At 72.7% G+C, this 42,268-nt stretch carries 45 protein-coding genes; 18 read left to right on the top strand and 27 right to left on the bottom strand.

The annotated features are described in order from the left end of the window. Window positions 1–73 precede the first annotated feature (73 nt). From LZ495_RS11000 to LZ495_RS11020, 5 genes are all read right to left on the bottom strand, one after another. Entirely contained in the window at window positions 74–823 is a 750-nt protein-coding gene (locus LZ495_RS11000; protein ID WP_235051892.1) for an alpha/beta fold hydrolase, read from the bottom strand. 111 nt (window positions 824–934) lie between these two features. Then, window positions 935–1,816, bottom strand: coding sequence for a helix-turn-helix transcriptional regulator (locus LZ495_RS11005; RefSeq protein WP_235051893.1), 882 nt, complete (start codon window positions 1,814–1,816; stop codon window positions 935–937). A 76-nt stretch (window positions 1,817–1,892) separates the two neighbouring features. Continuing rightward, window positions 1,893–3,128, bottom strand: a complete 1,236-nt coding sequence (locus tag LZ495_RS11010) for a cytochrome P450 (RefSeq protein ID WP_235051894.1) — start codon at window positions 3,126–3,128, stop codon at window positions 1,893–1,895. Window positions 3,129–3,279: 151 nt separating this feature from the next. After that, complete coding sequence (locus LZ495_RS11015; RefSeq protein ID WP_235051895.1) at window positions 3,280–4,008, bottom strand: AAA family ATPase; 729 nt, start codon at window positions 4,006–4,008, stop codon at window positions 3,280–3,282. Window positions 4,009–4,086: 78 nt separating this feature from the next. Further along, a complete protein-coding gene (locus LZ495_RS11020; protein ID WP_235051896.1) occupies window positions 4,087–4,533 on the bottom strand; it encodes a hypothetical protein in 447 nt (148 codons plus the stop codon). A gap of 120 nt (window positions 4,534–4,653) precedes the next feature. On the opposite strand from LZ495_RS11020, the gene LZ495_RS11025 reads away from it, so the two are divergent. After that, entirely contained in the window at window positions 4,654–5,499 is an 846-nt protein-coding gene (locus tag LZ495_RS11025) for a GNAT family N-acetyltransferase (protein WP_235051960.1), read from the top strand. Here the strand turns inward: LZ495_RS11025 and LZ495_RS11030 are convergent. Next, entirely contained in the window at window positions 5,408–6,391 is a 984-nt protein-coding gene (locus tag LZ495_RS11030; RefSeq protein ID WP_235051897.1) for a helix-turn-helix domain-containing protein, read from the bottom strand. The genes LZ495_RS11025 and LZ495_RS11030 overlap by 92 nt on opposite strands. 261 nt (window positions 6,392–6,652) lie before the next feature. Here LZ495_RS11030 and LZ495_RS11035 point away from each other — a divergent pair, with 261 nt between their 5' ends. Further along, entirely contained in the window at window positions 6,653–8,047 is a 1,395-nt protein-coding gene (locus LZ495_RS11035) for an MFS transporter (protein ID WP_235051961.1), read from the top strand. A gap of 103 nt (window positions 8,048–8,150) precedes the next feature. Here LZ495_RS11035 and LZ495_RS11040 read toward each other — a convergent pair whose 3' ends face one another. After that, window positions 8,151–8,774 carry a vWA domain-containing protein gene (locus LZ495_RS11040; protein WP_235051898.1) on the bottom strand — a complete coding sequence of 208 codons (624 nt, stop codon included), beginning with the start codon at window positions 8,772–8,774 and terminating at the stop codon, window positions 8,151–8,153. A 144-nt stretch (window positions 8,775–8,918) separates the two neighbouring features. Here LZ495_RS11040 and LZ495_RS11045 point away from each other — a divergent pair, with 144 nt between their 5' ends. Then, window positions 8,919–9,491: a TIGR03086 family metal-binding protein gene (locus LZ495_RS11045; protein ID WP_235051899.1), complete on the top strand. Its 573-nt coding sequence runs from the start codon at window positions 8,919–8,921 to the stop codon at window positions 9,489–9,491. Window positions 9,492–9,596: 105 nt separating this feature from the next. Here LZ495_RS11045 and LZ495_RS11050 read toward each other — a convergent pair whose 3' ends face one another. The 5 genes from LZ495_RS11050 to LZ495_RS11070 all read right to left on the bottom strand — a co-directional run bounded on the left by LZ495_RS11050 (window position 9,597) and on the right by LZ495_RS11070 (window position 13,134). Next, on the bottom strand, window positions 9,597–10,742 hold the full coding sequence (locus LZ495_RS11050) for a magnesium and cobalt transport protein CorA (RefSeq protein ID WP_235051900.1): 1,146 nt from the start codon (window positions 10,740–10,742) through the stop codon (window positions 9,597–9,599). A 120-nt stretch (window positions 10,743–10,862) separates the two neighbouring features. Next, entirely contained in the window at window positions 10,863–11,105 is a 243-nt protein-coding gene (locus LZ495_RS11055; protein ID WP_235051901.1) for a type B 50S ribosomal protein L31, read from the bottom strand. A gap of 42 nt (window positions 11,106–11,147) precedes the next feature. Next, entirely contained in the window at window positions 11,148–11,312 is a 165-nt protein-coding gene (gene rpmG, locus LZ495_RS11060; protein WP_235051902.1) for a 50S ribosomal protein L33, read from the bottom strand. Window positions 11,313–11,414: 102 nt separating this feature from the next. Further along, window positions 11,415–12,347, bottom strand: a complete 933-nt coding sequence (locus LZ495_RS11065; RefSeq protein WP_235051903.1) for an SDR family oxidoreductase — start codon at window positions 12,345–12,347, stop codon at window positions 11,415–11,417. Between the two features lie 7 nt (window positions 12,348–12,354). Continuing rightward, window positions 12,355–13,134 carry an enoyl-CoA hydratase/isomerase family protein gene (locus LZ495_RS11070; protein ID WP_235051904.1) on the bottom strand — a complete coding sequence of 260 codons (780 nt, stop codon included), beginning with the start codon at window positions 13,132–13,134 and terminating at the stop codon, window positions 12,355–12,357. A gap of 159 nt (window positions 13,135–13,293) precedes the next feature. On the opposite strand from LZ495_RS11070, the gene LZ495_RS11075 reads away from it, so the two are divergent. Beyond that, window positions 13,294–13,986: a TIGR00266 family protein gene (locus tag LZ495_RS11075; RefSeq protein ID WP_235051905.1), complete on the top strand. Its 693-nt coding sequence runs from the start codon at window positions 13,294–13,296 to the stop codon at window positions 13,984–13,986. Window positions 13,987–14,009: 23 nt separating this feature from the next. Here the strand turns inward: LZ495_RS11075 and add are convergent, their stop codons facing one another. The 5 genes from add to LZ495_RS11100 all read right to left on the bottom strand — a co-directional run bounded on the left by add (window position 14,010) and on the right by LZ495_RS11100 (window position 19,149). Next, window positions 14,010–15,065, bottom strand: coding sequence for an adenosine deaminase (add, locus tag LZ495_RS11080; protein ID WP_235051906.1), 1,056 nt, complete (start codon window positions 15,063–15,065; stop codon window positions 14,010–14,012). 699 nt (window positions 15,066–15,764) lie between these two features. After that, complete coding sequence (locus LZ495_RS11085; protein ID WP_235051907.1) at window positions 15,765–15,965, bottom strand: hypothetical protein; 201 nt, start codon at window positions 15,963–15,965, stop codon at window positions 15,765–15,767. A gap of 107 nt (window positions 15,966–16,072) precedes the next feature. Continuing rightward, a complete protein-coding gene (locus LZ495_RS11090; protein WP_235051908.1) occupies window positions 16,073–17,032 on the bottom strand; it encodes a GlxA family transcriptional regulator in 960 nt (319 codons plus the stop codon). A gap of 237 nt (window positions 17,033–17,269) precedes the next feature. Next, entirely contained in the window at window positions 17,270–18,073 is an 804-nt protein-coding gene (locus LZ495_RS11095; RefSeq protein WP_235051909.1) for an ABC transporter ATP-binding protein, read from the bottom strand. After that, window positions 18,070–19,149 carry an ABC transporter permease gene (locus tag LZ495_RS11100; RefSeq protein ID WP_235051910.1) on the bottom strand — a complete coding sequence of 360 codons (1,080 nt, stop codon included), beginning with the start codon at window positions 19,147–19,149 and terminating at the stop codon, window positions 18,070–18,072. Before LZ495_RS11100 ends, LZ495_RS11095 begins: the two co-directional genes overlap by 4 nt. Window positions 19,150–19,393: 244 nt before the next feature. Between LZ495_RS11100 and LZ495_RS11105 the strand changes: the two genes are divergently transcribed. Together LZ495_RS11105 and LZ495_RS11110 are read left to right on the top strand one after the other, a co-directional pair. After that, window positions 19,394–20,728: a sensor histidine kinase gene (locus tag LZ495_RS11105; protein ID WP_235051911.1), complete on the top strand. Its 1,335-nt coding sequence runs from the start codon at window positions 19,394–19,396 to the stop codon at window positions 20,726–20,728. Beyond that, entirely contained in the window at window positions 20,725–21,393 is a 669-nt protein-coding gene (locus LZ495_RS11110; RefSeq protein WP_235051912.1) for a response regulator, read from the top strand. Before LZ495_RS11105 ends, LZ495_RS11110 begins: the two co-directional genes overlap by 4 nt. Window positions 21,394–21,523: 130 nt before the next feature. On the opposite strand, the gene hpnH is transcribed toward LZ495_RS11110, so the two are convergent. Beyond that, the gene (gene hpnH / locus LZ495_RS11115; RefSeq protein ID WP_235051913.1) at window positions 21,524–22,528 is read right to left on the bottom strand and encodes an adenosyl-hopene transferase HpnH; all 1,005 of its coding nucleotides are present in this window, start codon (window positions 22,526–22,528) and stop codon (window positions 21,524–21,526) included. A 103-nt stretch (window positions 22,529–22,631) separates the two neighbouring features. On the opposite strand from hpnH, the gene LZ495_RS11120 reads away from it, so the two are divergent. The 5 genes from LZ495_RS11120 to purB all read left to right on the top strand — a co-directional run bounded on the left by LZ495_RS11120 (window position 22,632) and on the right by purB (window position 28,672). Next, window positions 22,632–23,246: a TetR/AcrR family transcriptional regulator gene (locus LZ495_RS11120; RefSeq protein ID WP_235051914.1), complete on the top strand. Its 615-nt coding sequence runs from the start codon at window positions 22,632–22,634 to the stop codon at window positions 23,244–23,246. Window positions 23,247–23,345: 99 nt separating this feature from the next. Then, window positions 23,346–24,362, top strand: a complete 1,017-nt coding sequence (locus tag LZ495_RS43950) for an EamA family transporter (RefSeq protein ID WP_268822581.1) — start codon at window positions 23,346–23,348, stop codon at window positions 24,360–24,362. A gap of 95 nt (window positions 24,363–24,457) precedes the next feature. After that, entirely contained in the window at window positions 24,458–25,372 is a 915-nt protein-coding gene (locus LZ495_RS11130; RefSeq protein WP_235051915.1) for an LLM class F420-dependent oxidoreductase, read from the top strand. Window positions 25,373–25,720: 348 nt separating this feature from the next. Beyond that, on the top strand, window positions 25,721–27,154 hold the full coding sequence (locus LZ495_RS11135; protein WP_235051916.1) for an Ig-like domain-containing protein: 1,434 nt from the start codon (window positions 25,721–25,723) through the stop codon (window positions 27,152–27,154). A gap of 72 nt (window positions 27,155–27,226) precedes the next feature. Beyond that, a complete protein-coding gene (gene purB / locus LZ495_RS11140) occupies window positions 27,227–28,672 on the top strand; it encodes an adenylosuccinate lyase (protein ID WP_235051917.1) in 1,446 nt (481 codons plus the stop codon). A 680-nt stretch (window positions 28,673–29,352) separates the two neighbouring features. On the opposite strand, the gene LZ495_RS11145 is transcribed toward purB, so the two are convergent. Beyond that, entirely contained in the window at window positions 29,353–29,715 is a 363-nt protein-coding gene (locus LZ495_RS11145; RefSeq protein WP_235051918.1) for an MmcQ/YjbR family DNA-binding protein, read from the bottom strand. A gap of 142 nt (window positions 29,716–29,857) precedes the next feature. On the opposite strand from LZ495_RS11145, the gene LZ495_RS11150 reads away from it, so the two are divergent. Beyond that, complete coding sequence (locus tag LZ495_RS11150) at window positions 29,858–31,456, top strand: alkaline phosphatase D family protein (protein WP_235051919.1); 1,599 nt, start codon at window positions 29,858–29,860, stop codon at window positions 31,454–31,456. 86 nt (window positions 31,457–31,542) lie between these two features. Here the strand turns inward: LZ495_RS11150 and LZ495_RS11155 are convergent, their stop codons facing one another. Both LZ495_RS11155 and LZ495_RS11160 read right to left on the bottom strand, forming a co-directional pair. Further along, window positions 31,543–32,901 carry an RNA polymerase sigma factor gene (locus tag LZ495_RS11155; protein WP_235051920.1) on the bottom strand — a complete coding sequence of 453 codons (1,359 nt, stop codon included), beginning with the start codon at window positions 32,899–32,901 and terminating at the stop codon, window positions 31,543–31,545. Next, entirely contained in the window at window positions 32,874–33,293 is a 420-nt protein-coding gene (locus tag LZ495_RS11160; RefSeq protein WP_235051921.1) for a YciI family protein, read from the bottom strand. The genes LZ495_RS11155 and LZ495_RS11160 overlap by 28 nt, the downstream gene beginning before the upstream one ends. Before the next feature lie 133 nt (window positions 33,294–33,426). Here LZ495_RS11160 and LZ495_RS11165 point away from each other — a divergent pair, with 133 nt between their 5' ends. The 3 genes from LZ495_RS11165 (at window position 33,427) to LZ495_RS11175 (ending at window position 35,876) form a co-directional block, all read left to right on the top strand. Continuing rightward, window positions 33,427–34,668, top strand: a complete 1,242-nt coding sequence (locus tag LZ495_RS11165; RefSeq protein WP_235051922.1) for a GDSL-type esterase/lipase family protein — start codon at window positions 33,427–33,429, stop codon at window positions 34,666–34,668. A gap of 6 nt (window positions 34,669–34,674) precedes the next feature. Beyond that, window positions 34,675–35,331 (top strand): maleylpyruvate isomerase N-terminal domain-containing protein, encoded by a 657-nt coding sequence (locus tag LZ495_RS11170; protein ID WP_235051923.1) that lies wholly within the window; start codon window positions 34,675–34,677, stop codon window positions 35,329–35,331. 170 nt (window positions 35,332–35,501) lie between these two features. Next, window positions 35,502–35,876 carry a peptidoglycan-binding domain-containing protein gene (locus tag LZ495_RS11175; RefSeq protein WP_235051924.1) on the top strand — a complete coding sequence of 125 codons (375 nt, stop codon included), beginning with the start codon at window positions 35,502–35,504 and terminating at the stop codon, window positions 35,874–35,876. A gap of 119 nt (window positions 35,877–35,995) precedes the next feature. Here LZ495_RS11175 and LZ495_RS11180 read toward each other — a convergent pair whose 3' ends face one another. The 4 genes from LZ495_RS11180 to LZ495_RS11195 all read right to left on the bottom strand — a co-directional run bounded on the left by LZ495_RS11180 (window position 35,996) and on the right by LZ495_RS11195 (window position 38,646). Further along, entirely contained in the window at window positions 35,996–37,222 is a 1,227-nt protein-coding gene (locus tag LZ495_RS11180) for a tetratricopeptide repeat protein (RefSeq protein WP_235051925.1), read from the bottom strand. Window positions 37,223–37,235: 13 nt separating this feature from the next. Next, window positions 37,236–37,637, bottom strand: a complete 402-nt coding sequence (locus LZ495_RS11185; protein ID WP_235051926.1) for a nuclear transport factor 2 family protein — start codon at window positions 37,635–37,637, stop codon at window positions 37,236–37,238. 83 nt (window positions 37,638–37,720) lie between these two features. After that, window positions 37,721–38,179 carry a 2,4'-dihydroxyacetophenone dioxygenase family protein gene (locus LZ495_RS11190; RefSeq protein WP_235051927.1) on the bottom strand — a complete coding sequence of 153 codons (459 nt, stop codon included), beginning with the start codon at window positions 38,177–38,179 and terminating at the stop codon, window positions 37,721–37,723. After that, complete coding sequence (locus LZ495_RS11195; RefSeq protein WP_235051928.1) at window positions 38,176–38,646, bottom strand: GNAT family N-acetyltransferase; 471 nt, start codon at window positions 38,644–38,646, stop codon at window positions 38,176–38,178. Before LZ495_RS11195 ends, LZ495_RS11190 begins: the two co-directional genes overlap by 4 nt. Window positions 38,647–38,741: 95 nt before the next feature. Here LZ495_RS11195 and LZ495_RS11200 point away from each other — a divergent pair, with 95 nt between their 5' ends. Next, a complete protein-coding gene (locus tag LZ495_RS11200) occupies window positions 38,742–39,581 on the top strand; it encodes an alpha/beta fold hydrolase (protein WP_235051929.1) in 840 nt (279 codons plus the stop codon). Between the two features lie 24 nt (window positions 39,582–39,605). Beyond that, window positions 39,606–39,938: an antibiotic biosynthesis monooxygenase family protein gene (locus tag LZ495_RS11205; RefSeq protein WP_235051930.1), complete on the top strand. Its 333-nt coding sequence runs from the start codon at window positions 39,606–39,608 to the stop codon at window positions 39,936–39,938. A 66-nt stretch (window positions 39,939–40,004) separates the two neighbouring features. Here LZ495_RS11205 and LZ495_RS11210 read toward each other — a convergent pair whose 3' ends face one another. Beyond that, window positions 40,005–40,625, bottom strand: a complete 621-nt coding sequence (locus LZ495_RS11210) for an AAA family ATPase (RefSeq protein ID WP_235051931.1) — start codon at window positions 40,623–40,625, stop codon at window positions 40,005–40,007. A gap of 75 nt (window positions 40,626–40,700) precedes the next feature. Here LZ495_RS11210 and LZ495_RS11215 point away from each other — a divergent pair, with 75 nt between their 5' ends. Continuing rightward, a complete protein-coding gene (locus LZ495_RS11215; RefSeq protein ID WP_235051962.1) occupies window positions 40,701–41,246 on the top strand; it encodes a P-loop nucleotide/nucleoside kinase family protein in 546 nt (181 codons plus the stop codon). Window positions 41,247–41,399: 153 nt separating this feature from the next. Here the strand turns inward: LZ495_RS11215 and LZ495_RS11220 are convergent, their stop codons facing one another. Continuing rightward, window positions 41,400–42,185 (bottom strand): AraC family transcriptional regulator, encoded by a 786-nt coding sequence (locus LZ495_RS11220; RefSeq protein ID WP_235051932.1) that lies wholly within the window; start codon window positions 42,183–42,185, stop codon window positions 41,400–41,402. Window positions 42,186–42,268 lie beyond the last annotated feature (83 nt).

Raw genomic sequence — 42,268 nt, forward strand, 5'->3', positions numbered from 1 at the left:
TACGCCGGTACGCCCGGGCCGGGGGGGGCCCGGCCCGGGGGCCGCAGGCCGGGCTCGCGTCGTGCGGCAGCCGTCAGCCGCGCGCGATCTCGTCCAGCAGCGCGGCGAGTTCGGCCGGCGCCGAGAACATCGGCCAGTGCCCGGTGGGCAGCGGGTGGACGGTGCGGGTGCGCGCCGCGGCGAACTCGGCGACGAACGGGTGCCCCGCCTCGATCATCCCGGCCAGTGCCTCGGCCGGGATCGTGCAGGCCACCAGGTGGCTGGGCACGTCGAACCGGGCCTCGCCGGTCAGCCGCAGCGCGCCGGTCGACACGCCCAGCGGCTCCGGGGTGCCGCGCTCGCGCAGCAGCGCCAGGTCCGCCTCGCTCAGCCCGGCCAGGTTCACCGGGTCGGCTTCGGCATCGAACGGCGGCACCGGGAGCGCGGCCACGCCGGACTCCTTGACCGCGAGCTGCACCGCCTCCTGCTCCTCCGGCTCGAAGGTGTCGAACTGCGCCATGCCGTCCGCGAGCGGGCCGCTGTCCACGAACACGATCCGGGCCAGCCGGTCCGGGACGCGGTCCGCGGCGCCGTACGCCGTGATGCCGCCGCCGCTGTGCCCGACCAGCACCACGTCGCGCAGGTCGCGCTCCTCGATCAGCGCGACGACCGCGGCGATGTGGGCCTCCTGGTCGATCCCGTCCGGGCCCTCGCCGGCCCGCTCGGCCAGACCCGGCAGCGTGACCGCGACCACGTCGTGCCCCGCGGCCCGCAGCGGCTCCGCAACCCGGTCCCACGCCCACGCGCCGAGCCAGAAACCGGGGATGAGAACGATGGTCGCCATGTGTGCCGCTCCTTGTGGCATGAGTGCGGTCCTGCCGCGGTCCGCTACGGACCCCCGCCGACCTGCACTTCTCCGGTGTGCCGACCCGTTCGGTCGGCGACAAGTACGAAGTTATGCCGAGAACCTGACACCTTCTGTCAGGTTCTCGCCGCGACGCGCCCGGTCGGCCAAAATCCGCAGCGCCGCTTCGCTCGGAGAGCCCGCCGCGGCCGTGTACGTGACCAGCGTCTGGTCCGGGTCGTCGGGCAGCCGCAGCGACTCGTAGGCCAGCGTGAACTCGCCCAGCTCGGGGTGCCGCAGGTGGTAGGCGCCGTGCGTCTTCTCCTTGACCTCCTGCTCGGCCCACAGCTGCCGGAACTCCGCACTCTGCTCGGAGAGGTCGTCGATCAGCGCACGGAAGCCGGGGTCGTTCGGGTGCCGCCCGAGGTCCATGCGCAGGTACGCGACCAGGTCCCGGGCCTTCACCTGCCAGTTCACGAACCGCTGCCGGGTCTCCTCGTGCAGGAACACCAGCCGCGCTTTGTTGCGCATCCGGGCGGGCAGCGCGTCCACATCGACCACCAGCGCCGCGAACAACTGGTTCCAGGCCAGCAGCTCGGTGCCGCGCCCGGCGATGAACGCGGGCGTCTCCGGCATCGACTCCAGGAGCCGGACCAGCCCGGGCCGCACGACCTGCGGCGCCGGCGCCCCGGCCTCGGCGGGGTGGCTGCTCTGCGCGGTCTGCACCAGGCGGCGCAGATGCGCGTGCTCGTCGGCGCCGAGCCGGAGCGCCCCCGCGATGGCATCGACGATCTCCGCCGACACGTTGCCGGTACGTCCCTGCTCGAAGCGCACGTAGTAGTCCGCGCTCACTCCGGCGAGCTGCGCCAGCTCCTCGCGGCGCAGGCCCGGCACCCGGCGGCGCTCGCCGTACGTGCGCAGGCCGGTGTCCTCGGGCCGCAGCCGTGCCCGCCTCGACCGGAGGAATTCGCCCAGTTCCGCCCTGTGGTCCATGCAGTGAGTCCTCGTGTTGTCCGCGCGTGGAAAAAACCCGGCGGGACCCCAGGAGGTGCAGGGGAGGCGCCGGGCGTCAGTCGACTCTGTGCGCGAACACCAGGGGAAGCCGCCTGATTCCCGTGTGCCGGTTGCTGCGCGTCCACTCGGCCGGCCCGGCCGCCTCGACCGAGCCGAACGTGTCGATCAGCGCACGCAGCACGGTCCGCGTCTCCAGCCGGGCCAGGTTGGCGCCCAGGCAGTAGTGCACGCCCTGCCCGAACGCGAGGTGCGGGTTCGGGTCGCGGCGTACGTCGAACCGCGCGGCGCCGGCGAAGCCCGCCTCGTCGCGGTTCGCCGAGCCCTCCCACACCAGCACCTTGTCGCCGGCCGCGATCTGCTGCCCGCCCAGTTCGGTGTCGCGCGTGGCGGTGCGCCGCTTCGAGGGGGACGGCGACGTCCAGCGCATGATCTCCTCGACCGCGGTGCCCATCAGCCGGTCCGGCTCGGCGCGCAGCGCGGCGAACTGCCCGGGGTTCTCGACGAGCGCCAGCACCCCGCCGGCTATCGCATTGCGTGTCGTCTCGGCGCCCGCGGCGAAGAGCAGGTTGAAGAACATCTGCAGCTCGACCTGGCTCAGCCGCGGCGGGTCGACGTCGGCCAGTTCGGCGTGCACGACGAGCGAGAGCATGTCGTCGGTCGGCTGCGCGCGCTTCTCGGCGATCAGCGCGGTGCCGTACGCGAACATCGCCTTCTGCGCCGCGGCCCGCTCCGCGTCCCGGCCTTCGCGGTGGTCGAAGAGGTGCTCGATGCAGCCGAACAGCTCGTGCCGGTCCTCCTCGGGGACGCCGAGCATCGAGCAGATCGTCTGCATGGGCAGCTCCGCGGCCACCGCGGTCAGGAAGTCGACCGGCTCGCCGTCCGGCACGGCGTCGAGCAGCAGCCGGGTGCGGCGCGCCAGATCCTCGCCGAGCAGCGCGACCATGCGCGGCGTGAGGCCTTTGTTGACGAGCCGCCGGATCCGGTTGTGCCGCGGGTCGTCCATCATGTTGAGCACCAGGCCGCTCGCCGGGGAGTCGGCCAGCATCGTGCCGCCGTGCTCCGACGAGTACGTCTCGGCGTCGCGCAGGACTTCCAGCGTCTCGGCGTATGTCGCCACCGACCAGAACCCCAGGCCGTCCGGCGTATGCGCGGTCGGCTCGTGCCACCACACCGGGGCCGCGCTGCGGTGCGCGGCGAAGACCTCGTGCGGGAAGCCGTCGGCGAACGCGTCGAGATCGGTCAGGTCGATCCCGGCCAGTTCGGCGGGCGCGGCGGGTGCGGGCTTGCGCATGGGGTCCCCTCCGACGGTCCGGCACCGCGGGTGCCCGGACGGAAAGTCGTCAGGAGACCGTACCGTTTCGGGCGTGCGGACGCAGTAGCCGGAACCGCCTCATCAGGACGCAGTCGCCGGAACCGGCGGGTCCCGGCGGGGAAGGGCCGGGTCAGGGGACGATGTGCCGCAGGTAGGCGTCCGGCCGGCCCATGAACCGCGCCCAGTGGTCGACCAGCGCGAGGTCGCGCCACTCGGTCCGCTCGATGCCCTGCTCGCCGAGCTCCAGGATCTCCGCCCCCGGCGTCGCGGCCAGGATGGGGGAGTGCGTGGCGCACACGATCTGCGAACCGCTGTCCGCGAGGTCCAGCATCAGGCCGACCAGCCGCAGGCAGGACGTGAACGACAGGGCCGCCTCGGGCTCGTCGAACAGGTACAGCCCGGGTTCGCGCAGCATCGCGTCGAAGACCGCGAGGAAGCCCTCGCCGTGCGACAACTCCTCCAGGTCCTCCGACCAGTAGCCCGGGCGGCCGCCGACCTGGCGGGACAGGTCGAACAGCGTCTCGGCACGCAGGAAGAAGCCCCGGCGCTGCCGCCGCGGCCCCGAGGTCATGCGCAGGCCGGCGGTGGTGAGATCGACGTCGAGGTACTCGCCCAGCAGGGTTGGTTCGCCCGGCGGCGCGTACTTGGTGCCGGCCTTGCCGCCGAACGAGCCGATCTTGGCGGCATCCGCGATCGCCTCGACGAGCGTGGACTTGCCCGAACCGTTCTCGCCGACCAGGAACGTGATCGGCCGGTCCAGGGCCACGCCCTCGCCGGTGCCCAGCTGCCGGATCGGAGCGAGCGTGAACGGCCAGCCGCCGGGGTGGCCGGCGGCGAGGCGGAGGCGCTTGACGAACATCCGGCCACGCTAATCGGGCCGTGCGACATACGCGGGCCTGGCGACATCTCCGGCCCCGGCGGCATCCGCGGGCCCGGGTCAGCCGAAGTCGGGCTCCTCGGCCATCCGGGCCAGCAGCACCCGCAGTGCGGACTTGCCGGCCAGGCGGAAGGCCGGTTCGTTCGAGTCCACCTCGTGGATGCGCATCTCGGTGACCACCAGCAGGACGTCCGGCCACAGCTCCGGATGGTCCTCTTCCAGGGCCTCGGCGAATCCGCGGCGGAAGGCGTCCAGGTACTCCGGGGCCCACAGGTCGGCATGCGGCAGCACCGCGATCCCGGTGTCCGCCCGTGCCTCGACACCGGGCTCCGCGGCGTGCCGCGGCTCGGCGGAGAACACTACGTACGCGAAGTACGAAGGGCAGCCGCGCTGCTTGATGTAGGTCGCCCGCAGCCCGTGCACCGCGCGCGCCGGGAAGCGCGCGCCCGCCGCGTCGGGGCCGAGCGCTGCCGAATCGGCCATGGCCGGCCTGCCGGGATCCGTCATCCGCGCAGCGTAGAGAGCGCGCACCGGCCCGCGCCAACCGGCGGACGCGGAAACGCCAGGCGCCGTACCGGGACCCGATGGGATCATGGAAGGGTGGACGAGACCGACCCGGTTGCCCGGATGGAGCGCAACCTCGCCGAGCACGGCGCCCATCTGCATCGGCGCACCCGGCACATGACCGTGAGCGAGGCCCCCGACCTGCTCGTCGCGGACAGCGGACTGGACGACGACACCTTCAACATCGTCGCCGCGGCCCGCTTCGCGCCGCGCGATGCCGACCTGCGGATCGCCGACACGCTGCGGCACCTGCGCCGCATCGGACGCACGTTCTCCTGGTGGATCGGACCTGCGTCGGAGCCTGATGACCTGTCCGCACGCCTGTACGCCGCCGGAGTCCCGCTCGCCGAGCGCGAGACCGCGATGTGGGCCGACCCCAGGACCGTCCCCGACACCGTCGAGCCGGCCGGCCTGGAGATCCGGACCGTGCGCGACGCCGCCGGACTGGCCGCCTTTGCCGACGTGGTCGCCGCCAACTGGGATCCGCCCGCCGAGACCGTCCGGAAGTTCTTCGCGGCCGCGGCGCCCGCTGCGCTGTCCCCGCACTGCCCGGCGCACTACCTGGTCGGCTACGTCGAGGACGAACCGGTCGCGTCCGCCGAGGTGTTCGTGCACGCGGGCATCGCCGGGATCTACAACGTCACGACGCTCGCGAGCCACCGCCGGCGCGGCTTCGGGGGCGCGCTGACCCGGGCCGCGGTGCGGACCGCCGCCGCGCTGGGCCACACCGAAGCCGTGCTCCAGGCGTCGGCGGAGGGCGAACCGGTCTACCGGGGGCTGGGGTTCCGCCCGCTCGGCCGCGTGGTCGAGCACACGGTCAGGCCTGATCCGGTGCCGATCGATCCGATGCAGCCGACGGACCCGGCCGACCCGGTGCAGCCGACCGGCCCGAGGGCGCCGGCTCCGTGACCGCCGCGGGCGCGGCGTCCGGCGCCTGACGCGGGCGGACCGGCTCGGCGGTCAGCGTCAGGCTGGCCAGCAGGTCCAGGGCGTCCGACGACGCGGTGCCCGGCTCGGCGATGAACATGGTCAGCACGAGGTCCTGGTCGGGCACCTGCATCACCTCGTACTCCAGGGACAGCGGGCCGACCAGCGGATGGTTCATCGGGCGTACCCCGTGCCGCTTCTCGCGTACCGGATGGGCCGCCCACATCGCGGCGAACTCCGGGCTCTTGAGCGACAGTTCGCCGACCAGCGCGGCGAGCGCCGGATGGTCGCGGTAGCGGCCCGCAGCGACCCGCAGATACGCGACGTTCTCACTCGCCTTCACCGGCCAGTCCGGGTACAGCGTCCGCGTGGTCCGGTCCAGGAACACCAGCCGCGCGCAATTGGGGCGGCGGGCCGGGTCGTTCGGCGCGTCGAAGTCGAGGTGCCCGGCGTTGAGCGCGTGGCCGAGCCGGTTCCAGGCCAGGATGTCGCCGAACCGGCCGACCAGGATGGCCGGCGCGTCGATCTTGTCGACCAGGCGGCGCGTGGCCGGCCGGAGCCGCTCCGAGCAGGGCGCGGGCCGGGGCGACGTGCGGTCCGGGCGGGCCAGATTGCGCATGTGGTTGTGCTCGTCGTCGGTGAGCCGCAGCACCCGGGCGAGCGCGTCCAGCACGCCGTCCGACGCGTTGCGGCTCTGCCCCTGCTCCAGGCGCGTGTAGTAGGCCGCGCTCACCCCGGCCAACTGGGCCAGTTCCTCGCGGCGCAGGCCCGGGACGCGGCGCCGGGCGCCGAACGTCGTGAGCCCCACGTCCTCAGGGCGCAGCCGCGCCCGCCGGGTCCGCAGGAATTCGCCCAGATCGTCGCGTCCGTCCATGCCGTCAAGGATCATGCCGGACGGGCGGACGGTCCAGGCGCGAGGGTGACCCTGCCAGTACTAGGACAGGGGCACCTACGTACGCCCAGTCCAGGCACAGCAGAGGGCTGGGTAGGGCTTCGCGGCGCCGACAGGCTTCTCGGTATGCACTCCGAGAGGTCGCAGATGTCCACCGTTCTGGAACCCGCCGCAGCGCCCCGAGGCGCCGCGGACCCCACCGCCACCGTCGACGCAACCGCCGCCAAGCCGTCCGCCCCCCGTATGACGCCGCGCCAGCGGCTGATCCTCGTCATCCTCCTCGGCTCGCAGTTCATGCTCGCGGTCGATTTCTCGATCCTCAACGTCGCGCTGCCCAAGCTCGGCGACGGACTGGGCTTCCGGCTTGCCGACCTGCAGTGGGTGGCCACCTCGTTCGCGCTGGCCGCGGCCGGGTTCACGCTGGTGTTCGGCCGGGTCGCGGACCTGGTCGGGCGGCGCCGGATGTTCATGATCGGCATGGCGCTGCTCATCGCCGGCTCGCTGGTCGGCGGCCTGGCCGCGACGCCCGGCTGGCTGCTCGTCGGCCGCGTCCTGCAGGGCCTCGCCACCGCGATGGCCACGCCCGCCGCCTTGGCGCTGCTCACCACGTCCTTCCCGGAAGGCCCGCTGCGCGCCCGCGCGCTGGGCCTCAACGGCGCCCTGCTGGCGTCCGGCTTCACGGCCGGCGCGGTCTTCGGCGGCGTGCTCACCGACGCGCTCAGCTGGCGCTGGGCGTTCCTGATCAACGTGCCCATCGGGCTGGTGGTGCTGCTCGCCACCCCGTCGGTCATCACGGAGAGCCGGGCCGCCGAACGCACCGGGCTGGACATCCCGGGCACGCTGACCGCGGCGGGCGGCCTGCTGGCCCTGGTCTTCGGCATCACCCGGGCCGGCGAGCACGGCTGGGGCGACACCTGGGCCCTGGCCGCCCTCGCCGCCGGCGTGGTCCTGCTGGTCGCCTTCTGGTTCGTCGAACTGCACGCCGAGGCCCCGCTCGCCTCGGTCCGGATGCTCAAGCGCCGGTCCATCAGCTGGGGCAACCTGGCCGGCTTCGTGACCTTCACGATGGAATCGGCGCTCGTCTACCTCATGACGCTGTACCTGCAGCAGGTGCTCGGCTACTCCGCGATGCAGACCGGTCTGGCGTTCGGCGTCATCGGCATCGCCTGCTTCATCGGCGGCGTGGTCGCCCCGCGGGTGATCGCCCGCATCGGCGCCCCGGGTGCGCTCGTCCTCGGCCTGCTCGTGCAGGGCGTCACCACTGCGGCGGTCTTCAACGTGGGCGACGACCGCGGGCAGCTGCCGCTGATCCTGGCGGCCCTGTCGCTGGGCGGCGTCGGCCACCTGTTCGCCATCGTCGGCTACATGGTCACCGCGACGTCCGGTGTCCCGGACGACGAGCAGGGGCTGGCCACCGGCATCGCATCGATGACCCAGCAGGTCGGCCTGGCGCTCGGCATCCCGGTGATCAGCTCGATCGCCACCGCGCGCATGGACTCGCTGTCCGACTCGCACAGCGCCACGGACGCGCTGCTCGAAGGCATCGGCACGGCGGTGCTCGTGAACGCCGCCGTCGTGCTGGCCGGTGCCGTGCTGGTCGGGTTCGCACTGCTCCGCCGCAACCGCGCCGACGCGTAGCGCGGCAGGTGCTCGACGGCGAACGGGCCGGGTCGTGCGGGTGATTCCCGTACGGACCCGGCCCGTTGCCGCGCCTGCTGCGGCGTCCGCTGCCGCAGGCCGCTCAGTCGCTGGTCGCGTCGCGTTCCTGCGGGGAGAACGAATAGTCGCCGCCCGACGCGCGGCCGCGGCGCAGCATGGAGCTCGCGGCGGAGAAGGTGCCGCGCGTCTTCCGGCTCGAATAGCTGAGCGCCTGGCCAGCGGCGATGCCGATGCCACCGGCCGCCGCGAAGGCGTCCTGGTCCGCGCCGAGGAAGAGGAAGACCCAGCCGTATTTGTCCTGCTGATGGGTGATCATCTCGCGGACCCGCTCGCGCGAGTAGTCGGACGACGCGTTCTCCAGGCCGTCGGTCAGGATCACCACGACCACCTCGCCGGGCCGCCGGGCGTCGGGCAGCGCGGCCAGGTCCTCGCCGAGCCGGGCGATGGTGCGGCCGACCGCGTCCAGCAGGGCGGTCATGCCGCGCGGCTTGAGGCGGAAGTCGGGGACGTCGGCCAGCGGCTTGTTCTCGTAGACCGCTTCATAGTGGTCGTCGAACTGGTAGAGCGACACCAGCGTGCGGGCCTCGACTTCCTGCTGTTCCGCCAGGAAGGCGCGCAGGCCGCCTTCGGTGTCCTCCTTGACGCTCTGCATCGACCCCGAACGGTCGAGGACGATCGCTATATGGCGGAGATCCGGATCGGTCATGACGGGAATCCTCCGATGTGCAGCGGCAGGTCGGATGCTCCGAGTGTGCCTGCCCGGACCGACGTCCGGTACGGGATAAGCACCCGCCGGGCCGCGTCGCGTTTCTTCAAGAAAGCCGCCGCGAAGCCGCCTAACGTGGCGGGTATGACGAAGCGCATCAGCGACCTGCTCGACCTCGCCGCCCGCCGGGCGCTCCCGGTGGTCGACGGCGTGCCGGACGACAAGTTCGGCGCCCCGACGCCCTGCAGCGAGTACACCGTGGCCGACCTGGCCAACCACCTCTACCAGGTGGTGGTGAACTTCCAGAAGCTGGCCAAGAAGGAGGACGTCGACTGGTCGGCGGTACCCGACTTCCTGCACGGCGACTGGCGGCAGGCCTTCGCCGGCGAGACGGAGGCGCTGATCGCGGCCTGGGCCGCACCTGATGCGGAAGAAGGCGTGTCGGCGGGCATGGGCCTGCCGAACCGGGTGGTCGGGCAAATGGTCCTGCTCGATCTGACGTTCCACCCGTGGGACCTCGCGCAGGCCACCGGTCAGGCCTTCGAGCCGGATCCCGAGGTGCTCCCGGAACTGGCCGACCTTGTCGCGACGATGGGCCCCAACGCGCGCAAGATGGGCGTGTTCGGCGAGCCGGTCGCGGTCCCGGACGACGCCGACGCGTTCGTCCGCATCCTGGGTGCCACCGGGCGCGACCCGCACTGGAAGCCGGGCGCCTGAGCGCGGCGGGCCGGTAGGCACGGGGTCGGTACGCATGCGGCCGGTACGCACCGGGCCGGTACGCGGCGTTGCGTACCGGCCCGGACTGCGGCCCGCAGGCCCGGCCTACAGCCAGTCGCGCCGTTTGAAGACCACGTACAGCGTCAGGCTCACCAGCAGCATCAGCCCGATCGCGAACGGGTAGCCCGCGGCCCACCGCAGCTCGGGCATCGTCTCGAAGTTCATGCCGTAGATGGTCCCGATGAGCGTCGGCGCGAACAGGATCGCGCCCCAGGCCGAGACCTTCCGGACCTCTTCGTTCTGCGCCAGGCTGACCTCGGTGAGCTGCTTCATCTCCTCGTTCTGCTTCTGCGTCACCAGCGTCGCGTTCACCGACATGATGTTCGCGAGCATCTGCCGGAATCCGTCGACGCGTTCGACGACGGTGGTGGCGTGGTCCTCGACGTCGCGGAGGTAGCGGCGCAGTTCCTCGTCCACCTCGTACTTGTCGAACCCGAGCGTCAGATCCCGCAGCATGCCCAGCAGCGGGCGGCCGGCGCGCTGGAACTCGATGACCTCGCGGCCCAGTTCGTACATGCGCCGGGACACGTTCGGCTCGCCGAGGAAGACCTCGGTCTCGATCTCGTCGATGTCGTGCTGGAGCCCGGCCACCACGGGGGCGTACTCGTCGACGACGGTGTCGAGTACCGCGTACAGCACCGCTTCGGGGCCCAGGCGCAGCAGGTCGGGCCGGTCCTCGAGCCAGCGGCGCACGGTGCCGAGGTCCGGCGACTCGGAATGGCGGACCGTCACCACGAAGTTGCGGCCCATGAACACGTGCACCTCGCCGAAGTCGACCTCCTCGACGTCGTCGAGGTAGCGCGCCGCCCGCAGCACCGCGAACAGGGTGTCGCCGTAGCGCTCCAGCTTGGGCCGCTGATGGGCCACGATGGCGTCCTCGACGGCCAGCTCGTGCAGGCCGAACTCCTCGGCTGCCGAGAGCAGTTGGGCATCGGCCGGGCGGTAGAGCCCGATCCAGGCCATCGCCCCGGGCCGCTCGTGCAGACCGCGGTACGTGTCGGCGAGCGTGCCGGGGGAGGCGACGCGGCGCCCGTCCACGTACAGCGCGCTGTCCACGAGAGTGGCCTCCGGCGGCCCCACGTCCTCGCCGGACTGGCGCGGGTCCATCGACTGCTCGGGGGACCCCTCGGCCCGGCCGAGACCGGCGGCCTGCCGGCGGCCGCGGAGCGAGGGGCGGCGCCGGTCGGTCATCGGGCCTCCGGATCGGGTGGGCTGCGCGGACATGGCCGAGGGCCGGCCGCGCGATGCGACCGGCCCTCAGCATTGTCCCTTTTGTCGGCCCGGAATCCAGAGCGACGCGGTACCGCCGCCTTACTTTCCGTAGCGCCGGTTGAACTGCTCGATCCGCCCGGCGGTGTCGAGCACGCGGCCCTTGCCGGTCCAGAACGGGTGGCTGGCCGAGGAGATGTCGACGTCGAAGACCGGGTAGGTCTTCCCGTCGGTCCACTCGACGGTCTGCGCACTGGTCAGCGTCGACCGGGTCAGAAAGGCGTAGTCCGCGGACTTGTCGCGGAAGACGACGGGACGGTACTCGGGGTGGATGGCGGAACGCATGGAAGCCTCCAGGGGAGATTCGGCGGGGTGTCGGCGAGCGGGTCAGCGCTCTTCGCGGAACAGCACGTGCCGGCGGGCGACCGGGTCGTACTTGCGCAGCTCCAGCCGGTCCGGATCGTTCCGGCGGCTCTTGCGCGTCACGTACGTCTGCCCAGTGCCTGCGGTCGAGCGCAGTTTCACGACGGGTCGCAGCTCACTGCGTGCCATGGGGGCCTCCTCGTTTCTCTCGGTGCCGCGATGCCGACCGCGACATGAGATGGAAACGATTCCCATCGCAGAATATTCCGCCGCCCCTTCCCGGGGCACCGCTCACAGCTCGAAGGGAGGACGTCCCATCTGGTCGCGGACCGCGACGACCGGGGGGTTGAGGAGGGCGCGGCGCTGCCAGTTCGCGCCGTCCACGACCAGCGTGTGGCCCGAGATGAAGCGGGCGTACGGGCTGGTCAGGAAGGTGGCGGCCCAGCCGAGCTCGCGGACGCGGCCGGCGCGGAGGGCGGGCTGCAGGGGGTCCTTGTCGCTGGCCCGGTCGACGTTGCCGCGGATGTCGTCGGTCATGTCGGCGTGCGGGAACAGGCCGGGGACGAGGCCGTTGATCTGGATGCCGTAGGGGCCCCATTCGACGGCGAGCGTCTCGACCATGTTCTTGACGCCGGCCTTGGCGGCCGCGGAGTGGGCGAAGCCGGGGCCGCCGGTCCAGGCGTAGGACGCGCCGATGTTGACGATCGAGCCGGGGGTGCCGGCGTCGAGGTGGCGGCGGGCGAACTCGCGGGCGCAGAAGTAGGTGCCGTTGAGGGTGATGTCGACGACGGTGCGCCAGGCGTTGGGCGACATGTCCTCGGCGGGCACGGGGAAGTTCGCCGCGGCGTTGTTGATCAGGATGTGCGGGAGGCCGAAGTGCTCCTCGGCGGCCTCGAAGGCGGCGGCGATCTGCTCGGGGTCGCGGATGTCGCAGGTGACGGTGGCGACCCGGCCGCCGAGGCCCTCCAGGCCCTCGCGGGCCGCCTTGAGGTGGTCGTCCTTGCGGGAGGCGACGACGATGTCGGCGCCGAGCCGGGCGTACTCGGTGGCGATGGCCTTGCCCAGGCCGGTGCCGCCGCCGGTGACGAAGACGACGGTCCCGTCGTAGGTGCCGGGCGGCAGGGCGCTGGCGCCCAGCGGGGCGGGCTCGGGCAGCCCGGGGTAGCGGCCGTGCGCAAGGTTGCTCATGTTCTTCACCCCGGAGTCGGGCGTGTTCTCGGTCATGCGCGGCTCAGCTTCCCGTGTAGTGCGGCGGACGGTTCTCGGCGCGGGCGGCGCGGAACTCGGCCAGGTCGTCGGAACGGCTCAGGTAGGTCTGCGCGATCAGTTCCTCGGCCATCGAGCTGCGGATCTGCGGCTCGGCGAGGTGCTTGATGACGCGGCGCGCGGTCTTGACGGTGGCGGCGGGCACCGCGGCGATCTTCTCGGCCATCTCGCGGACCGTGGCGTCCAGCTCGGCGGCGGGGACGACGCGCGAGACCACGCCGTGCGCGTACGCCTCGGCGGCGTCCATCGGGCGGCCGGTCAGGACCAGGTCGGACGCCACGCCGTGGCCGCAGATCTGGAACAGCCGGCCGACCCCGCCGGTGTCCGGGATGACCCCGTGCACGGTCTCCGGCAGCATGAACCGGGCGCCTTCGGCGGCGACCCGGATGTCGGCCAGCAGGGCGCGCTGGAACGACGCGCCGATGGACCAGCCCTTGCAGGCCACCAGGACGGGGGCGTCCAGGTCGAAGAGCTGCTGGATGCCGCGGTGCCCGCGGGTCATCAGCTCGTGGTGCGTCATGGTGACCTGGCCGCCGCCGATCGCCCCCACGTCGCGCCCCGAGGAGAAGGACTTGCCCTCGGCCCGCCAGATCACCGCGCGGACGTCGGAGCGGCCGCGCAGCTCGGCGAGGATCTGCCAGAGCAGCTGGTCCATCTCGTCGTCGAAGGCGTTGTGCTTCTCGGGGTTGTTGTTGGTGATCGTGGCGATCGGGCCGTCGTACTCAAGCAGGACTTTGTCCGCCACCTGGCCTCCGTCCGGGTTCGCTGCCGTGGATCTGACGATGTGTCACGTGACCTGGATATACCAACCGGGCTGCGGTTTCGAGAGGCGGGTGGGAGGTAACCCTCCCCGGGTCGCGCCGCTCGACCCCGGCGCCGCGCGACCCGCCGCCGAACGGAGCACATGATGAAGGTCGATCTGCGCCACAACCCCTCGTTCACCGTCGCCCGCTGCGTGCTGGCGGGCGGCGAGAAGATGCGTGCGGAGAGCGGGGCGATGCTGGCGCACAGCGCGGGCGTCACCTTCGAGGCGAAGGTCGAGGGCGGCATGATGGCCGGGCTCAAGCGCAGCGTGCTGGGCGGCGAGTCGCTGTTCCAGACCACGTTCACGGCGCCCGGGCCGGGCGGCTGGGTGGACGTCGCGGCGAACCTGCCGGGTGACGCGATCACCATCGACCTCGGGCCCGGCCAGGACCGCTTCCTGCTCACCAAGGGCTGCTGGCTGGCCAACTCCGCGGGCGTGGCGATCGACACCAAGTGGGGCGGCGCCCGCAACCTGTTCGGCGGCGAGGGCGGCTTCCTGGTCGAGGCGAGCGGCCAGGGCGTGGTGGTGGCGAGCTGCTTCGGCGCGCTGGACGTGATCGACCTGGACGCGGGGGAGCAGGTGGTGATCGACACCGGGCACGTGGTGGCCTATGCGCCGACCATCGCGTTCCAGATCCGGCGCGCGGTGGCAGGCCGCTCGATCCAGAGCATGAAGTCGGGCGAGGGTTTCGTCTTCGACTTCACCGGCCCGGGACGCGTGCTGCTGCAGTCGCGGAACCCGAGCCAGATGATCTCCTACCTGACCGCCAACATGCCGGGCTCGCGGGCGTAGCCCGGCACGTCGGCGTCCGGTGGTCAGGCGCCGTCGGCGGTCGCGGCGTAGGTGTCGATCTCGGCGAGCAGCTCGCGCTTGCCGTCCGCGTCCAGGAAGGATGCGCGGACGCCGTTGCGGGCCAGCTCCAGGATTGCCGGGGTGCCCAGGCCCAGGTCGCGGACGAAGCGGTACTCGCCCTGCAGCGTGGTGCCGAACATCGGCGGGTCGTCGGAGTTGAGGGTGACCATGAGGCCCTCCTCGATCATGCGCGGCAGCGGGTGGTCCTCGGGCCGCGCGACCGCGGAGGTGCGCAGGTTGGACGTGGGGGACACATCGAGCGGCAGCTGCGTGTCACGCAGGTGGGCGACCAGCTCGGGGTCGTCCATGCTGCGGATGCCGTGCCCGATGCGGTCCGCCTTGAGCGCGCGGACGGCCGACCACACGCGGTCCGCGCCCTCGACCTCGCCGGCGTGCGGCAGGCTCTTCAGGCCCTCGGCGCGGGCCCGGGCGAACACCGCCTCGAACTGGTCGCGTTCGACCTCGATGCCGCCCACGCCGAAGCCGATGACGCTGGACGGGCCGTGCTTCAGGACGGCGTCCAGGGTGAGTTCGCCCGCCTCGGGGCCGAACTGGCCCGCGAAGTCCGGGATCCAGCGCAGCCGGATGCCGGTGTCGCGCTCCGCGTCGCGCCGCCCGGCCTCGATGCCCGCGAAGACGACCTCGGCGGGGATGCCGCGCACGAGGTGGCTCTGCAGGCTGACGTGGACCTCGGCGTACCGCACGTTCTGCGCGGCCAGCGAGCGGCCGGTCTCGGCGGCCAGCAGGGCGAAGTCCGCTTCGTCGCGCAGCGCTTCGACGGAGGCCACGTAGACCTTGATGAAATGCCCGAAGTCCTGGAACTCGTACCAGGATTCGATCGCCTCGACGGTCGGCGGAATGGTGTCCAGGCCGTGCTTGCGGGCCAGCGTGAGGAGGGTCGCGGGCAGCAGCGAGCCCTCGAGGTGGACGTGCAGCTCGGCCTTGGGCAGGCCGGCGAGGAAGGCGTCCGTGGCGCTGCCGGGGGCGGCTGCGGCGGCGGGGTCTGGGGCGGTGGTCACGGAGCGGGTCCTCCCGGGCGGGTCATACGTTGCACCTATTCGACCATGCCGCGCCGCGGAGCGAGGCCCGGGGCCTGCGATGATCACGCGGCGTGGTCGGATGATCAGGTGACACGTGACGATTCGGGCGGTGACACGTGTGACCGTTGCGCATCTGTTGACTTCCTTGACTCGAACCACGAATCTCTGCGCGAGAGACCGGACGCGAGCCGACAAAACCGCAGATTGCGGATCATCTGTCGACGGGCCCGCGGCCTCGCGCCACCGCCCGCCCCGCAGCACCTGACGCCCGGTCCGTCCGCACCACCTGCGCCGCCCAGAGCCCCGCAGCACCACGCTCCGCCACCGCCCCGCCCGGCTCCGAAGCCCGCCGCCGCGGGCCCACATTCCCGGCGCCGCATGCACCCCGGACGCATGCGGCGCCGGACGGGCGACAGGTGTGCGGGACGGCCGTCCGGGACCGGGGGTGCCGGGGTGGACGGCGTCGGGATGCCGCCGAGTGGCGCGGGACGCAGGCGAGGAGACGCCACACGCTGCTCGCCGCGCCAGGGGGGCCGGGTGGCGGCCGCGCCGGGTCGGACCCGGACGCGGCCGGTGGGTATGCGGGCAGTGGCCTGTGTCACGCCTGGGGAGACGTTGTCCGCAGCGGCCGTACCGGCGCCGCGCTCAGGGGTCCGGGACGGTCCGCGTTCCCCGGCGTCAGCCGGATTCCGCGGGGCGGTCGGGGGACTTGGTGCGGTGGGCGTCGTTGGCGTCGCCGGTGCGGGCGTCCGTGCGGCGGCTGCGGGCCAGGTAGTCGAGGGCGATGAGCTCGACGGCGTCCTGCGGGTTCTTGGTGCCGGACTGCAGCATCAGGTCGATCGCCAGGTCGGCATCCAGCGAGACGGTCACCTTGGCCACGGGCGCTCCTTGATCGTGTCGATCGTGATCAGCGGGACTCCGCGGCAGGATAGGCCGCCCGCCCGGCCCGCGGCCAGGAAGCAGGGCGTGCGCGGGGGCGCGCGGGGTCAGGCCGCGCCGCGGAAGACGCGGCGGTAGGCCTGCGGCGTGGTGCCGCGGCGCTTGAGGAAGTGGTGGCGCAGCGTCGCCGCGCTGCCGAAGCCGGTGCGCGAGGCCACCGCGTCGACGGTCATGTCGGTCTCCTCGAGCAGCTCCTGCGCGGCGAGCACGCGCTGCGCGGTGAGCCACTCGTACGGCGTAGTGCCGGTCTCCTGCTGGAACTTGCGGGCGAACGTGCGCGGCGACATCAGCGCGTGGGCGGCCATCTGCTCGATCGTCACCTCGTCCGCGAGGCTGTTCTGCAGCCAGTCGAGGGTGGCCTGCATCGGGCTCTCCTCGGGCGCGGGCAGCGGGCGGGCGATGTACTGCGCCTGGCCGCCGTCGCGGTGCGGAGGGACGACCATGCGGCGCGCGATCGCGTTGGCCACCCGGCTGCCGTCCTCCTGCCGCACGATGTGCAGCGACGCGTCGATGCCGGCCGCGGTGCCCGCGCCCGTGACCACGCCGGAGTCCTCGACGTACAGGACGTCGGGCTGCACGAGCGCGCGCGGGTACTCGCGGGCCAGGCGCTGCGCGTACATCCAGTGCGTCGTGCAGCGGCGGCCGTCCAGGAGCCCGGCCTCGCCCAGCACGAAGGCGCCCGAGCACACGCTCAGCACGCGGCCGCCGCGGTCCACGGTGTCGCGCAGCGCCTGCAGGAGCGAGTCGGGCAGCGGCTCGGCGCGGTCGTGGTCGCCGGAGGCCGGGACGACCACGAGGTCGGCCTGCGCGATGCGGTCCACGCCGTGCTCGACGTCGATCGAGAAGCCGCTGTTGGTCCGGACCCGGCCCGGCCGGTAGGTGGCCAGGGCGAAGTCGTAGACCGGCAACCCGTGGTCGCCGCGGTCGATTCCGAACACCTCGCAGGCGACCCCGAGTTCGAAGGGATGCACACCGGGGATGGCCACCGCGACGACGTTTTTCAGCATGCCTGACACTCTGCCAGATCCCGGCACCGATTGGCAGGATCTTGTTCTGGGATGGCAGTACTGCCACTCGTGGCTACGGCCGCCAGAGGCCAATCTGGATGCATGACGACGACGATTCTCCCCCTCGCCTTCCTGCTCCTCATCGCCTTCCTGGGCTTCCGCGCCGCCACCGGCCGCGTCGCCGACAGCCGCGACGGACAGGACTGGCAGCCCGGCAGTATGCCCTTGGCGGCGCGGTCAGCCGATACCGCCGACGGGGGCGGCGGCACGGCCGTCCGGACCGGCGGCGGCCTCGACGGCGGCGGTACGGGCGGCGGCAAGTCGCCCGTCCTGGAGCGCCACTTCCCGGTCCACCAAGTCGAGCTGGTCGCGGTCGTGGGTGACCATCACCGTGGCGACGCCGTGCTCGTGGGTGAGCGCGCGCAGCAGCGCGACCACTGACCGGCCGCGCTCGTGGTCGAGTGCGGAGGTCGGCTCGTCGACCAGCAGGACGGCGGGCCGGCCCATCAGGGCCCGGGCGATCCCCACCCGCTGGCGCTCCCCGCCGGACAGCTTGTGCGGCCGCCGGCCCGCCTTGCCGGCCAGGCCGACCTGGTCGAGCAGATCCAGCGCCCGGGCCCGCACGGCCCGCGGCCGCTGCCCTGACAGGTGCGCGACCAGCAGCAGTTGGTCCAGCGCGGTCAGCGACTCCAGCAGGTTCGCCTGCTGGAACACGAATCCGATCCGCTCGCGGCGCACCCGGCTGCGCCCGGCGTCGCCGAGCGCGGCGACGTCGACGCCCTCGACCGCCACCCGGCCGCGGTCGGGGGCGGCGAGCGTCCCGGCCACCGCCAGCAGACTCGACTTGCCCGAGCCGGACGGGCCGGTCAGGGCCAGGAGTTCGCCCGCCGGGACGCTCAGCGACACGGCGTCCAGGGCGGTCAAGCGGCGGTCCCCGTCGGGGTAGGTGAGCGTGACGTCCGCCAGTTCGAGGACCGGCGCTGACGCAGGGATCGCGGTGTTCGCGGCGCTCACGGCGTTCGAGGCGTTCGAGGCGTTCATCGGGCGGCTCCCAGCGCGGTGATCGGATCGACGGTGACGACCTTGCGGACCGCGAGCGCGGCACCGACCAGGCCCAGCGCGGTCATCGCACCCAGCGGGACCAGCACCGTCGACGCATCCGACACGAACGGCACGAACTGCGACGCCACCGAACCCAGCGCGGTCCCCGCCGCGGCGCCCAGCAGGCCGCCCGCCACGAGCACCATCAGCGCCTGGGCCAGCGCATCGCGCAGCAAGTAGCCGCGCGAGGCACCCATCGCGCGCACCACCGCCAGGTCGCGGCCGCGCTGGATCGTCCACACCGTGAAGAACGCGCCCACGACCAGCGCCGAGACCAGCAGCAGCAACCCCTGGATCAGCAGCAGCGAACCCCGCTCCGCCGCGTAGCCGCCGACCGCGTCGTACGCATCGTCCTTGGCGACCGTCACGGTCCCGGCGGCCGCATCGGCGGCCTTGGTGTCGGCCCCGCCGGACAGTTCGAGCGCCACCGCGGTGGCCCCGTCGCTGCGGGTGATCTGCTGCCATGTCGCGAACGGCACGTACGCGACCGGGGTGTGGCTGAACGACCCGGTCGAGGCGAACCCGGCCACGGTCAGCGGGATCCCCGACACCGTGACGCGCCCGCCGACCGCCACGCCCGCGTCCTCCGCGAGCTGCTCCGGCATGAGGATCTCGCCCGGACCGGGCAGCCGCCCCGCGGTGGGCTCGGGCGCCAGACCGGTCTCCGGGACGGTGCCGAAGAACGTCGCCGCCGCGGCCCGCCCGTCCGGACCGGTCACCCGGTTCGTCGAGACGCCGAGCGGCTGCGCCGAGACCACACCGGGCCGGCCCTGCCACTGCTCCCATTGCGCGCGGGTGACCGTGCTGCCGGTGAACGACAGGTCCTGCCCCTTCGGCGGCTTCTGGAACGCCAGATCGCCGACCGGCAGGCGCTTGAGGCCGGAGATGCCCTCGTTGCCCAGGCCCGCGGTCAGCCCGGACAGCATCACCACCATCAGGACCATGAGCGCGACGACCGTGCCGAGCAGGGCGAACCGGCCCCGCGCGGCCCTCAGGTCCCGCATCGCGATGAACACCCGGCGACTCCTCGCTCTGTGCCTTGTTCCGTGCCTTGTTCCATGCCTTGCGCCGTCTTGTCGCAGTCTTCTGCGCCCGGTCTCCCGGACCCTCACCACCGTCGCCGAAACCGGCCCGCGCAGGCATCGCACAGCGGTTCACCCCGGGCGCGTCAATAGACGGCGCCGGATATCCATCGAAAGGCGGAGTCCCCCGGACACCCGGTCCGACGCGCCGATACCGGATGATCGAAGGGTCATGGAAATGCCCGCACCGACTCCGCCGCCCAGCGCCGACCCGGCCGCTCCGGCCTCCCCGCCTGTGCCGCAGAACGCTGCGGACGCCCCGGCGATGGCCGTGATCGGCCTCATGGTGCACGCCATGTTCGGCGCGCTCCTGGTCATCGCCGCCATCCGCACCGCAGCGGTCGGCGACCCCTCGGCCGGCACCGTGGCCTGTTCGTCCGCCCTCGCGCTGCTCACCGCCGCCTGGTACGCGTTGGGCGCGCTGCGCACCCGCGGCCCGCACACCGAGGGGCGTACGCGCGTGCTGTGGCTGCTCGGCCTCACCGGGCTGTGGGTGCTCGCCGTGGCGGTCTCGGTCGAGTACATCTGGGTCGCGTTCCCGCTTTTCCTGCTGCACCTCTACCTGCTGCCGCCGGTGCCCGCGCTGTCCGCGGTCGCCGCGCTCACCGCCGTCTCCGCGGGCGGGTACGCCTGGCACACGGGCGAGTTGTCGGTCCCCGCGGTCCTCGGCCCGGCCACCGGGGCGGTCGTCGCGGCCGTCATGATGTACGTCTACCGGGCCCTGCACCGCGAGGGCGAGGAACGCCGCCGCCTGCTCACCGACCTCGTCGCCGCCCAGGTCCGGCTCGCCGCGCACGAGCGCGAATCCGGCCGCCTGGCCGAACGCGAACGCCTCGCCCGCGAGATCCACGACACCGTCGCGCAGTCGCTGTCGAGCATCGTGCTGCTGCTCCGCGCCGCCCGCGACCCGGCGACCGCCCCCGAGGCCGCCCGCGAACAACTCGACGTCGCCGCCGACACGGCACGCAGCGCCCTGGACGAGGCCCGGCGCTTCGTCGCCGCACTGGCCCCCGCGGCGCTCGACGGCCGGGCGCTCACCGAGGCACTGGACCGGCTGACCGCCGAGGCGGGCGCGCTGGGCGCCGACGCCCGCTTCGCCGTCGAGGGCGACGACCACGAACTCCCGGTCCCCGTCGAGGCAGCCCTGCTGCGCATCGCCCAGGGCGCGCTGGCCAACGTCCGAGCCCACGCGGGCGCCCGGACCGTACGCGTCACGCTGACCTACCAGCCCGACGAGGTACGCCTGGACATCGTGGACGACGGCCGCGGCTTCGACCCCGCGGCCCCGCGCGACGCGGGCGCCGAGGGCACCGGCTTCGGCCTGCGCGCGATGCGGGCGAGATTGGCCGAGATCGGCGGCGCACTGACCGTGGAGTCGGCCTCGGGAGAGGGAACGGCGATCGGTGCCACAGTGCCGTTGCTGACCCGGACGGCCGAGGACGCGGAGCCGGAGCGCGGCCAGGCCCCGACCGACATGCGTATCGACACCACGCCTCGGGGAGGCGCTTTATGACCGAGTCCGACAGCCACGGCAGCGATTTGCGGGTGCTGCTGGTCGACGACCATCCCATCGTGCGTACCGGCCTTCGGGCGCTGCTCGCCGCATCGCCGGGCGTGACGCTGGTCGGCGAGGCGCCGGACGGCGAGCGCGGGGTGGCGCTGGCCGGGGCGGCCGGCGAAGGCGACGGTGTCGGGCCCGATGTGGTGCTCATGGACCTGCAACTCGGCGCGGGCATCGACGGCGCCGAGGCCACCCGCCGGATCCGGGCGCTGCCCGAACCGCCGCGCGTACTGGTGCTGACCACGTACGACACCGACGCCGACATCGTGCGCGCGATCGAGGCCGGCGCCACCGGCTACCTGCTCAAGGACGCCGAGCCGGCCGACCTGCTGGCCGCGATCCGGGCCGCCGCGCGCGGCGAGACCGTCCTCGCGCCGCCCGTCGCGTCCCGCCTGGTGTCGCGTATGCGCGAACCCGACCGCAACCTCACCCCGCGCGAGGCGGAGATCGTGCAGCTGGTCGCGGACGGGCACGCGAACCGGGCGATCGCCAAGCGGCTCTTCGTCACCGAGGCCACGGTGAAGTCGCACCTGGTCCACGTGTTCGGCAAGTTGGGCGTGGAGAGCCGGACCGCGGCGGTCGCCGAGGCCCGCCGCCGCGGGATCCTGCGCGCCTGACGCCGCTGAGCCGTCCGGCGCAGCGACACGCCGACACCGGCCGCGACACGCCGCGACACGCCGCGACACGGCGGCGGGGCGGGACCGGAAGCTTCCGGTCCCGCCCCGCACGTTGGATGCTGAACGAATGTCAGCCGCTGACCACCGCGCGCAGGCTCTCCTTGAGGGAGCCCATGGTGGCGAGGACGGCCGTCGGCTCGTAGCCGCAGTGCGCCATGCAGTTGTCGCAGCGCGGGTCCTTGCCGCGCCCGAAGTTGTCCCACTCGGTGGTCTCGATGAGCTCCTTGTACGTCTGCACGTACCCGTCGCCCATCAGGTAGCACGGCTGCTGCCAGCCGAGCAGCGAGTAGGACGGGATCGCCCACGGGGTGCACTCGAACTCGCGCTTGCCCTCGAGGAAGTCGAGGAACAGCGCGGAGTGGTTCAGGCGCCACTTCTTGCGCTTGCCGTCGGCGAAGGCCTCGCGGAACATCTTGCGGGTCTGCTCGACGCCGAGGAAGCGGTGCTGGATCGGCGCCTTCTCGTACGCGTACCCGGGCGAGATCTGCATGCGGTCGACCTTGAGGTCGTCGTTGAGGTAGTCGAGCACCTCGCGGACGGACTCGGGCGAGTCGGTGTTGAAGAACGTGCTGTTGGTGAAGACCTGGAAGCCCGCGTCCTTGGCCATCTTGATGGCCGCGACCGCCTCCTTGAACACGCCTTCCTTGGCCACCGCCGCGTCGTGGCGCTCCTCGAGGCCGTCGAGGTGGATCATCCACGCGAAGTTGCGGTTCGGCTTGAACTTGTGCAGGTGCTTGGGGAGCAGCACCGCGTTGGTGCACAGGACGACGAACTTCTTGCGGCGCAGCAGCGCCTCGACGATCTTGTCGATGTCCTTGTGCATCAGCGGCTCGCCGCCGGCCAGCGAGACCATCGGCGCGCCGCACTCCTCGACGGCGGCGACGACCTGCTCCACGGGCATCCGCTTCTTGAGCACGTCGTGCGGCTGCTGGATCTTGCCGCAGCCTCCGCACTTCAGGTTGCACGCGAACAGCGGTTCGATCTCGACGATCATCGTGAACTTGTCGTTGCGCTTGATCTTCTGCTTGACGAGATGCGTACCGATCTTCGCGGCCAGGTTCAGCGGCAGACCCATGGTGGCCTCGCCCCTCTCTCCCCGTCAGGCGGGCGTTTGGTTGCCCGGGACCCCCGGTTGCTGTCAACATCAACATACAGCTTGTATGTCACGGGAGCGTTGTATGACTGTCACGCGTCGGGCCCAACATGTCGCCGACACCCGCGACGCTCTTGTCAAAGCGGCCCGCGAGCTGTTCGCGGAACGCGGGTACGCCGCGACCGGCACCGAGGAGATCGTGGCCCGGGCCCGGGTCACGCGCGGCGCGCTGTACCACCACTTCCGCGACAAGAAGGCCCTCTTCCAGGCGGTCATGAACGACGTCGCCGCCGAGGCCGCCGAGGCCCTGGTGACGCATGAGCTCCGGTATGCCCAGGATCAGCCCGGCGAACCCTGGGACCAGCTGCGGCACGGTTTCCAGTCCTTCCTGGACGTGTGCACCACCGGCGACTTCCAGCGCGTCGTGCTGATCGACGGGCCCGCGGTGCTCGGCCCGGGGGCCTGGGACCAACTGGTCGACGAGCACGGCCACGGGCTGCTCGCGGAGTGGCTGCGCAAGGCGATGGCGAACGGCGAGATCGACGAACTGCCGGTGGCCCCGCTGGCCCGGCTGCTGGCCGCGCTGATCTCCGAGGCCAGCATGTTCACCGCCCGCGCCGAGGACCCGGACGCGGCGCGCCGCGAGGCCGGGCAGGTGGTGGACCGGGTGCTGCAGGGGCTGCGGCGTACCGAGGCATGACCTGCGGTTGATCCGGTTTTGGTGGCTTTTACCGCCCGCGTCATACGTTTGATGGGGGTGGTGCAGACCACTCCCCGGCCATTCCGTACCGTCGAAGGCATGAACCCCCGCGCCCTGCTCGACCCCCGCACCAACGGCCAGGCAGTCCTCCTCGTGCTGGCCGGCGCGTGCTCGATCCAGTTCGGCGCGGCGTTCGCGGCCAAGCTCTTCCCGCGGGTCGGTCCGGAGGGCGCGGTCACGCTGCGCCTGGTGATCGCCGCGCTGATCATGCTCGCGATCGTGCGGCCCAAGATCCGCGGCCGGTCGCGTGCCGACCTGGCCACCGTCGGCGCCCTCGGCTTCGCGCTGGCCGGCATGAACCTGTGCTTCTACGAGGCGATCGCCCGCCTGCCGCTCGGCCCCGCGGTCACCCTCGAATTCCTCGGCCCGCTCGGCCTCGCGGTGGTGCTGTCCCGCAAGCTGCGCGACATGTTCTGGGTGGTGCTCGCCGCGGTCGGCGTGCTGATGCTCGGCGAGGGCGGCTTCTCCGGGCTGGACGGCGTCGGCGTGGTCTACGTCTTCGCGGCCGCGGGTTTCTGGGCGGCGTACATCATGGTCGCCACCCGCACCGCGCGGACGTTCAAGGGGGTCGACGGCCTCGCCCTGGCGATGGCGGTAGCCGCGGTGCTGGTTCTGCCGTTCGGCATCGCGGGCGCCGGGACCGCGCTGGTCGAGCCGGGCGCGCTCGGCTTCGGCGTGGTCGTCGCGCTGATGTCCTCGGTGCTGCCGTACTCGTGCGAGATGCTCGCGATGAAGCGCCTGTCCGCGGCCACCTTCGGGCTGCTGGCCAGCCTCGAACCCGCGGTGGCGGCGGTGGCCGGACTCGTGGTCCTCGACCAGACGCTCGGCCTGGTGCCGGTGGCCGGCATCCTCCTGGTCGTGGCGGCCAGCGCGGGCGTGACGCTGACGCAGACGCAGGAATCCGATCCGCCGGTCTCGGAGGCCGTGTCGGATGCCGGGGCGGTCACGCACGAGCCGCAGAAGGTCCACGAGCCGCAGAAGGTCCACGAGCCGCGCGAGGTCCGCGAGGTCCGCGAGGTCCGCGAGCAGGATTCCGCGTCGCGCGAGCGGCGCTGACGCGCCCGTCCGGGAATCATCGCGCGGGGCTGCGGAGTTGCCCCTGCGTACCGCAGACAGCGAGCGACGCACGGAATCGGGAAGGCGGAGTGCATATGACCGAGACGGAGCAAGGCGGGGCCGGCAGCGGGAACGGCGGCGGCGCGTACGCGGGGCGCATCGCGCTCTGGGAGCGGTTCGACCGGTTCGGCGCGGAGCCGGACGTCGCAGGCGCGGGCGCCGAGGCCGAGGAACTGGGCTACGCCGCGGTCTGGATAGGCGGCGCGTTCCCGGGCTACTTGTTCGAGAACGCCCGCGCGATGCTGGACGCCACGACCCGGCTGACGGTCGCGTCCGGCATCCTCAACATCCGCATGTTCCCGATCGCCGACACGCTCGCCGAGGTGGCCGCCCTCGACAAGGCGCACCCGGACCGCTTCCTGCTCGGACTCGGCGTGAGCCACGAGGAGTTCATGCGCCGCGACGGCGAGGAGTACAAGCCGCCGCTGGCCGCGATGCGGGAGTACCTGGACGGTCTGGACGCCGCGGGCATCGGCGAGGACCGCCGCGTGCTGGCCGCGCTGGGGCCGCGCATGCTGGCGCTCGCGGGGGAGCGGAGCGCCGGGGCGCACCCGTACTTCACCACGCCCGCGCACACCGCGGAATCGCGCGCGGCGCTGGGCGAGGCGCCGTTCCTGGTGCCCGAGCAGAAGGTCCTCCTGGAGACCGACCCGGCGAAGGCACGCGGCCTGGCCCGCGAGGGCATGCAGCTCTACCTGGGCCTGGCCAACTACGCGAACAGCCTCAAGCGGCTCGGCTTCACCGACGAGGACCTCGCGGACGGCGGCAGCGACCGGCTGGTCGACGCGATCGTGGCGTGGGGCGACGAGGAGACCGTCGCGGCGCGCGTGCACGAGCACCTGGCCGCGGGTGCGGACCAGGTGGCCGTGCAGGTGCTGCACGCCGATCCGGGGGCGACCGGCCTGCCGCGCGCGGAGTGGCGGCGCCTGGCCCCGGCGCTGCTGGGGTAGCCGGGAGCCTGCTGCGCGCTGTCCAAGCCCGCTGCCCAAGCCCGCTGCCCAAGCCCGCACCCCAAGCCCGCAGCCCAAGCCCGGAGCCCACGCCGCAGCCCACGCCCGCAGCCCATGCCGCATATCCGCGGCCCCTGGACCGCGCTGTGTGCGCCTGTACCGGCCCGAGCCGTACCTCCCCTGGACGGCTCGGGCCCTCGGCAGGTGGTGGCAGCTGGTGGCAGTTTGGTGCGTTCGGGGGGTTCGGCGGCGGCGAACGGGTGGCACGGCAGGTGAAACGGTTCCGGGTGTGCTTCGGCGGGGTGTCTTCGGCGACACCGATCCGACGACACGACTGGGACGCGGCACATGCCTATCGACACCCCGGGATCCTTCTGGCGCCGCCGCGTCCCGGCGGCCGCGCTCACCGCCGTGGTCGCGGTCCCGTTCGCGGCCGCGGCGGCCGGGGCCGCGGTCTACGCGGACTGGACCGTGCCCGCACCGGACGGCACCATGACGCTGCCCGCGGCCGGACTGCCGCCCGCGACCGTGACCTCGGACAGCAGCGCGCCTTTGGTGGCCAGTGGATCGTCCGCGTACCTGAACGCGAGCACACCGTTCGGGAGCGTGTTCGGCAGCTCGCGCGGGCGCCCGTACCTGGCGTTGAAGACCGCGACGGGCAACGCGCCGTCCACCACGACGATCACCTTTGCCACCGCGCCCGCGGCGGGTACGTGGGGCTTCGCACTCGGCGACATCGACGCCGACCATGTGTACATCTCGGCGACCGGGCCGGACGGGGTCGCGCTGACCAACGCCGAGCTCGGGTTCCAGGGCACCTTCAACTACTGCCAGGGGTCGCCGAAGCCGTCGTCCTGCGGCAGCACCGGGCCGTTCGACGACGTGCCGACCTGGGACGAGGCGAATGCCGACCTGATCGGTAACGTCATCGACACCTCGGGTGCCTCGGGCTGGCTGCGGCCCACCAAACCGGTCAAGAGCCTGACCTTGAAGTTCGTCGTGCAGAGCGGCATCCCGCTCTATCAGCTGTGGGTGGCCGCGCTCACCCAGAGCGTGGGCGGCACGGTCACCGGGGACTCGCCCTGCGGACTGCCGAACCAGACCGTCCTGCGGCTGCTGAAGCCCGACGGCACGCCGGTCGTCGGACCGGACGGCGCGCCCATGACCACGACCGCCGCCGCGGACGGCTCTTACGCATTCGACCCGCTGGCCCGCGGGAACTACCGGGTCGCGGTCGACGTCCCGCGCGGGTACACCGCGACCGACACCGCCAAGCCGGCCGACGCCACGGCCGGCGACGCCCTGGCCACCGACTTCAGGCTGGGCTGCCGGCCCACGGTGATCAGCGGCCGGCCGACGCCGCCGCAGCCGGAGCCGGGGCGGCCGATCCTGATCACCCTGCCGCCCGAGATCGTGCCGGAGCGGCCGGTCGTGATCGTGCAGCGCCCCGAGCACGGCACCGTGGTCCAGCGTCCCGGCGGGCTCGAGTACGTGCCCGAACCCGGCTACACCGGCAAGGACACCTTCACCTACACCGGCCGCGACGCCGAGGGCAAGACCGTGATGGAGACGGTGACGCTCTCGGTCGCGGCCGCCCCGAAGCCCAAGCCCACCCCGACCGCGAAGCCGGCCCCGCCCAAGCCGCAGCCGCGGCCCGCACCGCCCGTCCTCGCCGACACCGGCTCCCGGTACGCGGCCGAACTGGCCATGGCGGGCCTCGGATCGGTCCTGGTCGGCGGCGCGCTGGTGGTCTTCGCGGCGAAGCGCCGGTCCGAGGACTGAGCGCCGGTCCCGCACCCGTCCGGCGGATGCCGCCGGGCGGGTGCCGGACCCGGGCCATTAAGCTTGCCGAACGTGACGCCCCAGCCTGCGAGCAAGCCCCGCATCCCGAACGTCCTCGCCAACCGCTACGCCTCCGCCGAGCTGGCCACCCTGTGGTCGCCCGAGCACAAGGTCGTACTCGAGCGCCGCCTGTGGCTCGCCGTCCTGCGGGCGCAGGCCGACCTCGGTATCGAGGTGCCGGCCGCGGCGCTCGCCGACTACGAGGCCGTCGTCGAGGATGTCGACCTGGCGTCCATCGCCGAGCGCGAGCGGGTCACCCGCCACGACGTGAAGGCCCGCATCGAGGAATTCAACGCGCTGGCCGGGCACGAGCACGTGCACAAGGGCATGACCTCGCGCGACCTCACCGAGAACGTCGAGCAGCTGCAGATCCGGCAGTCCCTCGAACTGGTCCGCGACCGCGTCGTCGCGGTCCTGGCCCGCCTCGCCGAGCTGGCCGCGGACAACGCCGAGCTGGTCATGGCCGGCCGCTCGCACAACGTCGCCGCGCAGGCCACCACCCTCGGCAAGCGCTTCGCCAGCATCGCCGACGAGGTCCTGGTCGGCTACGCCCGCCTCGAAGACCTCCTCGGCCGCTACCCGCTGCGCGGCATCAAGGGCCCGGTCGGCACCGCGCAGGACATGCTCGACCTGCTCGGCGGCGACCAGGCCAAGCTCGCCGAGCTGGAAGGCCGCGTCGCCGCGCACCTCGGCTTCGACGCCACGCTGGTCAGCGTCGGCCAGGTCTACCCGCGCTCGCTCGACTTCGACGTCGTCTCCACCCTGGTCCAGCTGGCCGGCGGCCCGTCCTCGCTGGCCAAGACCATCCGCCTGATGGCCGGCCACGAGCTGGTCACCGAGGGCTTCCAGCCCGGCCAGGTCGGCTCGTCCGCGATGCCGCACAAGATGAACACCCGCTCGTGCGAGCGCGTCAACGGCTTCATGGTCATCCTGCGCGGCTACATGTCGATGACCGCCGAGCTGTCCGGCGACCAGTGGAACGAAGGCGACGTCTCCTGCTCGGTGGTCCGCCGGATCGCCCTGCCGGACGCGTTCTTCGCCTTCGACGGCCTCATCGAGACCTTCCTGACGGTCCTCGCCGAGTTCGGTGCGTTCCCCGCGGTCATCTCCCGCGAACTGGACCGCTACCTGCCCTTCCTGGCCACCACCAAGGTCCTCATGGGCGCGGTCCGCGCGGGCGTCGGCCGCGAGACCGCGCACGAGGTCATCAAGGAGCACGCGGTCGGCTCCGCCCTCGCGATGCGCGAGCAGGGCGCCGAGCGCAACCAGCTCCTCGACCGCCTCGCCGAGGACGACCGCCTCCCGCTCGACCGCCCGGCCCTGGACGCGCTCCTCGCCGACCGCCTGTCCTTCACCGGCGCCGCGGCCTCCCAGGTCGCCGAGGTCGTCCGCCGCGTCGAGGACGTCGCGTCCCGCCACCCCGAGGCCGCCAAGTACCGCCCCGGCGCGATCCTCTGACGCAGCACCACCACACGAAGGCCGGGCCGGACACCCTCCGCCCGGCCTTTGCCGTACTCGGCCTCCGGCCCGTCCGCAGGACGCGCGTCGCGGGACGGGGAAAGACTGCTGCAGCGACGTCCGACCCGTCGACCATGCCTGTCAGCCGGCATCGCTAGGATCGCGGCCCTGCGTCCGGCTCTCCGAGATGAGGTCCCGTGCGGCACAAGCTCGTTGGTGCGTGGTTCGGCCCGGCGGCAGTCGCCGCGGCGGGGGTGCTCGCGTTGAGCGGCTGCACATCTTCGTCCGAGGATTCCGGACGTCCGGCGCCTACCCCGACGCTCACCGCGAACAGCCCGGATACCCCAGCGAGTTCCCCCAGCACCTCGGTTTCCCCGGCACCCGGCAGCACGTCCGCTGCCCCTGAGTCCGCGTCCCTGGCCGCGGTGCCGTCGACGACCCGGCCCGTACCGAAAGCGACAACCGCCAAGCCCGCACCGAAGACCGCCAAGCCGGCCTCGGTGAAACCGCGCCCGGGCTCGTGCGACCGGCCGGTCACCCCCGAACAGGCAGCCATGTGCCCGGCCCCGCGGCCGACCGGAGTCGGCGACGGTCCCCAGCAGACCGGCGACGGCGCCGGCCCCCGCCCACGCACCGACGGCCCACAGGGCGGGTGACCCCGCCCCGGATCGGCACGCGGCTCAGGCGTCCGGCGGGACTTCTGCGTCGTAGGCCTTGATCACGCGTTTGGGGGCGGTCAGGCGCCAGGCCTCCTCGACCAGTTCGGCCAGTTCCTCGTGGTCCACCTTCGCGAGCACCACGTCGATCCAGCCGAAGCGGCCGAAGAACGGCTGCGGCGAGAAGATGTCGGGATCCTCCTCGACCAACGCGGCCTGCGTCTCGCGCGTGGCCTTGAGGCACACGGTGGGAGCGTCGTAGCCCATCATCCCGAACATCTTCTTGCGCACTCGGAACGTGGGCTGGTCGCCCCACGCCTCGATCACCACCTCCTCGGCCTCGGGCAATGCGAGGAACATGGCGCGTACGTCTTGCTCGGTGGGCATGTGATCATTCCTACCCCATCGACCCGACACGGCGTGGACCGGACGGGGGCCGCGTCGGTGTGCGGCGTCGCGGATAGACCGAAATGGAATACCAGGAGGAAGGCGTTCCGGTCGGTTGCGGGCGCTGTTAACTTCGCGCGCCATGACCAGAATTCCTCTGCATCGCCGCGACTTCATCCGCATCACCGCCGCGGCCTCCGGGGCTGCCGCGGTGGGCGCCGTCGCGGCCCCTTCCGCGCAGGCCGGCGAGGCCACGGCCGCAGGTGCCACCTCGCCCGGCGCGTTCCTGCACGGCGTCGCCTCCGGTGACCCGCTGCCCGACGGCGTGGTCATCTGGACCCGCGTCACTCCCGGTGCCGACTGCGGCCCTGGTTCGCGGCGCGGGCCGTCGGGCCTCGTGTTCTGGGAGGTGGCCGCGGACCGCGAGTTCCGGCGCCCGGTACGCGTCGGGCTGGCCCGGACCGGGCCCGAGCGCGACCACACCGTGAGCGTCGACGTCCGCGGGCTGCGCCCAGGGACCACGTACTACTACCGGTTCCGTACGCTGCACGGGCGCTCGCCGGTCGGCCGGACGCGTACTGCGCCGTCCAGCCGCCAGGACGTGGCCGGGCTGCGCTTCGGTGTCGCGTCCTGCGTCAGCTACGGGAACGGCTACTTCGCCGGGTACCGGCACCTCGCGCAGCGCGGGGACCTGGATGCGGTCATCCATCTCGGCGACTACATATACGAGTTCGCCTCGAAGGCAGGCCACCCGGGGAGCACCGAGGTACGCCCGATGCAGCCCGAGCACGAGTGCGTCACGCTCGCCGACTACCGCACCCGGCACGGCCAGTACCGCACCGACCCGGACCTGCAGGCCATGCACGCCGCGGCGCCGATCATCGCCACCTGGGACGACCACGAACTCGCCGGCGACGCCTGGGCGCAGGGCGCCCGCGACCACGACCCGGCGACCGAGGGGACCTGGGCGGCGCGGGTCGCGGCCGCGAAGCAGGCGTACTTCGAGTGGCTGCCGGTGCGGCAGAACGTGCCCGGCTCGACGCAGCGGCGCCTGGCGTACGGCAAGCTCCTCGACCTGACCATGCTCGACCTGCGCAGCTTCCGCTCGCAGCAGGTGCTGCCGACCGACGCCGCGGGGCTGGCCGACCCGTCGCGCACCATTGCGGGCCGCTCGCAGATGGGCTGGCTGAAGGACGGCCTCGCGCGCAGCACCGCCGCGTGGAACCTGATCGGCACCTCGGTCATGGCCGCGCCCTGGCGGCTGCCGACCGGCCAGGCGAACCCGCCCACGACGTGGAACGCCGACCAGTGGGACGGCTACCAGGCCGAGCAGAAGGAGCTGTTCACGCACCTGCAGAACCTCGGCAAGAGCAACACGGTGTTCCTCACCGGCGACCTGCACTCGTCGTGGGCAGGTGAGGTTCCGGCACCCGGCGGAGGGGCGCCGGTGGCCGCGCAGTTCGTCGTGACGTCGGTGACGTCCACCCCGTTCGCGAGCCTTTACCCGGCCGGGTACGGCGCGCAGATCGTCGGCGCCATCCTCAAGATGAACCCGCACCTGCAGTGGGGCGAGGCGGAGGCCAACGGGGTCGGGATCCTCGACGTGACCGCGGCCCGCGTGCAGTTGGACTGGTACAAGGTCGCCGACCGGAAGCTCCCGGACAGCACGGTCGCGCACCTCAAGTCGTTCCAGGTGGACGGCACGACAAAGCGCGTCGGACCGGCGGCGAACCCGGTCTGACCGGTCTGCGGCGAAGGCGGTGGCACGGGCGACGCGCAGGTGCCCGCCCACCGCCCGAGCCGCGGAAGCGCCGGCCCGTGGGCGCACTAGTGCGGCCCGTTCGGCGAGGGCGGCAGTGCCTCCGCCTTCCGTAGCAGGACCGACCTCTCCCTCGGGTTGGCGCACAGGCGGGCGGCCAGGTCGAGTTCGCCGCGGGCCTCCGCGGTGCGGCCGAGCCGGGTCAGGAGCTCGCCGCGCACGGTCGGCAGCAGGTGCGAACCGGACAGGCGCCCCGACACGGCCAGGTCGTCCACGATGTCGAGGGCCTGCTGCGGGCCGTACGCCATCGCCACCGCGACCGCCCGGTTGAGCTCGACCACAGGCGACGGCGCCACCCGCCCGAGCGCCTCGTACAAGATCACGATGCGCTCCCAGTCGGTGTCCGGCACCGACCGGGCCGCGGCGTGGCAGGCCGCGATCGCCGCCTGGAGGCCGTACGGCCCCAAGCCCCGGCCGGCCCCGACAGCCCGGTCCAGCGCCGCCTTGCCGCGGCGCATCGCGGCCCGGTCCCAGAGCCGGCGGTCCTGGTCCTCCAGCAGCACCGGTTCGCCGTCCGGCCCGATGCGGGCCGGGAAGCGCGCCGCGGTGAGCTCGAACAGCGCCAGCAGCCCGTGCACTTCCGGTTCGCCGGGCTGCAGTGCGGCCAGGGTGCGGGCCAGCCGGATCGCCTCGTACGCGACGTCCGGGCGCAGCAGGTCGCCCCCGCCCGTCGCGGTCGAGCCCTCGGTGAAGATCACGTAGAGCACGCTCAGCACGCCGCCCAGCCGGGCGCCGCGCTCCTCGGCGGGCGGCAGCGCGAAGGGCACGCCCGCGGCCGCGATCGTCTTCTTCGCGCGCGTGATGCGCGCCTGCACGGTCGGCACCGGTACCAGGAACGCCCGGGCGATCTCCTCGCTCGTCAGGCCGCCGACCGCGCGCAGCGTGAGCGCCACCCGGGCCTCCGGGGAGAGCACCGGATGGCAGGCCACGAACATCAGCGCGAGCACGTCGTCGCCGACCCGGTCCGGATCCCACGGCAGGTCGTCCGGCGCCGTGCCGGGCGGCGGTGCACCGGCCGCCGCCTCGCCCTCGGACAGCCGCCCGGCCAGCACCGCATACCGCGCGTCGCGCGCCGAGCGGCGGCGGAAGCTGTCGATCGCGCGCCGCCGCGCGGTGGCCAGCAGCCAGCCGACCGGATTGTCCGGGGCGCCGTCGCGCGACCACGTGACGAGGGCCTCGGCGAGGGCCTCCTGGGCCACGTCCTCGGCCAGTTCGAGTTCCCCGGTGTAGCGGGCCAGCGCGCCGACGATCCGCGCCGACTCGATGCGCCACACCGCCTCGACGGCCCGCCGCGCCGCCTCGGCGACGTGCGGCGGGCCGTTGCCGTCGGCGTCCGGGCTCAGAGCTGGCCGGTCCGCTCGCGCCACGCGCGCTCCTTCACGATCCACTCGTTGTCCTGCGGGAACTCGTCGATGCTCGGCACCCGCCGGATCTCGCACTTGGAGCCGGGGACGGCCGGGAGGCGCTTGGCCCACTCGACGGCCTCCTCCTTCGAGGCAACCTCGAGGACGTAGAAGCCGCCGAACAGCTCCTTGGTCTCGCCGTACGGCCCGTCGGTGACCACCGGGGTCTCGCCGCTGTAGTCGACCACCACGGTCTGCGCGGGATCGTCCAGGCCCTCGGCGGCGACCAGCACACCGGCCCGGATCAGCTCGTCGTTGAAGCGCCCGATGGTCTCGAGCATCTCCTCGAAGGGGATGTCCATCATCTTGGCGTAGGACTCGTCGCTGCCGCGCAGGATCAGCATGTACTTGGCCATGGCCGCTCTCCTCGGGTGAAGGGGGTCGCTTCTCGACCTTCTCACTGCAAGGTCGAACGGGCGCTCCGGCGATCGACACGGCACGCGGAAAAATCTTCCGGAGGGATCCGGAGCGATTTGGGATGCTGGGCGGATGACTTCTCCGGATGCCGACCCGTCCCGCCCCGACCGCCCCGGCAGCCCGTCCGCCGGGCCGCTCATCAGCACTGCCGTGACGGCGGAACTGCTCCGCGGTGCCCTCGAGCTCGAAGCCGGCGGGCGCGGCGTGATCCCGCACCGGCTGCCCGCCTGGGCCCGGGCGCAGGGCGCAGACGGCCAGCTGCTGATGGCGGAGTCCCAGCCTTCGGGCGTACGCCTGGCCTTCCGCACCCGCGCGACCGCCGTCGAGCTGGACGTCGTGCCCACCAAACTCGCGTACGTCGGCGCCCCGGCACGCCCCGACGGCGTCTTCGACCTGCTCGTCGACGGCGTGCTCACCGGGCAGGCGACCGTCCCGGCCGGCGACGTGATCACCATCGACATGGCCTCGGGCACCGCCGAGACCACCCCCGGTCCGGTCGGCACCGCGCGGTTCGCCGGGCTGTCCGACGCGGACAAGGACATCGAGATCTGGCTGCCGCACCGCGAGGCCGTCGAACTGGTCGCGCTGCGGACCGACGCCCCGGTCACCGCGCTGCCGGACCGCGGCCGCCGGACGTGGCTGCACCACGGCAGCTCGATCAGCCACGGCTCCGACGCGGCCAGCCCCAGCACCACATGGCCCGCGGTCGCGGCCGCGGCGGGCGGCGTCGAGCTGACCAATCTGGGCTTCGGCGGCAGCGCGCTGCTCGACCCGTTCACCGCCCGCGCCATGCGCGACACGCCCGCCGACCTGATCAGCGTCAAGATCGGCATCAACGTGGTGAACCACGACCTGATGCGGCTGCGCGCCTTCGTGCCCGCGGTCCACGGCTTCCTCGACACCATCCGCGACGGCCACCCGGCCACTCCGCTGCTGGTCGTGTCGCCGATCCTGTGCCCGATCCACGAGTACACCCCCGGCCCGTGCGCGATGGACTTCGGCCGGATCGCCGAAGGGCAGCTCAGCTTCCGGGCCACCGGCGACCCGGCCGAGGTGGCCGCGGGCAAGCTGACCCTCTCGGTCATCCGCGACGCGCTCGCGCGCATCGTCGCGCAGCGGGCCGCCGAGGACCCGAACATCCACTACCTCGACGGCCGCGAGCTGTACGGCGAGCCGGACGCGGACGCGTACCCGCTGCCCGACCTGCTGCACCCGGACGCCGCGACGCACCGGCTCATCGGCGAGCGGTTCGCGGTCCGCGCCTTCGCCCCGGACGGCCCGCTGAGCCCCAAGGCGACCCCGGGGGAGGCCTGATCCGCCGTGGACCTCTTCACCTCGACCTGGGCCGCGCTGCGCGCCGCGGTCGCCGACCTGCCCGACGAGGACTTCGCCCGGCCGTCCGGCTGCGCCGGCTGGCTGGTCCGCGACCTGGTGTGCCACCTGGTCATCGACGCGCAGGACGTCCTCATCACGCTGGCCACCCCGGCTGCCGGGGCACCCACGCGCGACGCGGTCACGTACTGGGAGGTCGCCGACACGCCGCCGACCGGCGGCGACCCGCTTGACGCGCTCATCGTCCGGCTGGCCGCGGCGTACGAGGAGCCCCGGCTGCTCAAGTTCCACCTGGACGACGTCGGCTCCGCGGCCGGCCGGGCCGCGGGGCTCGCCGACCCGGACGCCCGCGTCGCCACGCGCGGACACGTGCTCTCCGCCCGGGACTTCCTCGGTGCGTATGTCCTCGAATGGACGCTGCACCACCTCGACCTCGCGGCCCATCTCCCCGACGTGCCGGGGCCTCCTGCGGAGGGCCTGGCCCGGACCCGCGCGATGCTGGAGCAGATCGCAGGCGGCGCTTTCCCGGCCGAACTCGCGGACCGGGACGCCCTGCTGATCGGCACCGGACGGCGGCTCCCCACCGCCGCGGAGCGGGCCGGACTGCACGGACCGGCCGCGCGGATCCCGTTCATCCTGGGCTGAGCCGCCCCGGCAGGCGGATGCGGAGAGTAACCGGAGAGTCGCGTTCCGCGTCGGCTTTGTCCAATACCGGTACGCCCGGACCCCGTGAAACTGACTGCGCGCCGACCCACCGGAGTCGCGCACGAGAGCTCATCGCTCGACGAACAGTCCGAACCATGGGGAGACTTCGCATGAAGAGCACGACCATTCGGCGCAGCACCACCAGCGTCCTTTCCGCTGCGGCGATCGTCGTCGGGGTGCTCGCGGGCACCGCCCAGGCCAACAACGTCGGCAACATCGGCGTCGGCTCGGGCAACACCGCGGGCGTCAAGTGCATCCAGAAGTCGTACAACTACATCGCCAACCGCGGCCTCGCGGTCGACGGCATCTACGGCAACGCGACCAAGCAGGCGACCATCGACTTCCAGCGCCTGTTCAAGCTGGGCGTCGACGGCATCGTCGGCAAGCAGACGGGCGACACCCTGTGGTGGGCAGTCAACTACAAGGCGGGCTGGGGCCTTTACGAGAACTGGGGCTGCCAGTCGAAGGTCCCGAACTCGCGCTGACCCGGCGGACCGAGGACCGAGGACCAAGGACCGAGGATTTGCCGGGGCAGCGAACCGGTCCAGAACGACGGCAGGCCCGACGGCGCAACCGCCTTCGGGCCTGCCCGCCTTCGTGAGCCTCAGCCGTGCTGCGGCGGCCGCTCGTCCTGTCGTGCATCGGTGGCGGGCAGGGCAGCGAGAGCCTCGGCGCACCGGCCCTGGTCGATCAGCGCGAGTGCCAGGTCGCACACCGCCGTGATCCCGGGAAGCCGACGCAGGAGAGCAATCGCCTCCTCGGTCCGACCGGCTCGGGCGAGCAGCCAGGCCAAGGTGCCCTCGCGGTCGGCGACCCGCTCGGGCGGCAGACCTTCCAGTTCGGCGAGGGCCGCATCGGCGCGTCCCGTCTCGCCCATCAGCCACCAGCGGCTGGAGCGCAGCCAACACTCTTCGTTGTCGGCCTTGAACTCGGCGCTGCGGTTCTCGGTGAGCGCCAACGCTTCGTCGTGCCGCTCGTGTTCGGCCAGGAGCAGCAGTGCCGACTGCAGGAGATTGTGGTCGGACCGGCTTTCGAAGGTGTGGTCCACCGCATCGATGGCCTCCGCGAACCGGTGGCGCCGCATGAGGAGTTCCATGAGCTGGCTCTCGTAGACCCACGGGCGTTGGGCGGTACTCATCCGGGCGCGTAGGTAGGCCTCTGCTTCGTCGTCGCGGCCTTGTGCCTCCAGTGCGGTCAGGTAGAAGGGCAGGATTCCGTACGCATCGGCATCGGCCAACTCGCGCAGCGTTTCGGTCCGGCCGCGCCGCGCAAGCAGGCGCGCGTAGAGAATGCCGGTGTTCACCGACCCGCGCCGGGCTATGCCGCTGTCGGCGCCGAGGAGCCGGATCGCCTCGTCGAGAACCCGGTCGGCGTTCGCGGTTCCGTCCGGCAATTCGGCGAGTACGCGCAAGGTCCGCTCGTCGTGCACGCGGGACGTCACGACACAGATCGCCTCGTCCGCGCGGCCGGCCCGGACGAGCACGCCGAGATAGTCGCCCCAGGCGTCGTCGGCGACGTGGGCCCGTTGTTCCGGGTTCGCCAGCTCCAGCGCCTCGGCCACCCGGCCCCATCGCAGCAGGACATCTGCGCCGGCCCGCACCGCGGGCTGCCATCCCGTCACCGCGAACGGTTCGATGACCGCCCAGGCCCGCTCGAATGCGCTGCCGGCGCCGAGTTCACGGGCGGCGCCGACAGCGCAGAACCAGTCCTCACGTTCCTCCGCGGCCGCCATCACCAGGTCCAGGCAGCCGTGGTCGAGCAACGCGTCGACCACACCGGGAAGGGTCCCCGAGTAGGTGTCGAACCGCCGTTGAAGATCGTCGATTTTCACGGGGGCAGACTAGCTATGCGGGTTTGTACGGATCCCCGTGGCGGTGTACGGCCTTCCACTTGCCTTCCTCGCGGCGGAATACCGTTGTTGCGCGGAGGGCGTACGACACCGGCTTGCCGTGTGCGACCGCGCTGATGCGCTCGATCGCCACCAGGTACGCCATGTCGCCGGACGCGCCCGCGGCGAGCACCTCGTACTCCAAGGCGGTGCACTCGGTGAACCGCCCGGCGAGCCACGCGAATGTCGGTTCGAGCTCGGCCCAGCCGCTGCGGTTCACCTCGGCGCCGAAGAGCGTCACCGGAGCCTGATGCGACCAGAGTGCGGACCGCGGACCGGGATCGCCCTGGTGCAGGGCGATCTCGGCGGCGCGCAGGCGTGGCAGGACGTCGTGCAGGAAGTCGTCGACCTCGGCCATGGCCTCAGTCTGGCAGCGGAGTCTGCCTGGTCGGCGGCAGCCACGCCCGCCGTGCCGCCGCCGCGTCCCGGCCGCGTCCTTGTTCAGAGGATGATGCCGCTCGGCCGCGGAATGCCGGCTGCCTCGCAACTCTCGTAGTAGCCGCGCAGGTTCGCGGCCGCATCCGATACGCCGATGACGTTGCCTTCGGCATCCAGGTACTCGGTGACGCCGTGGACGATGGTGAGCGTCTCGGTGGTCTCGGTGTTGTCGGCCGGGACGAACAACGTGTGTGTCGAACCCGGCGGCTCGTACAGGTACGAGCCCGCTCGGTTCACGTAGCCGTGCTCGCGGTACCCCCACGCGCCCGACAGCGTGAACATGTGCACCGCGCCCAAGTGCCGGTGCGTACCGACCTCCAGGCCGGCCGGGAGCCGGCCGGCCATGACGTACGTGCCCTCGGCGAGGTCGGCGCGCAGCAGCCGCATCATCGTGCCCGGATACGCGGTGTTCTCCACCCACGGCACATCGGCGGCGCCGACGTGCACGGCTTCCGGGATCACGCTTGGTCTCCGGCCGCCTGCGGGGACCACTCCGACAGGAAGATGTCGTAGCGGATGAAGCCGCGGTTCTGGGCGATCTTGTCGTAGAGGCGGCGGGCCGTCGCGTTCGACTCCATGGTCTGCCAGTACAGCCGCGCGCACCCGCGCTCGACCGCCCACCCGGCCACGGTGTCGATCAGCGCCCGGGCGACGCCGCGGCCGCGGACGTCTTCGGCGGTGAACAGGTCCTGCAGGTAGCAGACATCGGGCCCGGACGTGCTGGGATGCACCAGGAAGTGCGTGATGCCGACCAGCCGCCCGTCCAGCCGGGCGCCCAGGGCGTGGATGCGTGTGTCGGCGAGGAACTCGGCCCACTTGGCGTCGTACATCTCGTCGGGTTCGACACGCTCGTAGAAGTCGATGTACGCACGGAAGAGCACTTCCCACGCTTCGCGGTCCTCGGCGCCGAGCCGGCTGATGGTGATCATGCCGCATTGTCGGACGCCGGGGACCGCGGACACCAGGGACCATGCGCCGCCGACCGGGTTGCCCGGGCCGGTGGGGGCCTGACAAGGTCGCCCATATGCCTACGTTCGACGCCCCCGACGGAACCCTGCTCGCCTACCGCACGGAAGGCCGGGGCAGGCCTGTCCTCTGCGTGCCCGGCGGCCCCGCCGACTCGGCCTACCTCGGCGACCTCGGCGGCCTGTCCCGGCACCGGCAGCTGATCGTGCCGGACCTGCGCGGCACGGGTGCGTCGGCGGCGCCCGCCGATCCCGCCTCGTACCGCTGCGACCGCCAAGTCGGCGACATCGAGGCCCTGCGGGTCCATCTCGGGCTCGACCGCGTCGACCTCCTCGGACACTCGGCAGGCGCCAATCTCGCGGTCCAGTACGCGGCCCGCCACCCGCAGCGCGTCGCGCGGCTCGCGCTGATCACCCCGGGGCCGGCTGCCCTCGGCGTTGTAGTGGATGGCGAAATGCGGCGCACGCACGCCGAGTTGCGGAAGGACGAGCCGTGGTTCCCGGACGCGTTCGCGGCGCTGGAGGCGCTCATCGAGGGCCGCGGCGCCGACTGGGACGCCATCGCCCCCTTCTTCTGGGGCCGCTGGGACGCCGCGGCCCGCGAACTCTACGCGGCCGGGCAGCCGCGCAACATGGACGCCGTGCGGGGCTTCTCCGCCGAAGGCGCCTACGACCCGCCCGCCACGCGTGCGGCCCTTGCCGCGTACCCCGGCCCGGTGCTGGCGCTGGCCGGGGAGTTCGACCTCAACACGCCGCCGCCGGCCGTCGCCGAGATCGCCGCGGCGTTCCCGCACGCCGAGTACGCGGTGCAGCCCGGTGCGGGGCACTACCCGTGGGTGGACGATCCCGAGGCGTTCACCGCAGTTGTGGCCGCGTTCCTCGGGGCTGCGGAGATCTGAGCCTCGCACCATTACCCTCGGCGCATGGCAGACGAGATCGCGTACGCGCCCGGGCAGGTCGTCACTGTGTTCCGCTCGCGGGTGCGGCCCGAGGCCGAAGCCGAATTCCGGGCGCTGGCCGTCGAGATGCGCGCCGCCGCGGAGGCCATGCCAGGGTTCGTGGACTACAAGGTCTACGTCGCGGAGGACGGCGAACGCGTGTCGGTCATCGTCTTCGCGACCGCCGAGCACCAGCGCGCGTGGCGCGACGACCCGCGCCACCAGGAAGCCCAGAAGGCCGGCCGCGACCGCTTCTACAGCGCGTACAGCATGCAGATCAGCACCTGCACCGACGCTTGGTCCTTCGGCCCTCGATAGCGCGGTTGCCGGACCCGGACCCGGACCCGGACCCGGACCCGGACCCGGTCACGGTCATGGTCAGGGTCACGGGGGCGGATCCGGGAGCCCGAACGCAGTCCAGAGCCGCGCGAGTGCGGTCGCGTGCGGGCGGGCCGCGAGCACCGGGACGCCGTACCGCGCGGCCTCCCCGGTCAGCCACGCGTCGTGCTGCACGCTCACCTGAGCCCGGAGCCGCTGCTCGCTGCGTTCCCGGGCCCGGTAGTTCGCGGTCACCTGGTCCTCGTCGGGCTCGGTCAGGAACACCGCCCGGACGCGCCCGTCCGCGCGCTGACCGCGGAACTTCAGGCGCGCAGCCAGCTCGGGGGTCATCTGGTCGCCGTCCACGACGACCGGCATGGCGGTCTCCAGATGGTTGGCGATCACCGCCTCGATGGCAGGCACCAGGGCGTCGCAGGTGGCCAAGTGCCGCGTCAGAGCCTCGTCGGGCGACACCGTCGCGGCCTCGGGACGGGTCGTCCAGTAGTGCAGCGCGGGCTGTTGCTCGGGCGTGGTCGTCGCGAGCAGCGCCTCGACGATGTCGTCGATCTCCAGCACGGGGACCCCGAGCCTGCGGGCCAGCGGGTAGCTGAGACTGCTCTTTCCCGTACCGGACGCGCCGCCCAGTAGGAGAACGCACCACTCGGGTGCGGGGTGGTGCGCTGTCACGGTCGATCTCCCGGGGCCGGTATGTCCGGCAGGCCCGGACACGGCCGATTCTGCTATCACTTGTGCGTGACATCCATGCCGACACTCGTCGTCGTCAGTGGCCCGCCCGGCACCGGCAAGACCACACTCGCCCATCGGCTGGCCGCCGCGGTCGGGTGCCCGGCCGTCTGCCGCGACGAGATCAAGGAAGGGATGGCGCACGCCACCGAGGACTTCGTGCCCGGGCCCGGCGACGCGCTGACCCGCCGCACCCTGCCGACCTTCTTCGGCGTCCTCGAACTCCTGGTCAAGGCCGGGGTGACGGTCGTCGCCGAGGCGGCCTTCCAGGACCATGTGTGGCGGGCCGGGCTCGCGCCGCTGCGCGACCTCGCCCGCATCCGCATCGTGCACTGCGGAGTCTCCGCGGAGGTGGCCAGGCAGCGGAAACTGGACCGGATGGCGGCTGTTCCGCTGCGCCGGGTCCATGGCGACGTCCGGCCGGACGACGCGGTCGCGCACGCCGAGGCCCACGGCGCCTTCGTCCGCCTCTCGCTGGACGTGCCGTGGATCGAGGTCGACACCACCGACGGGTACGTGCCCGGCCTCGACCGGATTGCCGCGTTCGTCGACGGCGTGGGTTGAACGGTCCTCCCGGCGGTCGTCCGGTCCGCGGGGCCGCGGGACTGTGGGGCCAAGGGGCTTCGGGGCCAAGGGACTTCGGGACTTCGGGATCTCGGGACTTCAGGGCACGGCGCTGCGGACCGCGGGACTCCGGGACTCCGGGACTCCGGGGCCTCAGCGGGAAGCGGGCTGGTGGGCGGCCTGCTTGCGGTAGCTGCCCGGGGTCGTCCCGAAGGCGTGCCGGAAGGCCTCGATGAACGCGCTCGGGGTGGCGTAGCCGCACGCCGCGGCCACCGCGGTGACGGAGCGCCCGGTGGCCAGCAGCTTGAGGGAGTACTGCAGCCGCAACTGGCCGCGCCACTGCGGGAAGCTCATGCCGGTCTCGGCGCGGAAGAGCCGGCTCAGGGTGCGTTCCGCGGCGCCCACGGCGGCGCCGAGTTCGGCGAGCGTGCGCTCGTCGCCCGGGTCGGCGGTCAGCAGGGCGGCGATGTCCCGCAGCCGCGGATCGCGGGGTGCGGGCAGGCCCAGCGGGAGTTCGTCGACGCGGCGCAACTGGTCGAGGGCGACCTGTTCGAGGTTGCGCCGGTGCGCGGCGGAGAGCGGGCGGTCCCGGTCCGGGACGTGCGCGGCACCGGTCAGCGCGGCGACGACCTCGCGCAGCAGCGGCGTCACGGCCAGCACCGTGGGGCGGTCCAGGCGCAGCGGATTGACCGCGGCCGGGAAGCACAGATTGCGCATCTCGGTGGGGCCGTGCGCCTCGTGCGCGTGCGGGATGCCGGCCGGCACCCACACCGCGCGGTGCGGCGGCACGATCCACGTGCCGTCCGGAGTGGAGACCTGCAGGACGCCGAGGCCGGGCGCGATGAGCTGGTTCTCCGCATGGTCGTGCCAGTCGACGCGCTCGCGGTGGGTGAGCGCCCGGCGGGTCGGGCCGTCCAGCGGCAGGCGGGTTGTCGACACAACCATGCAGATTATCGGGAAAATGCGGCGGGGCTCAGGCGGGTTGCGCCCGCCTGCCCCGCCCGGCCCCCATGCGTGCGCCC

It is taken from the genome of Yinghuangia soli, from assembly GCF_021502675.1.
Taxonomy (GTDB): domain Bacteria; phylum Actinomycetota; class Actinomycetes; order Streptomycetales; family Streptomycetaceae; genus Yinghuangia; species Yinghuangia soli.

Bases quoted from the DNA above. Each gene is read 5' to 3' on its own strand.
- LZ495_RS11000 (WP_235051892.1), bottom strand. From the start codon at position 823: ATGGCGACCATCGTTCTCATCCCCGGTTTCTGGCTCGGCGCGTGGGCG.
- LZ495_RS11005 (WP_235051893.1), bottom strand. From the start codon at position 1,816: ATGGACCACAGGGCGGAACTGGGCGAATTCCTCCGGTCGAGGCGGGCA.
- LZ495_RS11010 (WP_235051894.1), bottom strand. From the start codon at position 3,128: ATGCGCAAGCCCGCACCCGCCGCGCCCGCCGAACTGGCCGGGATCGAC.
- LZ495_RS11015 (WP_235051895.1), bottom strand. From the start codon at position 4,008: ATGTTCGTCAAGCGCCTCCGCCTCGCCGCCGGCCACCCCGGCGGCTGG.
- LZ495_RS11020 (WP_235051896.1), bottom strand. From the start codon at position 4,533: ATGACGGATCCCGGCAGGCCGGCCATGGCCGATTCGGCAGCGCTCGGC.
- LZ495_RS11025 (WP_235051960.1), top strand. From the start codon at position 4,654: ATGGAGCGCAACCTCGCCGAGCACGGCGCCCATCTGCATCGGCGCACC.
- LZ495_RS11030 (WP_235051897.1), bottom strand. From the start codon at position 6,391: ATGGACGGACGCGACGATCTGGGCGAATTCCTGCGGACCCGGCGGGCG.
- LZ495_RS11035 (WP_235051961.1), top strand. From the start codon at position 6,653: ATGACGCCGCGCCAGCGGCTGATCCTCGTCATCCTCCTCGGCTCGCAG.
- LZ495_RS11040 (WP_235051898.1), bottom strand. From the start codon at position 8,774: ATGACCGATCCGGATCTCCGCCATATAGCGATCGTCCTCGACCGTTCG.
- LZ495_RS11045 (WP_235051899.1), top strand. From the start codon at position 8,919: ATGACGAAGCGCATCAGCGACCTGCTCGACCTCGCCGCCCGCCGGGCG.
- LZ495_RS11050 (WP_235051900.1), bottom strand. From the start codon at position 10,742: ATGACCGACCGGCGCCGCCCCTCGCTCCGCGGCCGCCGGCAGGCCGCC.
- LZ495_RS11055 (WP_235051901.1), bottom strand. From the start codon at position 11,105: ATGCGTTCCGCCATCCACCCCGAGTACCGTCCCGTCGTCTTCCGCGAC.
- rpmG (WP_235051902.1), bottom strand. From the start codon at position 11,312: ATGGCACGCAGTGAGCTGCGACCCGTCGTGAAACTGCGCTCGACCGCA.
- LZ495_RS11065 (WP_235051903.1), bottom strand. From the start codon at position 12,347: ATGACCGAGAACACGCCCGACTCCGGGGTGAAGAACATGAGCAACCTT.
- LZ495_RS11075 (WP_235051905.1), top strand. From the start codon at position 13,294: ATGATGAAGGTCGATCTGCGCCACAACCCCTCGTTCACCGTCGCCCGC.
- LZ495_RS11090 (WP_235051908.1), bottom strand. From the start codon at position 17,032: ATGCTGAAAAACGTCGTCGCGGTGGCCATCCCCGGTGTGCATCCCTTC.
- LZ495_RS11095 (WP_235051909.1), bottom strand. From the start codon at position 18,073: ATGAACGCCTCGAACGCCTCGAACGCCGTGAGCGCCGCGAACACCGCG.
- LZ495_RS11105 (WP_235051911.1), top strand. From the start codon at position 19,394: ATGCCCGCACCGACTCCGCCGCCCAGCGCCGACCCGGCCGCTCCGGCC.
- LZ495_RS11110 (WP_235051912.1), top strand. From the start codon at position 20,725: ATGACCGAGTCCGACAGCCACGGCAGCGATTTGCGGGTGCTGCTGGTC.
- hpnH (WP_235051913.1), bottom strand. From the start codon at position 22,528: ATGGGTCTGCCGCTGAACCTGGCCGCGAAGATCGGTACGCATCTCGTC.
- LZ495_RS11120 (WP_235051914.1), top strand. From the start codon at position 22,632: ATGACTGTCACGCGTCGGGCCCAACATGTCGCCGACACCCGCGACGCT.
- LZ495_RS43950 (WP_268822581.1), top strand. From the start codon at position 23,346: ATGAACCCCCGCGCCCTGCTCGACCCCCGCACCAACGGCCAGGCAGTC.
- LZ495_RS11130 (WP_235051915.1), top strand. From the start codon at position 24,458: ATGACCGAGACGGAGCAAGGCGGGGCCGGCAGCGGGAACGGCGGCGGC.
- LZ495_RS11135 (WP_235051916.1), top strand. From the start codon at position 25,721: ATGCCTATCGACACCCCGGGATCCTTCTGGCGCCGCCGCGTCCCGGCG.
- LZ495_RS11145 (WP_235051918.1), bottom strand. From the start codon at position 29,715: ATGCCCACCGAGCAAGACGTACGCGCCATGTTCCTCGCATTGCCCGAG.
- LZ495_RS11150 (WP_235051919.1), top strand. From the start codon at position 29,858: ATGACCAGAATTCCTCTGCATCGCCGCGACTTCATCCGCATCACCGCC.
- LZ495_RS11160 (WP_235051921.1), bottom strand. From the start codon at position 33,293: ATGGCCAAGTACATGCTGATCCTGCGCGGCAGCGACGAGTCCTACGCC.
- LZ495_RS11165 (WP_235051922.1), top strand. From the start codon at position 33,427: ATGACTTCTCCGGATGCCGACCCGTCCCGCCCCGACCGCCCCGGCAGC.
- LZ495_RS11175 (WP_235051924.1), top strand. From the start codon at position 35,502: ATGAAGAGCACGACCATTCGGCGCAGCACCACCAGCGTCCTTTCCGCT.
- LZ495_RS11185 (WP_235051926.1), bottom strand. From the start codon at position 37,637: ATGGCCGAGGTCGACGACTTCCTGCACGACGTCCTGCCACGCCTGCGC.
- LZ495_RS11195 (WP_235051928.1), bottom strand. From the start codon at position 38,646: ATGATCACCATCAGCCGGCTCGGCGCCGAGGACCGCGAAGCGTGGGAA.
- LZ495_RS11200 (WP_235051929.1), top strand. From the start codon at position 38,742: ATGCCTACGTTCGACGCCCCCGACGGAACCCTGCTCGCCTACCGCACG.
- LZ495_RS11205 (WP_235051930.1), top strand. From the start codon at position 39,606: ATGGCAGACGAGATCGCGTACGCGCCCGGGCAGGTCGTCACTGTGTTC.
- LZ495_RS11215 (WP_235051962.1), top strand. From the start codon at position 40,701: ATGCCGACACTCGTCGTCGTCAGTGGCCCGCCCGGCACCGGCAAGACC.